This is a genomic window from Bacteroides sp. AF34-31BH (assembly GCF_003602795.1).
Classification (GTDB): Bacteria; Bacteroidota; Bacteroidia; order Bacteroidales; family Bacteroidaceae; genus Bacteroides; species Bacteroides uniformis.
This window is the reverse complement of record NZ_QTLV01000012.1, coordinates 1-57,671: the sequence shown is the minus strand read 5'-3', so window position 1 is coordinate 57,671 and position 57,671 is coordinate 1. Positions and strand designations below refer to the sequence as shown.

44 protein-coding genes and 1 tRNA gene (1 of these 45 running past the window's edge) are annotated in these 57,671 nt (G+C 46.3%); 30 read left to right on the top strand and 15 right to left on the bottom strand.

The window, feature by feature from the left end; translation table 11 throughout:
• The 3 genes from DWZ67_RS16095 to DWZ67_RS16085 all read left to right on the top strand — a co-directional run.
• Positions 1 to 173 carry the end of a RagB/SusD family nutrient uptake outer membrane protein gene (locus DWZ67_RS16095; protein ID WP_005825008.1) on the top strand. 1,597 nt of this gene lie to the left of the window's left edge, so 173 of the gene's 1,770 nt are visible here — the last part of the coding sequence; its start codon lies beyond the left edge, outside the window; its stop codon occupies positions 171 to 173.
• Positions 174 to 199: 26 nt separating this feature from the next.
• On the top strand, positions 200 to 1,057 hold the full coding sequence (locus tag DWZ67_RS16090) for a hypothetical protein (RefSeq protein WP_005834823.1): 858 nt from the start codon (positions 200 to 202) through the stop codon (positions 1,055 to 1,057).
• 70 nt (positions 1,058 to 1,127) lie between these two features.
• Positions 1,128 to 1,850: a hypothetical protein gene (locus DWZ67_RS16085; protein ID WP_005825006.1), complete on the top strand. Its 723-nt coding sequence runs from the start codon at positions 1,128 to 1,130 to the stop codon at positions 1,848 to 1,850.
• 321 nt (positions 1,851 to 2,171) lie between these two features.
• Here the strand turns inward: DWZ67_RS16085 and DWZ67_RS16080 are convergent, their stop codons facing one another.
• Positions 2,172 to 2,813 (bottom strand): HU family DNA-binding protein, encoded by a 642-nt coding sequence (locus DWZ67_RS16080; RefSeq protein ID WP_005834825.1) that lies wholly within the window; start codon positions 2,811 to 2,813, stop codon positions 2,172 to 2,174.
• Positions 2,814 to 3,172: 359 nt separating this feature from the next.
• Between DWZ67_RS16080 and DWZ67_RS16075 the strand changes: the two genes are divergently transcribed.
• The 12 genes from DWZ67_RS16075 to DWZ67_RS16020 all read left to right on the top strand — a co-directional run bounded on the left by DWZ67_RS16075 (position 3,173) and on the right by DWZ67_RS16020 (position 18,650).
• The gene (locus DWZ67_RS16075) at positions 3,173 to 4,501 is read left to right on the top strand and encodes a VapE domain-containing protein (protein ID WP_120139302.1); all 1,329 of its coding nucleotides are present in this window, start codon (positions 3,173 to 3,175) and stop codon (positions 4,499 to 4,501) included.
• Between the two features lie 260 nt (positions 4,502 to 4,761).
• Positions 4,762 to 5,889, top strand: a complete 1,128-nt coding sequence (locus DWZ67_RS16070; RefSeq protein ID WP_005834831.1) for a Rid family hydrolase — start codon at positions 4,762 to 4,764, stop codon at positions 5,887 to 5,889.
• Between the two features lie 79 nt (positions 5,890 to 5,968).
• Complete coding sequence (locus DWZ67_RS16065; protein WP_117969089.1) at positions 5,969 to 6,583, top strand: DUF4369 domain-containing protein; 615 nt, start codon at positions 5,969 to 5,971, stop codon at positions 6,581 to 6,583.
• On the top strand, positions 6,555 to 8,006 hold the full coding sequence (locus DWZ67_RS16060) for a DUF6057 family protein (RefSeq protein WP_120139301.1): 1,452 nt from the start codon (positions 6,555 to 6,557) through the stop codon (positions 8,004 to 8,006). The genes DWZ67_RS16065 and DWZ67_RS16060 overlap by 29 nt, the downstream gene beginning before the upstream one ends.
• Before the next feature lie 3 nt (positions 8,007 to 8,009).
• Complete coding sequence (locus tag DWZ67_RS16055; protein WP_098031867.1) at positions 8,010 to 9,485, top strand: TolB family protein; 1,476 nt, start codon at positions 8,010 to 8,012, stop codon at positions 9,483 to 9,485.
• 50 nt (positions 9,486 to 9,535) lie between these two features.
• Positions 9,536 to 11,302 (top strand): DUF6057 family protein, encoded by a 1,767-nt coding sequence (locus DWZ67_RS16050; RefSeq protein ID WP_120139300.1) that lies wholly within the window; start codon positions 9,536 to 9,538, stop codon positions 11,300 to 11,302.
• Positions 11,303 to 11,312: 10 nt separating this feature from the next.
• Positions 11,313 to 12,773, top strand: coding sequence for a TolB family protein (locus tag DWZ67_RS16045; RefSeq protein ID WP_394811638.1), 1,461 nt, complete (start codon positions 11,313 to 11,315; stop codon positions 12,771 to 12,773).
• A gap of 131 nt (positions 12,774 to 12,904) precedes the next feature.
• Positions 12,905 to 14,020: a glycoside hydrolase family 26 protein gene (locus tag DWZ67_RS16040; RefSeq protein WP_005834842.1), complete on the top strand. Its 1,116-nt coding sequence runs from the start codon at positions 12,905 to 12,907 to the stop codon at positions 14,018 to 14,020.
• 22 nt (positions 14,021 to 14,042) lie between these two features.
• Positions 14,043 to 15,215, top strand: a complete 1,173-nt coding sequence (locus DWZ67_RS16035) for a glycosidase (protein ID WP_005824991.1) — start codon at positions 14,043 to 14,045, stop codon at positions 15,213 to 15,215.
• Positions 15,216 to 15,232: 17 nt separating this feature from the next.
• The gene (locus DWZ67_RS16030) at positions 15,233 to 16,612 is read left to right on the top strand and encodes an MFS transporter (RefSeq protein WP_005824990.1); all 1,380 of its coding nucleotides are present in this window, start codon (positions 15,233 to 15,235) and stop codon (positions 16,610 to 16,612) included.
• 40 nt (positions 16,613 to 16,652) lie between these two features.
• On the top strand, positions 16,653 to 17,840 hold the full coding sequence (locus tag DWZ67_RS16025; protein ID WP_008662925.1) for an AGE family epimerase/isomerase: 1,188 nt from the start codon (positions 16,653 to 16,655) through the stop codon (positions 17,838 to 17,840).
• 18 nt (positions 17,841 to 17,858) lie between these two features.
• The gene (locus DWZ67_RS16020; protein ID WP_005824695.1) at positions 17,859 to 18,650 is read left to right on the top strand and encodes an SGNH/GDSL hydrolase family protein; all 792 of its coding nucleotides are present in this window, start codon (positions 17,859 to 17,861) and stop codon (positions 18,648 to 18,650) included.
• On the opposite strand, the gene DWZ67_RS16015 is transcribed toward DWZ67_RS16020, so the two are convergent.
• Complete coding sequence (locus tag DWZ67_RS16015) at positions 18,647 to 19,981, bottom strand: aspartate kinase (protein WP_008662927.1); 1,335 nt, start codon at positions 19,979 to 19,981, stop codon at positions 18,647 to 18,649. The two genes, DWZ67_RS16020 and DWZ67_RS16015, sit on opposite strands and share 4 nt — an antisense overlap.
• Positions 19,982 to 20,285: 304 nt before the next feature.
• Between DWZ67_RS16015 and DWZ67_RS16010 the strand changes: the two genes are divergently transcribed.
• The 8 genes from DWZ67_RS16010 (at position 20,286) to DWZ67_RS15975 (ending at position 30,089) form a co-directional block, all read left to right on the top strand.
• Entirely contained in the window at positions 20,286 to 21,638 is a 1,353-nt protein-coding gene (locus tag DWZ67_RS16010) for a sigma-54-dependent transcriptional regulator (protein WP_008662930.1), read from the top strand.
• A 385-nt stretch (positions 21,639 to 22,023) separates the two neighbouring features.
• On the top strand, positions 22,024 to 22,104 hold the full coding sequence (kdpF, locus tag DWZ67_RS20675; protein ID WP_055305132.1) for a K(+)-transporting ATPase subunit F: 81 nt from the start codon (positions 22,024 to 22,026) through the stop codon (positions 22,102 to 22,104).
• Between the two features lie 18 nt (positions 22,105 to 22,122).
• Entirely contained in the window at positions 22,123 to 23,829 is a 1,707-nt protein-coding gene (gene kdpA, locus DWZ67_RS16000) for a potassium-transporting ATPase subunit KdpA (RefSeq protein ID WP_009037805.1), read from the top strand.
• 30 nt (positions 23,830 to 23,859) lie between these two features.
• Positions 23,860 to 25,908 carry a potassium-transporting ATPase subunit KdpB gene (kdpB, locus tag DWZ67_RS15995; RefSeq protein WP_005834857.1) on the top strand — a complete coding sequence of 683 codons (2,049 nt, stop codon included), beginning with the start codon at positions 23,860 to 23,862 and terminating at the stop codon, positions 25,906 to 25,908.
• A 12-nt stretch (positions 25,909 to 25,920) separates the two neighbouring features.
• Complete coding sequence (locus DWZ67_RS15990) at positions 25,921 to 26,493, top strand: K(+)-transporting ATPase subunit C (protein ID WP_005834858.1); 573 nt, start codon at positions 25,921 to 25,923, stop codon at positions 26,491 to 26,493.
• Between the two features lie 146 nt (positions 26,494 to 26,639).
• Positions 26,640 to 27,395, top strand: coding sequence for a hypothetical protein (locus DWZ67_RS15985; RefSeq protein WP_005834860.1), 756 nt, complete (start codon positions 26,640 to 26,642; stop codon positions 27,393 to 27,395).
• A 112-nt stretch (positions 27,396 to 27,507) separates the two neighbouring features.
• On the top strand, positions 27,508 to 28,629 hold the full coding sequence (locus DWZ67_RS15980; RefSeq protein ID WP_005834862.1) for a sensor protein KdpD: 1,122 nt from the start codon (positions 27,508 to 27,510) through the stop codon (positions 28,627 to 28,629).
• Positions 28,630 to 28,649: 20 nt separating this feature from the next.
• Positions 28,650 to 30,089 carry a sensor histidine kinase gene (locus DWZ67_RS15975; RefSeq protein ID WP_005824715.1) on the top strand — a complete coding sequence of 480 codons (1,440 nt, stop codon included), beginning with the start codon at positions 28,650 to 28,652 and terminating at the stop codon, positions 30,087 to 30,089.
• A gap of 6 nt (positions 30,090 to 30,095) precedes the next feature.
• On the opposite strand, the gene DWZ67_RS15970 is transcribed toward DWZ67_RS15975, so the two are convergent.
• From DWZ67_RS15970 to DWZ67_RS15950, 5 genes are all read right to left on the bottom strand, one after another.
• Positions 30,096 to 30,962 carry a helix-turn-helix domain-containing protein gene (locus tag DWZ67_RS15970; RefSeq protein ID WP_022400870.1) on the bottom strand — a complete coding sequence of 289 codons (867 nt, stop codon included), beginning with the start codon at positions 30,960 to 30,962 and terminating at the stop codon, positions 30,096 to 30,098.
• A 37-nt stretch (positions 30,963 to 30,999) separates the two neighbouring features.
• Positions 31,000 to 32,640, bottom strand: coding sequence for a hypothetical protein (locus DWZ67_RS15965; RefSeq protein WP_005834866.1), 1,641 nt, complete (start codon positions 32,638 to 32,640; stop codon positions 31,000 to 31,002).
• A 34-nt stretch (positions 32,641 to 32,674) separates the two neighbouring features.
• The gene (locus DWZ67_RS15960) at positions 32,675 to 33,769 is read right to left on the bottom strand and encodes an HlyD family secretion protein (RefSeq protein ID WP_005834867.1); all 1,095 of its coding nucleotides are present in this window, start codon (positions 33,767 to 33,769) and stop codon (positions 32,675 to 32,677) included.
• 76 nt (positions 33,770 to 33,845) lie between these two features.
• On the bottom strand, positions 33,846 to 35,180 hold the full coding sequence (locus DWZ67_RS15955; protein WP_005824723.1) for a TolC family protein: 1,335 nt from the start codon (positions 35,178 to 35,180) through the stop codon (positions 33,846 to 33,848).
• A gap of 189 nt (positions 35,181 to 35,369) precedes the next feature.
• Positions 35,370 to 35,443: transfer RNA gene (locus DWZ67_RS15950), tRNA-Met, on the bottom strand.
• A gap of 256 nt (positions 35,444 to 35,699) precedes the next feature.
• On the opposite strand from DWZ67_RS15950, the gene DWZ67_RS15945 reads away from it, so the two are divergent.
• From DWZ67_RS15945 to DWZ67_RS15930, 4 genes are all read left to right on the top strand, one after another.
• A complete protein-coding gene (locus tag DWZ67_RS15945) occupies positions 35,700 to 36,086 on the top strand; it encodes an START-like domain-containing protein (protein WP_005824726.1) in 387 nt (128 codons plus the stop codon).
• Between the two features lie 76 nt (positions 36,087 to 36,162).
• The gene (locus tag DWZ67_RS15940) at positions 36,163 to 38,064 is read left to right on the top strand and encodes an LptF/LptG family permease (protein WP_005824727.1); all 1,902 of its coding nucleotides are present in this window, start codon (positions 36,163 to 36,165) and stop codon (positions 38,062 to 38,064) included.
• A gap of 14 nt (positions 38,065 to 38,078) precedes the next feature.
• The gene (locus DWZ67_RS15935; RefSeq protein WP_008662946.1) at positions 38,079 to 39,293 is read left to right on the top strand and encodes a bifunctional 3,4-dihydroxy-2-butanone-4-phosphate synthase/GTP cyclohydrolase II; all 1,215 of its coding nucleotides are present in this window, start codon (positions 38,079 to 38,081) and stop codon (positions 39,291 to 39,293) included.
• A gap of 81 nt (positions 39,294 to 39,374) precedes the next feature.
• Positions 39,375 to 40,568, top strand: a complete 1,194-nt coding sequence (locus DWZ67_RS15930; protein WP_005834870.1) for a pyridoxal phosphate-dependent aminotransferase — start codon at positions 39,375 to 39,377, stop codon at positions 40,566 to 40,568.
• A 361-nt stretch (positions 40,569 to 40,929) separates the two neighbouring features.
• Here the strand turns inward: DWZ67_RS15930 and DWZ67_RS15925 are convergent, their stop codons facing one another.
• The 4 genes from DWZ67_RS15925 to DWZ67_RS15910 form a co-directional block, all read right to left on the bottom strand.
• Positions 40,930 to 41,100, bottom strand: coding sequence for a DUF362 domain-containing protein (locus DWZ67_RS15925; protein WP_005834872.1), 171 nt, complete (start codon positions 41,098 to 41,100; stop codon positions 40,930 to 40,932).
• Between the two features lie 236 nt (positions 41,101 to 41,336).
• Positions 41,337 to 43,298, bottom strand: coding sequence for a sensor histidine kinase (locus tag DWZ67_RS15920; RefSeq protein ID WP_120139299.1), 1,962 nt, complete (start codon positions 43,296 to 43,298; stop codon positions 41,337 to 41,339).
• Positions 43,295 to 45,166, bottom strand: coding sequence for a sensor histidine kinase (locus tag DWZ67_RS15915; RefSeq protein ID WP_120139298.1), 1,872 nt, complete (start codon positions 45,164 to 45,166; stop codon positions 43,295 to 43,297). Before DWZ67_RS15915 ends, DWZ67_RS15920 begins: the two co-directional genes overlap by 4 nt.
• A gap of 143 nt (positions 45,167 to 45,309) precedes the next feature.
• Positions 45,310 to 47,124 (bottom strand): DNA polymerase III subunit gamma/tau, encoded by a 1,815-nt coding sequence (locus DWZ67_RS15910; RefSeq protein WP_120139297.1) that lies wholly within the window; start codon positions 47,122 to 47,124, stop codon positions 45,310 to 45,312.
• A 142-nt stretch (positions 47,125 to 47,266) separates the two neighbouring features.
• Between DWZ67_RS15910 and DWZ67_RS15905 the strand changes: the two genes are divergently transcribed.
• Together DWZ67_RS15905 and DWZ67_RS15900 are read left to right on the top strand one after the other, a co-directional pair.
• On the top strand, positions 47,267 to 47,575 hold the full coding sequence (locus DWZ67_RS15905; protein WP_005824736.1) for an FtsB family cell division protein: 309 nt from the start codon (positions 47,267 to 47,269) through the stop codon (positions 47,573 to 47,575).
• Positions 47,572 to 47,916: a hypothetical protein gene (locus tag DWZ67_RS15900; protein ID WP_044467474.1), complete on the top strand. Its 345-nt coding sequence runs from the start codon at positions 47,572 to 47,574 to the stop codon at positions 47,914 to 47,916. The genes DWZ67_RS15905 and DWZ67_RS15900 overlap by 4 nt, the downstream gene beginning before the upstream one ends.
• Positions 47,917 to 48,009: 93 nt before the next feature.
• Here the strand turns inward: DWZ67_RS15900 and DWZ67_RS15895 are convergent, their stop codons facing one another.
• The 4 genes from DWZ67_RS15895 to DWZ67_RS15880 are packed head-to-tail and all read right to left on the bottom strand — an operon-like array spanning position 48,010 to position 55,372.
• On the bottom strand, positions 48,010 to 49,341 hold the full coding sequence (locus DWZ67_RS15895; RefSeq protein WP_005834880.1) for a DUF5125 domain-containing protein: 1,332 nt from the start codon (positions 49,339 to 49,341) through the stop codon (positions 48,010 to 48,012).
• Between the two features lie 27 nt (positions 49,342 to 49,368).
• Positions 49,369 to 50,880 carry a glycoside hydrolase family 30 protein gene (locus DWZ67_RS15890; protein ID WP_016273940.1) on the bottom strand — a complete coding sequence of 504 codons (1,512 nt, stop codon included), beginning with the start codon at positions 50,878 to 50,880 and terminating at the stop codon, positions 49,369 to 49,371.
• A gap of 31 nt (positions 50,881 to 50,911) precedes the next feature.
• On the bottom strand, positions 50,912 to 52,438 hold the full coding sequence (locus tag DWZ67_RS15885) for a RagB/SusD family nutrient uptake outer membrane protein (RefSeq protein ID WP_044467472.1): 1,527 nt from the start codon (positions 52,436 to 52,438) through the stop codon (positions 50,912 to 50,914).
• 18 nt (positions 52,439 to 52,456) lie between these two features.
• A complete protein-coding gene (locus DWZ67_RS15880) occupies positions 52,457 to 55,372 on the bottom strand; it encodes a SusC/RagA family TonB-linked outer membrane protein (RefSeq protein WP_369872094.1) in 2,916 nt (971 codons plus the stop codon).
• 439 nt (positions 55,373 to 55,811) lie between these two features.
• On the opposite strand from DWZ67_RS15880, the gene DWZ67_RS15875 reads away from it, so the two are divergent.
• The gene (locus tag DWZ67_RS15875; RefSeq protein ID WP_120139296.1) at positions 55,812 to 57,527 is read left to right on the top strand and encodes a DUF6377 domain-containing protein; all 1,716 of its coding nucleotides are present in this window, start codon (positions 55,812 to 55,814) and stop codon (positions 57,525 to 57,527) included.
• The last annotated feature ends 144 nt before the right edge of the window (positions 57,528 to 57,671 follow it).

The window sequence follows — 57,671 nt, the reverse complement described above, 5'->3', positions numbered from 1 at the left end:
ATGGGGCTGAAAGCCGTAATGTGGCGCAGAACGGTGGTTATGCCGCACGTTATAAGGCTACGGCAGGTTTCCAGAAGATTCCCGAAAACCAAGTCCTCCTGAATGAAGGAAAGGTAGAACAAAATGAGGGTTATACGGATGCAAGTGCTGAGTATAATGGTTGGCAAGAATAGAATATGAATTTAAAATGAAAAAAGATATGAAAAAGATATTATTCGCAATACCTTTGTTTGCAATGCTGCTGGTGGCTTGCGATCCGATAGTGGATGAAATCAGTCCGGATCCCAATGTCACACCGGAAAATCTTACTTTTGAACTTGTGGCCAAGAACCAGGGAAACAACAACATTCAGATTGTTCCTACTCCGTCACGTTATGTGAAGGTTTATGATGCTACGTCTGATATCAAGTTGGCAGAAGGTACGGCTCCGTCGGTTCAAGTAGCTCCTCCTAATAAAGAATTGCAAGTATATGTAACAACCATTAATTCGGACGGCTCCATAACAAAATCGGCTTCCAAATCAATAGCAGTAACGGAGTATACAGATCTTCCCGCTATTTATGCTGATGTATTCGGCACAACTCCGGACGGTGGTTATGGAACAACCACTTGGGTCTGGAATACAGAAGCTGCAGACGGTTGTTGGGGTAATGGAGGTTATCTCGGCAATACCGGCCCCGGTTGGTGGATTTGTGATGCTGTGGGAGATGTCGGAAACGGTAGAGGGCAAATTGATGAACAAGCTGTAGGAAAAGGATTGCCTGATGATGGATTAAATGGTTGGTTCTCACTTAGTTTGACTGGTGTTCAGACAAGTCGTGGTGAAAGTGGTTCTGTCAAGGTGTCAGAAGATGTGGTGCAATCCGGTTGGGATGTAGGTACTATGGAGTTCTCTGGTACTATTCCATTGTTAGGTATACAGCCGAATCAAGGAAATGCACGTCAGTATGAGTATCATATTTTGAAGATTACAGAAGATGAACTTCGTCTTTGTGCTCCTGAACCCGGTGCTGGCGCTTGGGGTACGGCATGGTTCTGGAACTTCAAGAAAAAATAGTTAATATTGAAAGGTACGGGTGGGTAACGACCACTCGTATACTTTTATTACTAATTAAAAAAATGCAACAATGAAACGAACTTTCTTTTTGATATTACTGTTCTTCTGTGCTCTTTTTGTTAAAGCGGATGTTTTGGGACCGTATACAATGGATAGTAATGTACCTCCCACACCAACCGGATATGCTCGGGTTGTACTTCCGATAGGAGGTGCTGACGCTTCGGTAGCCGTAAGCATAACTGTTTGTGACGAAAGTGGTCAACAGTATGTTTTGAGAACTACTACCCCAAATGCTGCTCCATATTGTTATTTCTTGGCTTATGGCGTTTACCGCGTGGTCGCTTTAGAGGATTGTACAGCACAATCTAATTGGGGCGCACTTACGGTTGGTACAATTTTCGAAGTGACAGGAGGTGGCTATATTTCTTTAAATTATATAGGAACAATCTCTACTCCAAGTATTGTTCAAGCATCGGGTACTGATGATAATGTTCCTCCTTCCAAAGTAGGTTACAATATAATGAAAGTGTATGGAATAGAGACAAACGGCGGTGGGGTGTTGGTTGATTCTGACAAAAAAGAATATGGTATCTTTAATTATACCGGACATATAGGCGGTGCTCATTACTTTTACATTAAGCCAGGCACATACACTATAAAATCTTTGAGTGCTACCAATGGAAATTATATTTATTTGGAGTATGGAAATGTTAGACAACCGCTTTCTGCTGGTAGGACTTTCACAGTTCCTGCGTCATTCTTCTCCATTGTGTTTTCTAAAAAGGCACTTTAAGAATAATCTATAAATGAATTATTCAACTCAAAGCAGTTGTCGTTACCCCCCCGACTTTATTAGTCGCCCGTAACATCGGATAATTGTAAATGCATTAACCGAATAGTACAATTGTTTAATGGTTAAATCAGGAAAAGGCGAGTCGTGAGATTCGCCTTTTCGCATTCATTCTCTATTGCCTTTCCGGATGCAATTCACATTCCTTTTTGTATTACCCCTGATTTCAGGGCGCAGAATGTTTCTTTTTATCCCTGCATCTCCTTCACCTCCTTCTCCCATCCTCCTGTTCATTGGCTTTCCCGGTGAAACCGCTTTCCACCCTCATCGCCCCGCCTTTGCATCGCGCGACACGCCGTAGTATCCCGGCATGGCCCGGTAGATGGGTTGCGTGGGCTTCCCCACATTCTTCAGCTTGCCCTCTTGCTGCAACCGTTTCAGGTGGACGTTCGCGGTGGTGCGCGCCATGCCGCAGAGCGCTTGGAAGTCACTGCGAATCAGCACGTCGTGGTCGGCAAAGTATTCTTTCAGCTTCATGTCTATCTCCACTTCCGAAAGCTTCAGGGAGTGGCGGGTGTATTTACTGCGGATGGCATTGACTCCCGTCATCGCTTGTTTCAGCCTGACGTCGGGACGGAAGCTGATGCTTTTCAGCCGGAGTTTCAGGTGCTTGTTCGGGGTGCTGCGGGTCACTTTCTGTGTGGCTTCCAGGGTGGGGGCGAAGTAGCCCAGCCCTTCGATGTGCACCTCGTGGCCGTCGCGCAGTTCTTCGCCGCAAATTTGCGCCAGGCAGTCTATCGCGTTCATCACGTCGCCCACCGTGAGCGAGCTGCGGGCATGCACGCGGTTGTAGAGCTGCCGCATGGTTACTTTCCCGTTGAGCAACGGGCGGGGATGGAGGCCTCTCTCTTCAGGGGCTTCCTCATTAGTGCCCGGATTCTCGTACCAGTCATATAGTATTGCCATATCAATAGGTTTTAGTGCGTTCAACATACTTGTTTCTTCCCTCGGAAGTGTCTTCCTGTAAGTGAACGACTCCGGTCGGCCGAACGAATAACCCGGGTCGTTCGATTGAACGACCTAAGTCAGGCGATTGGACGACCCGGGGCGTTCACTTATAAAGAACCGTGCAAAGGTACTGAAAATAAAGGGTTCCGAAGCATAAATAAGTATGTTTGTCGGCAGGAATGATTTTTGAAGAATAAGCGGAGAATGGTTTGCAAAACGCCCTCGGCAGGCAGTAACTTTGGCGAAGAGGCGAGAGGAAAGAAAGGATGATTCCCTTCCTCGAAACCTCCCAATAATCATTTTAATAAAAAATATTTATGAAGAAAAAACTGATGACTTTGCAGCAACACCGGCTCTTGAAGGAAGCGGGACAACTGATAGCCTTTTCCGAAAGGCTGAAACACGCACAAAAAGAAACGACCGACCGAAACTGGAAGGAGCGGGAAGAGCAGCGCCGCCGGAGCGCGAAAGCCGCAAGCACCGTGACTGCACTGAGCGGCGACATCGAGGAGTTCCTCACTTCGCGCTACGACTTTCGCTATAATCTGCTGACGGATGAAACCGAGTTCCGCCCCGCCGGACAACGCTCTGCCGCCTTCACCCCCGTGGGCAAGCGCGAGTTGAACACTTTCTGCATCGAAGCCCATGCCGAAGGTATTCCTTGCTGGGACAAGGACTTGAACCGATACGTCTATTCCACTTACATCCCTGCCTACCATCCCTTCCTGCTCTACATGGACGAACTGCCCGATTGGGACGGCAAGGACCGGCTGACTGCGCTTGCCTGCCGCGTCTCTTCTCGGCCCCACTGGGTGCGGGGATTCCATACCTGGATGCTGGGACTTGCCTCGCAATGGATGGGCGTGTCCGGGCTGCATGCCAACAGCGTGGCTCCCGTGCTTGTCAGCCGCGAACAGGGACGACGGAAATCCAGCTTCTGCCGTGCCTTGATGCCCGATGTGCTGGCACGCTACTACACCGACAACCTGAAACTGACCTCGCAGGGACAAGCCGAAAGGATGCTGGCGGAAATGGGGCTGCTCAATATGGACGAGTTCGACAAGTATGCCGAAAGCAAGATGCCGCTGCTGAAAAACCTGATGCAGATGTCGGTGCTCAACATCCGCAAGGCCTATCAGCAGAACTTCAGGCAACTGCCCCGTATCGCCTCGTTCATCGGCACCAGCAACCGCTTCGACCTGCTGACCGACCCCACGGGGAGCCGGCGTTTCCTCTGCATCGAGGTGAAGCACGACATCGACTGCACCGGCATAGAGCACGACCGGATTTTCGCCCAACTGAAAGCGGAACTCATTGCCGGACGGCGCAGCTGGTTCACCAAGTCGGAGGAGGAGGAACTGCAACGGCACAACGAGGCTTTCTATCGTGTCAGCCTTGCCGAGGAGGCGGTTCGCAGCTTGTTCCGTGCCCCGCTTCCGGCAGAGAAGAGCATCGACCTGACTGCCGCCGACATCTTTGACGAGTTGCAAAAAACGCATCCCGCCCTGATGCGTGGCAGCAATCCCGTGCAGTTCGGCTCGGTGCTGTTGCGGGCGGGACTGAAACGCCGGCATACGAAGTACGGCAACGTATACGAGGTGGTGAGAAGGAAAAAAGAAGTTTCACCGGAAAGGGTTGAACGATAGGGAAATAATGCGAAAGGTGAAGGGGTGAAGGAAGAGAAAGCCGGTTTATAGTCTCATTACGGATTGACATAGATTCCTATTAATTCAGGTTGTAGATGCCGATGGGATAAATATTTTCGCTCATAATAACTGTATATTTTATAGATTTCTATAAAAGTAACTTTTTTATAAGAACAAAACAAGCGAAAGTTGCGATTTTCACTACTTCTTGTCGGATAAAAAACTTATCTTTGCGATTGAAACAATCTCTTGTTAATGATATGAAATACACATCATATTCTTATCCTTCAGGCAGGGCGGAAGTGGCTGCATTTGTTGTGACCGGCGGAGTGACGGAATACCATGTGATGATACATGCCACTGACCCGAAACAGACCTATCGTGAACAGATGAATGTCGTGTTGGATGCGTATGCCGCTTTACTGAAAAAAGAACTGTCCGGAGCCGTGGCGGTTTTTAAAAGATACTTCCTGAGTGATGCCGCCAACCAAGCGGAACTGTTGCTTGCCGCTACGGCAGAAAGCTCCGATTGCGCGCTGTCTGTGGTGGAACAGCCTCCGCTGGATGGTACCAAGATTGCTTTGTGGGCCTATCTGCAGACCGATGTGCAGACACGAGTGCTGCCGAACGGACTGTATGAAGTGAAACACGGTGTTTACCGCCAGCTCTGGATGGGAGGCAGCTTCAACCGTGCCGCCAATTCGGAATACCAGATGCGTCTTTTGCTCAACGACTATGCCATGCAACTGATGGAGGAAGGGTGTACTCTGGCCGACAATTGCCTGCGTACCTGGATATTTGTGCAGAATGTGGATTGCAATTATGCCGGTGTAGTCAAGGCACGTAATGAGATGTTCGTCACCCAGAACCTGACGGAGAACACGCACTATATTGCCAGTACCGGTATCGGTGGGCGTCATGCCGACCCGAAAGCATTGGTGATGCTTGATGCTTTTGCTGTAGCGGGATTAAAGCCCGGACAAATCAAATATCTCTATGCCCGCACACACCTGAATCCCACTTATGAGTATGGAGTCAGTTTCGAACGGGGAACGGCGGTGGATTACGACGACCGTCGGCAAGTACTCATTTCCGGTACGGCGAGTATCAACAACCGTGGGGAAGTGATGTATGCCGGAGATGTACGCCGTCAGACAGAACGGATGTGGGAGAATGTGGAGGCTCTGCTGAAGGAAGCTGACTGCGGCTTTGGAGATGTAGGGCATATCATTGTCTATCTGCGTGATATTGCGGATTATGCTGTAGTGAAAGAGATGTTTGACAAGCGTTTTCCCGATACGCCGAGAGTGATTACGCTGGCTCCCGTCTGTCGCCCGGGGTGGCTGGTGGAAATGGAGTGTATGGCGGTGAAGAAAATCTCTGATTAAAAATATTATCTTTGGTTAATTGAATATTAGGCTGACAGTTGGTAAACGCCTACCTTTGTTGAAATTCTAATGTATAAGGATGAAAACACGTATCTTGCTTTTCTGTATCAGTTGCCTTCTTTGGGCAAGTTGTGGAAATTCCGGACAGAATTATGTGATTGAAGGAACGTTGCCGTCGGTGAAATACGACGGGGAATGGATATACCTCGTGCCGATGGAGAATGCGCCGGGGCGGGTGGATTCTGTAAAGATAACCAATGCCTCTTTTTCTTTTTCCGGACAAGGGGAGGAGATGAGGGTGTTGCGTCTGCGCCATCTGCTGCGTATCTACATCCAGGAACTGCTGGTGGTGACGGAGCCGGGAACCATACATGTGAAGGCCGACTCTGTCGGCTCGGTAACGGGCACTCCGCAAAATGATGCCCTTCAGAAATGGAAAGAGGGGAGGGAAAAGAAGCAAGAGGCTTACCATTTCATCCGGACGGGACTACGGAATGCCACCGGAAAAGATTCACTGCATCTGATACAGATACGTGACAGTCTGAGGATGCAGGAGCAGGAAACGAACTTTCTGTTTTTGAAAGAGCAGGGAAACAATACGTTGGGAATATTCATGCGGAAGATGGTGCGTGGCTCCTTGACGGAAGAACAACAAAAACTGTTGGATGAAAGCTTGCAGAAGGAAATACATTGAATGGGGAGCGGCAGGAATCGGCGCTTTGGCGTTGTTCCTTTTTTTCTTCCGGATATTGCCCTATCATCTGTTCCATCGGGAGCAGACACAACTCTTTTTGCTTGCCACCGAACCATTGGCCGGGTATCTGCGGCATCCGGCGGCTCTGGCACGTCTGTCAGGAGATTTCCTCACTCAATTCTTTTATTACGAAGGGGGTGGTCCGGCCATAATGGCTGTCGTGCTGTTGCTTTGGGGAGTGGTGGTGTTCCGTTTGTTGGTCCCGTACATGGGACGTTGGGCGTGGATTCCTACGGTGTTGGCGGTGGCTTGGGAGGCAGGAAGGCAATGCGGATTGAGTTATCCGCTTTCCGGCACAATCGCTTTAACCGGTATCGGAGGTGTTTTGTTGTTGTGTCGTAGCTGCATGCGACGTTCGTGGAAGTCGGGCTTAGCGGTAAGCATATTGGCGGTATTGTCCGGCTATTGGCTGTTTGGCTGTGGCGATTGGTCGTCACGATGGTACAATATGCCCGATTTAGGGCGAGAATATCTTTTGGCGTTGGATTCGGAAATGTATTTCGGCCGTTCGGAAAAAGTACGGAAACTGTTGGCGGAGGGTGAATACCGCTCTCCGTTCACTGCCTATTATTATAATTTGCTGAATGCACAGCAGGACCGACTTCCCGACCGGCTGATGGATGGTTATCAACCGGCTTCGCAAGGGCTGTTTCTGCCCGTGGCTCCCCATTCTACCTACCTCACTATTTATGCAGCCAATGAAGTCTGGTTTGCGTTGGGAGATATGACGATGGCTGAACATGCTGCCATTCTGGGAATGATTTTTTCTCCGCATCATACCGGAGCAAGAGCTGTCAAGCGTTTGGCGGAAATCAACCTGGTGAACGGTGATGAGGCGGCGGCTATGAAATATCTTCGTCTCCTGCAAAAGACAATGTGTTACCGTGATTGGGCAGGACGGCGTATTCCCGGAAAACAGACGGCCGAAGTCTGCCAATGGCTGGAACGGAAGCGGTTGTTGTTGCCTGCAACGGATACTTTGCGCTCTTCTGCCGACATTCCGCTTTCACTTCGTCATCTGTTGCGTAACAATCCTGATAATACGTTGGCATGCGATTACCTTCTCTGCTTTGATTTGCTGAATAAGGATATTGGGGCTTTCGCCGGAGATTATCGGGAGTTTGCTGCAAAGAAGTTTCCTTCCAGATTGTATGCCGAAGGTTTACTTATCTATCTTGCCGGGAAAAAGGCTTCGTTGGATGAAGTGGAAAAATGGAATATACCGCCTCAAGTATTGGATGAATTCAGTGAATATACCCGGCTGTACGAGGCAAACGATGGTAATGGTGCCCCTTTGCAAGCCAAATACGGAAAAACATATTGGTTTTATTTCCACTATGCTACGATGAAAAAGGGGAAGTGATTTATGATGAACATAGATATGAAATATATACAAGTTGTTGTGGGGCTGTTACTGTGCTACTGCCTATATGCTTGCAGTCCCCGTCCGGAGTCTGTACAGCCTGCAGACCGGTTATTGGTGCTCTATCCGGAATATCAGGATGTAACCATTCCCTACAATGTGGCTCCTTTGAATTTCCTTGTGCGAAATGAAGGGGTGGATGCGGTGTGCGTGAGTGTAAAGGGAGCATCGGACAGCTTGGAGATAAATGCGCGCGGGAACAAGGCGATATTCCCCTTGAAAGCTTGGCGTGCATTGCTGGAAGCGGAGAAGGAACATACTTTGGAAGTAGTTGTTACTGCCCGTACCGACGGCCGCTGGCTGCGCTATCCTTCCTTTGCATGGCAGGTAGTGGCGGACAAGCTTGACGCCTATGTCAGTTACCGTCTGATAGAGCCCGGTTATGAGGTATGGAATGCCTTGCAGATACGTGAACGTTGTATTGAGAATTTCGAAGAGCGTATTTTGGCGGATAACAGTCAGACAGACGGCAAGTGCATGAACTGTCATGTGCACGGAGGAAATAGTGGCAACCTTTCGATGTTCCATCTTCGGGGTGAGGGAGGGGGGACTGTCCTGAACCGTGACGGCAAGCTCCGTAAGCTTGCCTTGAAGAATGAACAGATGATATCTGCGGCTGTCTACGGGGATTTCCATCCTGACGGGCGGTATGGTGTGTTCTCGTCTAATGTGATTATTCCCATGTTCCATACGGAAAGTAACCGCCGTCTGGAAGTTTACGATACCGTCTCCGATTTGGCTGTCGCCGATTTTGACGGAAACCGGATGATTCTATCTCCGCTTACGGCGGATTCCACCGTATTGGAAACTTTTCCCACATTCTCTGCCGATGGGAAATGGATATATTACTGCTCAGCTCCGACTGTGCCATTGCCGGACAGCGTACAGCAATTACGCTATTCGCTTTGCCGCATTGCGTTCGATGCCAATCACGGCGCATGGGGTGACCGCGTGGATACCCTTTGGAATGCCCGGCTGGAGAAAGGCTCCGTGTGTCATCCGAAAGCCTCACCGGACGGACGCTACCTGCTTTATACCGTTGCTGATTATGGAACATTTCCCATTTGGCACCGGGAGACGGAATTGCAGCTGATGGATTTGCAGACGGGCGCCATCGACTCCCTGCCAATGGTCAACTCCAGCCGTTCGGACACTTATCACAGTTGGTCGTCAGGCAGCCGTTGGTTTGCCTTTGCCAGCAAGCGGGGTGACGGGCAGTACGGGCGGGTTTATTTTGCCTATCTGGATGCTGAAGGGAAGGCGCATAAGCCTTTTGTGCTACCCCAGTCGGACCCTGAAAAAGACGATTTGACATTGAAATCCTACAATATTCCCGATTTGTCGGCTACTCCCGTTCCTTTTGATGCTTCTTCCATCAAGCGGATAAACCGGCAACTGAAGGCTGAGGAATTCAAATGACAAGACATACAGAGAGTAACAAATTGTAAATAATAAATTGTAAATAGTAAATGTTCTTATTTCTGAAAAAGACTTGGAAGATAGGGTTGTCGATACTTTTTGGCGTAGCGGTGCTTCTCTTTTGGGGAAGCGTATATCCGGCCCATATTTCCTATCAGGAGCAGTTCCAGCTTTTCTTGTTCGATGCCGACTACTGGTGGGAACGGATAGTGGTTCCCGGTGGGTTGGCCGATTATATCGCAGAGTATCTGACGCAGTTCTATTATCACGTGTGGGCGGGAGCTTGTATTCTGGCTTTTTTGTACGTGTTGTTGCAACGGTTGGTTTGGAAACTGGCGAAGGAGCAGGGTGCGGCTGATGTGTATTATCCGTTGAGTTTTCTGCCCATCATTGTCTTGTGGCATTTCATGGGTGATGAAAATGCGATGCTGTCATTGGCGGTGGCTCTACTGCTGGTATTGTCAGCATCCTGCTGGTATGTGGATTTGAAGGGGAAGTGGCAGCGTGTCGCGTACATTCTGATTGTCCTTCCGCTGCTTTACTGGACAGCGGGTGCGGCACACTTCATCTTTATGGGCTGGGTGACTGTACGTGAGTTCCGGTTGAATCTTAAAGGTAAGAATTTCTGGGGTGGTGTCGGAGTGTTCTGGGGTGTAGGATTGTGGGGTATCGGCTGTCCGCTATTGGCAAGCATGTGGGTACAATTCCCCATTTACCGTCTGATGGGTGGTATAGGATATTACCGTTTCCCGGCAGTGATTCCCTGGATAGAGATAGGGCTTGCCGTATTACTGGTTGTTCTCCCCTTCCTGCTGTCCGCTTTGCCCGCTTTGAAGAAGAAGCCGGTATTTTATGGAGTTCTGCAAGTGGTGGCGGTAACATTGTTCGGCTATTACTACGTGGCGGCTGGTTGCGATATGGATAAAGAGGAAGCGATGGAGTATGACCAGCTGGTACGTAATAAACAATGGCAGGAGATTATAGAAAAGGCAGAAGAGAAGTCACCGGTTTCACCTTTCGGCGTGACCTGCCTGAATCTTGCTTTGGGAAAGACGGGACAGATGGGCGACCGTATGTTCGAGTTTTACCAGAACGGGACGGAAGGGCTGCTGCCGGAGTTTCAGCGTGATTTTACTTCTCCGTTGCCCACCAGTGAGGCATACTATCATTTGGGTATGGTCAATACGGCACAGCGTTTCACTTTTGAGGCGATGGAGGCCATACCTAACTTCAACAAGAGTGGCCGTTGCTTCAAGCGTCTGGCAGAGACGAACCTGATAAACGGGCAATACGAAGTGGCAGCCAAGTACCTGCGTTTGTTGAGGAAGACAATCTTCTACAGGGATTGGGCAGAGGATGCCATGACCTATCTGTATAATGAGGAAAAAATCAATGCCCACAAGGAGTGGGGTTGGTTAAGGCAGATACGCTATACGGAAGACTTCTTGTTCAGCAGCCAGGAAACGGACATCATGCTGGGGCTGCTTTACCAGCACAACCACCGGAACCGGATGGCATTTGAGTATATGCTGGCCTATGTCCTGCAGCAACGTGATTTGGAACGTTTCATGAAGTACTATCCGCTGGGTAAGCATGCCGGCTACGACCATATTCCCCGCAGCTATCAAGAGGCGTTGATATATGTATGGACACAGACGCACAAGAACTTCCAGGGTATGCCGTGGAGCATTTCGCCCCAAGTGGTGCGGGATGTAACGGAATTTGCGCGGATATATACCTCGCAGCAGAATGCCCGGCAGATGTTGGAGGCGCGTTTCGGCAGTACATACTGGAATTATTTGCTACTAAGAAAGTAAAATGAAAAAGATGAAGAATATAGCTGTTTGCATAATGGCTGCATGGTGGTTTGCCGCTTGCGGCAATCCGGTGACTTCCCCGGAAAGGGTGGATGAATGGCCGGATATCTATCCCGACTATATCGGTGTGACTATTCCTGCAACCATTGCTCCTATGAATTTCAATTGTATTGGTGGAGCGTACGAACGTGTGGATGTGACCGTGACCGGAGGAAAGTCCGGAGAGATGCACGTAAATGATAAAATAGTATCATTTCCGCAAGATGCATGGCAAGAGCTTTTGGAGGAGAACAAGGGTGATAGCCTTCTGTTTACGGTATGTATCCGGAAAGACGGCGAGTGGAAACAGTACCGCTCTTTTCCTATGTATGTCAGTCCGTATCCTATAGATTATGGGGTGGTATACCGCAAGCTGGCTCCCGGATATGAAGTTTATAGCAAGATGGGCATTTATGAGCGTGACCTTGCTTCGTTCGAGGAGCGTCCCTTGCTGGAGAATACCATGGTGCCGGGCATGTGCCTGAATTGTCATGCTTTCAACAAAACAAATCCGGACCATCTGAGCCTGCATATCCGTGGAAAGAACGGAGGGACCTTGATGCAGATAGACGGGAAGCGCGAAATGCTGGATACGAAAACGGATTCCACTCTCTCTGCGGGGGTGTACCCTTATTGGCATCCAAACGGCAAATATATTGCCTATTCTGTCAACAATACGCGCCAGTCTTTCCATGCGGTGAAGGATGAGCGTGTGGAAGTGCTCGACTTGGAATCGGATGTACTGGTCTATCATCCCGAGACACATGAATTACTGCTCTCTCCCTTGCTTCAGAAGAAGGAAGTCTTCGAAACCTTTCCAGTATTTTCACCGGACGGACGCAAACTGTATTTCTGTACTGCGGAGGCCAAGCCGATACCGGCGGAATATAAGGAAATACGTTATAGCTTGTGTAGTATAGATTTCAATCCGGAAGACGGGACATTTGGCGAAAAGATAGATACGCTGGTCAATGCGGCAGCTATGAAGAAAAGCATCTCCTTCCCGAGGCCCTCGTACGATGGCGAGTATATCATGTTTACTTTGTCGGATTACGGGAATTTCTCAATTTGGCATAAAGAAGCCGATTTATGGCTGTTGGATTTGCAGGATGGCGGTATGCGTCCCATAAAGGAGGTGAACAGCGATGATACGGAAAGTTTCCATAACTGGAGCAGTAACTCCCGATGGTTTGTGTTCAGTAGCCGCAGGGGAGATGGGCTTTATACCCGTCTGTATCTGGCAAGTATGGATGAGAATGGGGTGGTGGGCAAGCCTTTCCTGCTTCCTCAGGAAAATCCTTGGGAGTATTACGACCGTCTGGTCTACTCGTACAATGTTCCCGATTTTACAAGCGAACCGGTGAAGCTGGAACGCCGGAAAGTGGAACGGGGAATTGTCTCGCGGAAGCGCGTTCCGGTGAAAGTTAGATGATACGTTTTTTATATTCTGCTTTTTAATACAGTAAAGGGATAAAATTGTATCATTTTCTCTTGGTGCAATCCGCTATCTTTGTGCCAGGAATTAGTGTTACCAATAACAATACCAGATTGAAAAACATGGATATGAGAAAAGTAAAATTTGCTATGATGATTCTGGCGGCAAGTCTGTTGACCGCCTGCGGTTCTTCCAAGAAAGAACAGAGTGTGAATGAAGAGACGGCTGCTGCGCGTACGCAGGAAACGGAGAACTTACTGGCTAACTTGAAAAAAATCCCTTCCAAAGGTATCATGCTCGGCCATCATGACGATACGGTATATGGTATCGGCTGGGAAGGTGAGGAAGGCCGTTCGGATGTGAAAAGCGTGTGTGGCGACTATCCGGCTGTTATCAGCTTTGATTTGGGAGAGCTGGAACTTGGGAATGCCGCCAATCTGGATAAGGTTCCCTTCGATAAAATCAGGAAAGAGATAATCAATCAGTATCAGCGGGGCGGCATGGTTTCGCTCAGTTGGCATGCGCGCAATCCCAAGACGGGCGGTGATGCCTGGGATGTATCGGATACGACGGTGGTGAAGTCCATCTTGCCTGGTGGCGAGAATCACCAGAAATTTGCCGGCTGGTTGGGAGGAGTGGCCGATTTCCTTCATTCGTTGAAGACGGCGGACGGCGTGAAGATACCCGTACTTTTCCGTCCCTGGCACGAACACAGCGGCAGCTGGTTCTGGTGGGGCGAAAAACTGTGTACCCCTGAAGAGTATAAGGCATTGTGGCACATGACAGTGGATACTCTGCAGGCCAAAGGAGTGGACAATGCACTTTATGCTTACTCTCCGGGCACGGAACCCAAGGACACGACGGAATATTTGAAGAAGTATCCGGGCGATGAGTTGATAGACGTTATCGGTTTCGATACCTATCAGTTCGATCGGGATGCCTATCTTGCCGGGATGGATAGGGCACTTTCCATTATCGACAGTGTAGGGAAAGCACACAATAAGGTGATTGCTGTGACCGAAACCGGTTACGAAGGAATTCCCGATGCCAAATGGTGGACTGGTACTCTGCTGCCTGCGTTGGAGAAATATCCGCTTGCCTATGTGCTGGTGTGGCGCAATGCCCGTGAAAAGGTGACCCATTACTATGCCCCCTATCCGGGACAGACATCTGCGGAGGATTTTGTGGAGTTCTATAACAATCCCAAGACGCTGTTTGCAGCTGATGTAAATCTGTATCAATAAACAAACAATCAATATAACAGACATGGAAGCTTTTAAAGAAAAGGTAGAGAGGCTCTTTCAGAGACACGAAGAGTTGATTACGAGAAAGAATGTGGCCGTGGAAGACGGCAATGGCATATTCACCCGCTATAAATATCCGGTAGTGACGGCTGCTCATACACCTGTATTCTGGCGGTATGATTTGGATGAGAAGTCCAACCCGTACCTGATGGAACGTATCGGTATGAATGCGACCATGAATTCGGGGGCCATTAAGTGGAATGGCAAGTATCTGATGGTGGTACGTGTAGAGGGCGCTGACCGTAAGTCGTTCTTTGCCGTAGCCGAGAGTCCCAACGGCATTGATAATTTCCGGTTCTGGGATTATCCCATCACCATGCCCGAAGACGCGATTCCGGCAACGAATGTATACGACATGCGCCTCACGGCTCATGAGGACGGCTGGATTTACGGTATCTTCTGCGCCGAACGCCACGACGACAATGCGCCTGCCGGTGATTTGTCCTCGGCTACGGCTACAGCTGCCATTGCCCGCACCAAGGATTTAAAGAACTGGGAACGCCTGCCCGACCTGAAGACCAAGAGCCAGCAACGCAACGTAGTGCTGCACCCGGAGTTTGTAGATGGCAAATATGCCCTCTATACCCGTCCGCAGGATGGCTTTATTGATGCCGGCAGCGGTGGTGGTATCGGCTGGGCGCTGGTGGACGACATAACCCATGCTGAGGTGAAGGAAGAGAAGATTATCGACCAGCGCTACTATCACACCATCAAGGAGGTGAAGAATGGTGAAGGTCCGCATCCCATCAAGACTCCGAAAGGATGGTTGCATCTGGCTCATGGTGTCCGCGGTTGTGCCGCCGGATTGCGTTATGTGCTCTATATGTACATGACTTCCCTGGAAGACCCGACGAAACTGATTGCCACTCCCGGTGGGGCCTTTATGGTACCCGAGGGTGAGGAGCGTATAGGTGACGTAAGCAATGTACTTTTCACCAACGGCTGGATTGCCGACGAAGACGGAACAGTATTCATCTACTACGCTTCTTCCGACACGCGGATGCATGTGGCTACCTCTACCATTGATAAGCTGGTGGACTATTGCATGAATACGCCTGCTGACGGCTTGTCTTCATCAGCTTCGGTAGAAACGTTGAAGAAGCTGATAGACAAGAATTTGCAGATAATGAAATAATAAAAATACAACATACTATGGCAACACTAAAAGAGAAAATCGGTTATGGTTTCGGGGATATGTCTTCCTCTATGTTCTGGAAAATATTCTCCTATTACTTACCGTTCTTCTATTCGAATATTTTTGGCTTGAGCTTGGCTGATGCAGGATTGCTGATGCTGGTGACACGTATTTGGGATGCAGTGTCCGATCCGATGATGGGAGTCATTGCAGACCGTACTCATACGCGTTGGGGTAAATACCGTCCTTATTTGTTGTGGATTGCAGCTCCTTTTGCCATTGCCGGGATTTTACTTTTTACAACGCCCGACATGGGGACAACGGGTAAGCTGGTATGGGCTTATGTCACTTACATCTTGATGATGACGGTATATACGGCAATCAATGTACCATACGGGGCTATGTTGGGAGTAATGACTGATGATTCGAACACAAAAACGGTTTTCTCTTCTTACCGTATGTTTTTTGCATACGGAGGTAGTTTTATCGCTTTGGGAGCATGGGAGCCATTGTGTAATTGGTTTAAATCAATGGACTATAGCAATGCTTCCAGTTGGCAATATGCCATGGTATGCATTGCCACGCTCTGCTTTTTGGGTTTTCTGTTTTGCTTTAGCATGACGCGCGAGCATGTCAAGAGTGTGGCGTCCGAATCCATCGGTAAGGATGTGAAGTCACTGGTGCGCAATTCGCCTTGGTGGATATTGAATGGTGCGGCGTTGTTGTCGAATTTCTTCAATACGGTACGCGGAGCTACTGCCGCCTACTTCTTCAAGGACTATATCAGTGCCAATGCATTCCTCGATTTCGGGGTGTTCAATCTGGTATTGTATGCCGGCTTGTTCCTGATGGTGGGTGAAGTGTGTAATATGATTGGTGTGGCGCTGGCTGTGCCTCTGTCCATGAAGTTTGGAAAGAAGTCCACTTATATCATTTCGCTCGTGTGCCTGGTAGTGCTCAGCGTGCTCTTCTTCTTTGTGCCGAATGACGGGCTGGGATGGTGGCTGATGATGATTTTCCAGGTGCTTATCTCCATCTGCACCGGTATCGTATCTCCGTTGATTTGGAGCATGTATGCGGATGTGGCGGACTATGCCGAGCAAAAGGATGGCACATCCTCTACGGGGCTGATATTCTCTTCCGGTTCTATGGCGCAGAAGTTTGGCGGTGCATTTGCAGGCTGGGCAGTAATGGCACTGTTGGCATTCTTCGGTTACAATACCGCAGAGAATGCCGTGCAGACTCCCGAGGCGCTGGATGGCTTGAAGTATCTGATGAGCTTTATTCCTGCTGCGATAGCCGCACTTTCCATCGTTGTCGTATTCATCTATCCATTGAATAAGACGCGTATGGCAGCCATCAATGCAGACCTGAAAGAGCGCCGTGAGAACCTTTAGCAGAATAACTCATAACTTATAACTCATAACTCAAAAACTTGTGGATATCAAGAAGATGAAACAGGAGATGGAGGAGGAGCTGGTTTCCAATATCCTCCCCTTCTGGATAAATAGAATGACGGATGAAGTGAACGGCGGTTTCTACGGCCGTATCACGGGCCGGGAGGAGGTGAAGCCCGAAGCAGAAAAGGGGGCAATCCTGAACGCCCGCATCTTGTGGACCTTCTCGGCTGCATACCGCTTGCTGAAGAGGCCGGAGTATCTGGAAACGGCTACGCGTGCCAAACGTACTCTTATCGACCGTTTCTATGACAATGAATTTGGTGGAGTTTACTGGTCTCTCGACTATAAAGGCAATCCGCTCGATACCAAGAAGCAGATTTATGCTTTGGGGTTCGCCATCTACGGGCTGAGTGAATATGCTCGTGCCACGGGCGATGATGAAGCGCTGGCATATGCCATCCGCTTGTTCGAGACCATCGAAGAGCATAGCTTCGACCCCGTGAAAAACGGTTATTGCGAAGCCTTGACCCGCGAATGGGGAGAAATAGCCGACATGCGCCTCAGCGCCAAGGATGAGAACGAGCGCAAGACGATGAATACCCATCTGCATATTCTGGAACCTTATACCAATCTTTTCCGCGTGTGGAAGGATACCCGTCTGGAGAGGCAACTGCGCAATTTGATAGGCCTTTTCACGGAACGGATTCTGAATATCAAGACCGGTCATCTGGAATTGTTCTTCAATGATGATTGGGTTAGTAAATACCGCATTGTCTCCTATGGGCACGACATCGAAGCCTCCTGGTTGATACACGAGGCTGCCCTTGTTCTGGGCGATAAGGACCTCCTGGAGAAAGTGGAACCACTTGTAGAATACATCGCTGCCGCTGCCGATGAAGGATTGACGCCCGACGGCAGCATGATATACGAGACTTTTCTGGATAAAGGAAAGACCGATACTGACCGCCACTGGTGGGTGCAGGCCGAGAACGTAGTGGGACATGCCAACCTCTACCAGCACTTTGATGACGAAGTGGCCATGCAGAAGGCTCTCCGATGTTGGGACTTCATCAAGCAGCATCTGGTAGACTACAAGTACGGAGAATGGCATTGGAGCGTGCGTGCCGACGGCACGGTGAACACCGATGATGACAAGGCGGGATTCTGGAAATGTCCGTATCACAACGGACGTATGTGCATGGAAATTATTGAACGTTTTTCATAGGTTTTCTATCATAAGAAGATGAATAGATTGATGGTTTTGGGGATTCTTGTCTGGATGGGGATTGCGCTGCATGCGCAATCTCTTTATCCGGACTTCAGCAAGCTGAACTTCGGGTGCGATGGAAACAGCATTACCGCAGGCGAACAATGGTCTAAGACTGTAGTGGATAAACTCGGATTCGCTACACATCACAACGTGGCGGTCGGTTCTGCCACATGGGCATGCCATCCCGATACTCAGGATTATGGCAGCGAAGCTTTTGCCGGCATCTCCGGCGGTTGGCAGGTTACGGAGGATAAGCATGAGTTACAGATGCGGCACAACAACGTGTCAAAGGTGCATATCCAGAAGTTCATAGCCGAAGTGGAAAGTGGCGCTTACCCTGCGCCCGATGTCTTTGTGTTCTCTATGGGAACGAATGACCGTAACTTGGGTAGTGCCGAAGAGGCCCTTAAAGGGAAGACGCTCGATGAAGTAGATGTCAACACCATGGCGGGCGGTGCCCGTTGGTCCATTCAGACCATTCTGGAGCATTATCCCCAATGCCGCGTATTCGTGTGCACGCCGATTCAGACCGGCAACCCCGAACACAATGCACTGAATCTGCAGAAGATTGCCATCTTGCGTGAGTTGTGCCGGGCGCTTTCCGTGCAGCTGATAGACTGTTACTCCAATTGTGGTATCACCGAAAAGTTTGAGCAGCCTTCCGGTAGCGGGCGCTATCTGCGCGACGGGTTGCATCCCGACAAACCGGGGCAGGAGCTGATGGGCCGTTACATCGCGAAGGAGATACGGAACCATTTCTTTTAGTTCCGTTCTGCATATTCCGGTTGGAATAACTTATCATTTAGGGCTTGTAAAGCCCTTTTTTTGTCTGTATTCTTAATGACGAATGCCACATCATTATTGCTGCTGCCATATGAAATCATCCGTAGGGGGATGTCCTTTAGCGCCTCCATAATCTTTGCCTCAAATCCGGCATATTCCCATTGCATGTTGCCCACCACGGAGACGATGGTCATGCGGTCTTCTACCAATACATGGGCATATTGGCGTAGTTCGGAGATGATGTTCGATAAACGAGTGCAGTCGTCTATAGCCACAGATACGTCCAGATTGGAAGATACCAGCAGGCAGAGGGGGGTACGGTACTTGGCAAAAATGTCGAAAATCTTGCTGATGAACAGATAGGGACACAGATTATGGTTCGATTCGAACTTTATGTATATGATGTGGTCCTTGGCGGCTATGGCCTTGATGATATTGTCGTCCTGCAGGTTGGAAATTAGCGTGCCTTCTGCCGACGGTTCCATAGAGTTAAGCAACCGGACGGGAATATTCCTTAGGCGTGCCGGGGCGATACAGAAGGGATGCAGTATCTTGGCACCATAGAAGGCCAGTTGTTCGGCTTCGTTGAAGCTGAGGCGTTTCACGGGGCGGGTACCTGACACCTCGCGCGGATCATTGTTGTGCATGCCATCTATGTCCGTCCATATTTGTATCTCGTCTGCTTGGAGGGCGGTGCCAATGAGGGAAGCAGTGTAATCACTGCCGCCGCGTTTCAGGTTATCTGTTTCGTTATAGGCATTCTTGCAGATGAAACCCTGAGTGATGAAGAGATTGATGCCGGGATGGCAGGCAAGCTGTTCTCGGAGTTTCTGTTCTATATATTCCAAGTCGGGTTCGTTGTCGGGGCCGATACGCATGAAGTCGAATGCACAAAGCAGTACATTGGGAACTTTCAGCTCGCGCAGGTAGAAGTGCATTAGGGCGGTACTGATAAGTTCGCCTTGTGCCAGCACTTCCTTCTCTTCGACAGAGGTGAAGGAATCTTTGGTAAATTTCCAAAGTTGCTGGAAGCGGTCGAGGATATAATCTATTGCTTCCCGTTTCAGTTTCTCGTCGGTCAGCAACCCATTGGCAAATTCGATGAATTGGAATTCCAGCCGGGTGATACGGTCGTGAGCTTGTTCTATTTCACGGTTGAACAAGTTGGCGGCAATCTCCTCCAGATGGTTGGTGGTGCCTGCAGTGGCAGACAGTACCACAATCTTGGGTGTTGCATCTTTAATGAGTGTTGCTACATGTTTCATTCTCTCTACGGTGCCGACGGAAGTTCCGCCGAATTTACAAACTTTCATTTCTTGTTTCTTTTTTAACAGTTTCATAATTGCATTCATCCGGATGTTCTTCCTTCCGGCTTTTCATTTCAGGTGGCCTCTTTCCAAAATGGAAGGGGGAGGCATGAGGGGCTTTCACTGGGACTAGGCCTGCATAATGCCGCTGTGGCATTGCTGTGGTGGGATATTCATATCCCGGTTGGTGGCAGGCTCTTGCCCCTTCACCTATAAAAGTTCAAAAGATATGCCGTTGGTATTTGGGAAAAGCCTATATTTGCACACCCTGTTTTTTACCGTTATCAGTTTAAAAACTTATCGAATAGATATGAGTAAGATTCTAATCATTGATGATGAGGTACAAATCCGTACCCTTCTGACACGGATGATGGAGTTGGAGGGATATGACGTCTGTCAGGCTGGTGATTGCAGGGCTGCCCTGAAGCAACTGGAACTCCAAAATCCCGATGTAGTTTTGTGTGATGTGTTTCTGCCCGATGGAAATGGGGTAGACCTGGTGTTGGCTATCAAGAAGGCGGCACCCAATGTGGAAGTTATTCTGCTGACAGCGCACGGCAATATTCCCGATGGGGTGCAGGCCATCAAGAACGGTGCTTTCGACTACATCACCAAGGGAGACGATAATAACAAGATTATTCCTCTGATAAGCCGTGCTGTAGAGAAAGCGCGTATGAATGTGCGGTTGGAAAAACTGGAGAAGAAGGTGGGACAGACGTACTCTTTTGATTCTATCCTGGGAGAATCCAAAGTCCTGAAGGATGCTGTTTCATTAGCTCAGAAGGTGTCAGGGACTGATGTTCCTGTACTGTTGACTGGAGAAACGGGCACGGGTAAGGAGGTATTTGCCCAGGCCATCCACTACAGTAGTAAGCGTGCACGGCAGAATTTTGTAGCGGTTAACTGTTCTTCGTTCAGCAAGGAGTTGCTGGAAAGTGAAATGTTCGGTCATAAAGCCGGTTCGTTTACCGGCGCATTGAAGGATAAGAAGGGACTGTTCGAGGAAGCGAATAATGGGACTATTTTTTTGGATGAAATCGGTGAGATGGCGTTTGAACTGCAAGCCAAGTTGCTGCGTATTCTTGAAACCGGTGAGTATATTAAGATAGGTGATACGAAACCTACCCGTGTCAATGTCCGCATCATTGCCGCTACGAACCGCAACTTGTCTCAGGAGATTGTTGCCGGACGTTTCCGCGAGGATTTGTTTTATAGATTAAGCGTATTTCAGATACATCTGCCGCCATTGCGCGAACGTGCAGGTGATATCCGGCTGTTGGCGAAGGCTTTTATAAAGAGTTTTGCGGAACAGCTGGCGCGTCCGGTGGTTGAAATAGCTCCCGCATTTCTTGAAGCATTGGACTCCCAACCGTGGAAGGGAAATATTCGTGAATTACGTAACGTGATAGAACGCAGTATGATTGTTTGCGAGAGCGGATATCTGGACATTGCTGATTTGCCGTTTGATATTCAGAATGCCCATTATGAACACTCCAATGATTCAAGTCCCGGCAGTTTTGAACTTTCAGCTATGGAACGCCGGCACATTGCCCGTGTACTGGAGTATACAAAGGGGAATAAGACAGAAGCAGCCCGGTTATTGAAAATAGGTTTGACGACGTTGTATCGGAAGATTGAGGAATACAAGATCTCAGATCTATAATAGGGGGCTCAGTATACGACTGAGGTACCTTCGATATAGGACCGTGGCAAGATTATTCTTGAAACAGGCTTAGAAGCAGAAAGTGCCTATGGGCTAAAACATATCAAAACAGGTTGCACCTTTTCATTTTGAAAGGGTGCAACCTGTTTCTTTTTATACTTGTTTAGTATGTATTCTGTTGATAATTAATGGTGTATGGTATATGCGCTCTTTTTGGCACATATTTGGCACATTCCTGGCAGACAAAAATATGTAGTAACATTTTAAAAGGTAAAAACATGGGAATAACAGTATCATTTATTTTTTGCCTATTGAGCGGTTTGTTCGCCTTTTGGCTTTTCTGGAAATGCGTAGATTGGTTTGAGAAGATTTAAAAGAGAGAATTATGTACACAGCTTTATTTGTATTAGGTATTGTAATGTTCGGGTATCTGACTTATGTGCTGATAAGACCCGAAAAGTTTTAATGAATGGAGAGTGGAGAAATGAACACTGAAATTTTAGGTGTAGCCTTGCAGATTGTTCTGCTGATTGTGATATCCTATCCTCTGGGAAAGTATATTGCCAAGGTTTACAAAGGCGAAAAGACATGGTCGGATTTCATGAAGCCGGTCGAGAGATTGATTTATAAAGTGGCCGGAGTCAATCCGGAGGAAGAGATGAACTGGAAACAGTTCTTGAAAGCCCTGCTGATTCTGAATGCCTTTTGGTTTGTATGGGGCATGGTGCTACTCTGTACACAGCAGTGGTTGCCGTTAAATCCGGATGGAAACGCTAACCAGACACCGGACCTGGCATTCAATACATGTATCAGTTTTATGGTGAACTGTAATTTGCAGCATTATTCCGGTGAAAGCGGACTGACATATTTTACACAGTTGTTCGTCATTATGTTGTTCCAATTCATTACCGCCGCTACCGGTATGGCAGCTATGGCAGGTATCATGAAGGGTATGGCTGCTAAATCGACGAAGACTATCGGTAACTTCTGGAAGTTCTTGGTTTTGAGCTGTACCCGTGTATTATTACCGCTTTCGTTGATTGTGGGCTTCATCCTCATTCTACAAGGTACTCCGATGGGATTTGATGGTAAGCTGGAAGTTCAGACGATGGAAGGACAAACCCAGTTGGTTTCACAAGGTCCTACGGCAGCGATTGTTCCTATCAAGCAATTGGGTACGAACGGTGGCGGTTACTTTGGATGTAACTCTTCACATCCGTTGGAAAATCCTACTTACTTGACAGATATTGCAGAATGTTGGTCTATCCTAATTATACCAATGTCTATGGTGATTGCACTCGGCTTTTACATCAAACGTAAGAAGATGGCTTACTCTATCTATAGCGTAATGCTTTTTGCTTTTCTTGTCGGTGTTTGCATCAATGTTTCGCAGGAGATGGGAGGTAATCCGCGCATTGATGAGATGGGAATTGCTCAAGACAATGGAGCAATGGAAGGTAAAGAAGTCCGTTTAGGGTCTGCTGCTACTGCTCTTTGGAGTATTGTGACTACAGTTACTTCCAATGGCTCTGTGAATGGTATGCATGATTCAACGATGCCTCTTTCCGGTATGATGGAAATGCTGAACATGCAGATTAATACGTGGTTTGGAGGTGTGGGTGTAGGTTTCATGAACTATTATACATTCATCATTATCGCCGTATTCATCAGTGGACTGATGGTGGGACGTACTCCGGAATTTCTCGGTAAGAAGGTAGAGGCGCGTGAAATGAAGATTGCTACCATTGTGGCACTGCTTCATCCGCTTATCATCTTGGGCGGTGTGGCACTTTCTTGCTTTTTGTTCGCTCATTATCCTGAATTTGTGGCAGGTGAAGGCGGCTGGTTGAATAATCCCAGTTTCCACGGACTGAGTGAGCAGCTTTATGAATATACTTCGGCTGCGGCCAATAATGGTTCTGGCTTCGAAGGATTGGGCGACAATACTTACTTCTGGAACTATACTACCGGCTGGACGCTGATTTTAGGACGTTTCCTGCCTATCGTAGGTCAGGTAGCCATTGCTGGTCTGTTGGCCGGAAAGAAATATGTTCCGGAGAGTGCCGGTACGCTGAAGACAGATACAGTAACTTTCGGTGTGATGACTTTTGCCGTTATCTTTATTGTGGCTGCCTTGTCATTCTTCCCGGCACATGCATTGAGTACGATTGCTGAACATTTCAGTTTGTAATAGTAGTTTGTAAAAAGTAATTTCATAGGTATGAAAGATAATAAATCAGCTTCTCTGTTTCAGAAGGAGCAAGTAATGGAAAGTTTGAAGCAATCATTCGTGAAGCTAAATCCACGAGTGATGATAAAGAATCCAATTATGTTTACGGTGGAAGTCGTAACGGTTGTCATGCTGATTGTCTGTTTCCTTTCATTGGGTACTTCGGAATATGGAGCATTCGGATATAATTTATTGGTATTCATCATCTTGTTTGTGACGTTACTGTTTGCTAATTTTGCTGAAGCCATCGCTGAAGCTCGTGGTAAGGCCCAAGCTGACAGTTTGCGTAAAACCCGTGAAGAGACTCCTGCTAAAGTGTTGGTTGACGGTAAAATCCATACCGTTAGCAGTTCACGTTTGAAGAAAGGTGACTATTTTATTTGTGAAGCAGGAGATACGATTCCTGCCGACGGTGAGATTGTGGAAGGTTTGGCCTCCATTGACGAAAGTGCCATTACCGGTGAATCTGCTCCGGTTATCCGTGAGGCCGGTGGTGACAAGAGTTCCGTAACTGGTGGTACAAAAGTTCTTTCTGATAAAATCAAGGTATTGGTGACGCAGCAACCGGGTGAGAGCTTTCTTGACAAGATGATTGCTTTGGTAGAAGGCGCTACTCGCCAGAAGACTCCGAACGAAATAGCATTGACTATTCTTCTGGCTGGTTTCACTTTGGTATTCGTTATTGTATGTGTAACGTTGATTCCTATGGCTGATTATACGAATATTGACCATCCGGGAACTTATATCTCCATTGCAGCCATCATATCTTTGTTTGTCTGCTTGATACCGACTACTATCGGCGGACTGCTTTCTGCCATCGGCATTGCTGGGATGGACCGTGCTTTGCGCGCTAATGTAATTACAAAATCCGGTAAGGCGGTAGAAACAGCCGGTGACATTGATACCTTGTTGCTAGACAAGACTGGCACCATTACAATCGGTAACCGTAAAGCTACTAAGTTTCATTCGGCTTCGGGTGTTGACGAGAATTTGTTCGTAGAGGCTTGCTTGTTGTCCTCACTTTCTGACGAGACTCCGGAGGGTAAGTCTATCATTGAACTGGGACGTGAAAACGGTCATCGTATGCGTGATTTGAATACTACCGGTGCTCATATGATTAAGTTTACAGCCGAAACAAAATGTTCGGGTGTGGATTTGCAGGATGGTACTCAGATACGTAAAGGCGCATTCGACGCTATTCGCAAGATTGTGGAAAATGCCGGAAACAAGTTCCCGAAAGAGATTGAAGAGGTGATTGCTGTAATTACCAGCAACGGTGGAACTCCGCTGGTGGTATGTGTCAATCAGAAAGTTACTGGGGTAATTGAGTTGCAGGATATTATCAAACCGGGCATTCAGGAACGTTTTGAGCGTCTTCGCAGGATGGGTGTGAAAACTGTGATGGTGACCGGTGACAACCCTTTGACAGCCAAATATATTGCAGAGAAAGCTGGAGTAGATGATTTCATTGCTGAAGCCAAGCCGGAAGACAAGATGGAATATATCAAAAAAGAACAGCAGGCCGGTAAGCTGGTGGCTATGATGGGTGACGGTACAAACGACGCTCCCGCCCTTGCACAAGCTAATGTGGGGGTGGCAATGAACAGCGGTACGCAGGCAGCCAAAGAAGCTGGTAACATGGTGGACCTTGACAACGATCCGACGAAGCTGATTGAAATTGTGGAGATTGGCAAACAGTTGTTAATGACACGCGGTACGTTGACTACCTTCTCCATTGCGAACGACGTTGCCAAGTACTTTGCTATTATCCCTGCTTTGTTTATGGTAGCCATCCCTCAGTTGGCTCCTCTGAACATTATGGGACTGCATAGCCCTGAAACGGCCATTCTCTCGGCTGTCATATTCAACGCTATCATTATTCCTATCTTGATTCCGTTGGCTTTGAAAGGTGTTCAGTATAAGCCGATCGGTGCCAGTGCGCTACTTCGTCGCAATCTGTTGATTTATGGTGTGGGTGGCGTCATTGCTCCGTTTGTCGGCATCAAACTGATAGATATGATAGTTAGTCTGTTTTTTTAAAACTTGGATAAAATGAAAACTCTTTGGAAATCATTTAAAATAACAATTGCATTTTGCATATTTTTCTCTCTGTTCTATATCCTTGTCTTGTGGATATTTGCACAGTTCGCCGGTCCCAACAAGGGAAATGCAGAGGTGGCAACACTCAATGGTAAAGTGGTAGGTGCAGCCAATGTAGGCCAGATGTTTACGCAAGATATTTATTTCTGGGGACGCCCATCTGCGGGTAATTATACAGCCGATGCTTCGGGTGGTAGTAACAAGGGACCTACGAACGATGAATACCTGGCAGAAGTGGAAGCCCGTATCGATACTTTTCTGGTACATCATCCTTATCTGAGCCGCAAGGATGTGCCTGCTGAAATGGTAACCGCCAGTGGTTCCGGTCTAGACCCACATATCACACCTGCTTGTGCTTATGTACAAGTGAAGCGTGTGGCTCAGGCACGTGGCATGAACGAGGCTGAAGTGAAAGCCATTGTAGACAAGAACATCAGCAAACCCTTTTTGGGGGTGTTTGGTACGGAAACTGTCAATGTGCTGGAACTGAACATTGCATTAGAAGAAGCCGATCAGAATAAATAATTTTTTAGTTGTGTTTGTCATGTGTTATGGGCAGGAGCGGAAGTATTTCTGTTCAGGCAGCGAAAGACTGTCATTTTACAGGGGGAGCCGAAACTTCCTTCCTGCCTTTCAACGATTGATTAGTAATGGTAAATAAATAGTTGGATATGAAAAGTTTAAAAATATCAATTCTAGTTTTTGCGAGTATGGTAGCTGCTTGTTTTATGGGAACCGGCAAAGTGCAAGCTCAGGAATTTACAATACAAGGTGATTTAGTCAGTTCTTATGTTTGGCGCGGCTTTTACCAGACGGGAGCCAGTTTTCAGCCCACTTTGGGTTTTGGGGTCGGTGATTTTTCTTTGACGGCATGGGGCTCTACCGATTTTGACGGAGTTTCTTCAGGAGAAGGGGCTGCGGCTAAGGAGATTGATTTGACGGCTGCCTATGCTTTGGGAGAATCAGGTCTAACTTTTTCTGTTGCCAGCTTGTGGTGGGGCGGACAAGGAGCAAGAAAGTATTTTAATTTTAAGAGTCACGAAACAGCTCATCACTTTGAAGCGGGATTAGCCTATACATTGCCGGTTGAAAAGTTTCCTTTGTCAATCGCTTGGTACACTATGTTTGCCGGAGCTGACAAAGATGATAAAGGCAGGCAGAATTATTCTTCGTATGTTGAACTCAACTATCCGTTCAGTGTTAAGTCTGTAGATTTGAACCTGACTTGCGGATTTCTGCCTTATGAAGCTGGGGTAGGAGTATATGGCGTTCCTAACAGCGGGTTTGCCGTAACCAATGTGGCACTGAAAGGTATTACGGAAATCAAGATTACTGACAATTTCTCAATACCTGTATTTGCACAAGCCATTTGGAACCCTCGTATGGAAGATGCACATCTGGTATTCGGCTTTACTTTAAGGCCATGATTTATTTAGATATAACTTTAGAACTCATGAATTAGTGTTGGATGCCCGTGGCGGTCGTGATGATCGTTACGGGTTATATGGCATATATAAGACAAGTAAAAAAACAGAAGAAATGAGTAGGGAAGAAAGCGTACAGCATTTTCTTGATTTGATTAAAAAGTCGCGGCGTGGCAAGTTCAAAGTCTACATCGGCATGATTGCTGGTGTAGGTAAATCTTATCGTATGCTTCAGGAAGCACACGAGTTACTTGACAACGGAGTAGATGTGAAGATAGGCTATATAGAGACACACGGGCGTGCCGGTACGGATGCTATGTTGGAAGGATTGCCCGTTGTTCCTCGTCGTAAGATATTCTATAAAGGGAAAGAGCTGGAAGAAATGGATTTGGATGCCATTATCCAGATACACCCTGAGATAGTAGTGGTGGATGAACTGGCACATACCAATGTGGAAGGTAGCCGGAATGAGAAACGCTGGCAGGATGTGATGGATTTGCTTGATGAGGGTATCAATGTGATTTCTGCCGTTAACATCCAGCACATTGAGAGTGTCAATGAAGAAGTACAAGGCATCTCGGGTATTGAGGTGAAGGAACGTATTCCCGATAGCGTTTTGCAAGAGGCAGATGAGGTGGTGAATATTGACTTGACTGCGGAAGAATTGATAGCCCGTCTGAAAGCTGGAAAAATTTACAAGCCGGAAAAGGTCTCTACTGCCTTGAACAATTTCTTTAAAACGGAAAATATTCTCCAATTACGTGAACTGGCTTTAAAAGAGGTGGCTTTACGGGTGGAAAAGAAAGTGGAGAATGAAGTGGTTACCAGTGTGGGAGTCCGTCATGAGAGATTTCTGGCATGTATCAGCAGCAACGAGAAAACACCACGACGCATCATTCGTAAAGCTGCACGTCTGGCAACCCGCTACAATACTTCGTTTGTTGCCCTTTATGTGCAGACTCCCAGAGAAAGTACTGACCGCATCGGTCTGGCAAATCAAAGGTATTTATTGAACCACTTCAAATTGGTGACCGAACTGGGAGGGGAGGTCGTTCAGGTGCAATCGCCGGATGTGCTGGGAAGCATTGTTGATACTTGTAGGGAGAAACAGATAACAACTGTCTGCATGGGAAGTCCGTCACTTTCTTTTCCGAAATCATTGTTCATGATATTGAAATACCGAAAATTTGTGCGTGATTTGGCACAAGTAAACATAGATTTGATTATACTTGCATAATATTAATTCTTAGGAACATTATGAATATTCGTACAAAATTGATACTCAGCGTAGGGGTATTGGCTGGAATGATTATTTTGTTGGTTGCTCTTTCTGTGGTGAATCTACAGATACTGACGGCTACAGAGCCGGATAGTCCTGCTGCTGTACCGGGATTGCAACGTGCATTGCTCTGGATTTCTGTGATAGGTGGGGTATGTATTTTTGCCAGTATCATATTGTTGGTATGGCTTCCCCGTTCCATCAGCAAACCTATTCAAGAACTGACGCGTGGGATTCTTGAAATAGCGAACCATAATTATGAGAAACGTCTGGATATGAGTGGACGCGAGGAATTTCGTGAAGTGGCTGATAGTTTTAATCGGATGGCGGAACGACTGACGGAGTATCGCGCCAGTACGCTGAACGACATACTTTCTGCTAAGAAATTTCTTGAGGCTATTGTGAATAGTATTGATGAACCTATTATTGGTTTGAACCGTAATAGGGAAATTCTCTTTATCAATAATGAGGCTTTAACTGTGCTGAATTTAAAACGGGAAGAGGTAATTCGCCGTTCGGCTGAGGAGCTTTCTTTGAAGAATGATTTGCTCCGCCGTTTAGTTCGTGAATTGGTAAATCCGGGTGAAAAGAAAGAACCGTTGAAGATTTATGCAGACAATAAGGAGAGTTACTTTAAAGCTTCTTACATTACCATTATAAATGCAGAGGCTGATGATGACGAACCTCATAATCTTGGCGATGTGATTTTACTGAAAAATATTACAGAATTCAAAGAATTGGATAGTGCCAAGACTACTTTTATCTCGACTATTTCTCATGAACTGAAAACGCCTATATCCGCTATTCTGATGAGTCTGCAGTTGTTGGAGGACAAACGGGTAGGGGTGTTGAACGACGAGCAGGAGCAATTATCGAACAGCATTAAGGAAAATGCTGATCGCCTTCTTGGGATTACCGGAGAACTACTGAACATGACGCAGGTAGAAGCCGGTAAACTGCAGATGATGCCTAAAATAACAAAGCCCATTGAACTGATAGAGTATGCCATCAAGGCTAATCAGGTACAGGCTGATAAATTCGGCATTCAGATAGAAGTGGAGTATCCGGAAGAAAAAATGCCTAAATTGTTTGTCGATAGCGAAAAGATTGCTTGGGTACTCACCAATTTGTTGAGTAATGCTATCCGCTATTCCAAAGAGAACGGGAGGGTGGTTATCGGCGCCAAGCATGACGAGGATTTTGTGGAAATGTATGTGCAGGATTTTGGAAAAGGTATCGACCCGCGTTATCACCAGAGCATTTTTGACCGTTATTTCCGAGTGCCGGGCACTAAAGTGCAAGGTAGTGGCTTAGGACTTTCCATTTCGAAAGACTTTGTGGAAGCGCATGGCGGTACACTGACTGTTCAGAGTGAGCTGGGTAAGGGGAGCCGCTTCGTTATCCGGTTGAAAGCGTAACGTTTTCTATTTTTTGCGGTACTGTTGCGGAGACATGCCTGTTTGTTTCTTGAAAAATGTACCAAAATAAGAAGCATTGGGAAAATTGAAGAAATCGGCGATTTCCTGGATATTTTTCTGGGTGTTCTTGAGTAGTGAGATGCTTTTGCGGATGATGGATTTGAATATCAGTTCCTGTACGGTGAATCCGCAGACGGACTTGGATAGTGCAGAGAGGTATTTGGGTGATAAGCAGAGTTTGTCTGCATAAAACTCTACACCGCGTTCTTCCGTGTAGTGCGCATCTATCAACTGAATCAGCCGGATAAAAAATTCATGTTTGTGGCCAACCGTTGTTTTAAGGTTCATCAGTTTACGGTTGTAAATGGAACAGATGCGGTATGTGAGTCCCAGCAGAAGCAGCCTTTGTTCGTTGTCGTTGAAGGTGTTGTTGTCTAAGTGCAGGGTATTGTCCAGTAAGGACATGTATTTCAGAACTTCTTCTTCGTCTCCGGTGTTCCATACGTAGCATGGTTCGGTCCGGAGCTGCATGTATAGGTACATGGTTGCCACTGAATTGCCTATGATGTCCCTTATCGGTTCTATCTGGTAAATGAATATGAATAGTTGCAGGTCTTCCGATTCGCTCAGCACTTGGAAGAGGGAATCTTCCGGAATGAAAACTGTTTCGCCAGCCTGGGCCGAGAATACTTTCATATTGAGCGAAAAGGTGAAGTTACCCTGGCGGCAAACTATCAGTCCTGCTCCATTAATCATAAAAGGTTTCTTCAGGGAGGTGGGAAAGGAGCAGAGCATACCTTCTGAACTACAAATGTTTTCTCCGTTTGACAATGCGTGGTCCAAGTGGGATAAACGTTCTTGTTGGGTATCCATAACAGACAAAATTACAGGTTGTACTGAAAATTGTCCGCTAAGTTAGTAATTTTCGTTTAGGATACCGCACGACAAGCACAAATATCATGCAAATCAGGCAGGCATAGAGTGTCCATCCTGCCATTTCCTTTATAGCAGAGAGAGTGGCTTGTACTTGGATGCGTCCTTTGGTGGATATGGCAGCCATGTTGATTGCTTCTTGTTTGCTCTTTCCCTGATATTGCATACCTTGTACAGTTTGGGTAAACGAGGCGGACGCTTCGGGGTGTAGCATGTCTACATTCTGTGCATAGCGGGTGACGTAGTGCTGCTGGCGTTCTTGCAGTACATTCGTATAGAGTGCGGCTCCGATGCTGGGAGCCAATACCATGCGTACGGTAAGCATGGTGCATATCCAGGAAGAAAGATATTTGTAAGGCATGCGTTGGGTGGCGTAGGTTGGAATCAGCGAATAGAGGAACATCATACCGGTAGAACGGATGATGACCGGATACTTCATCCGTTCGTACAGTCCTGCACCTTGTACCTCGAAATACATGAACATGGTGGAAAGCCCCAATAGAAGGAAACCGGCGGCAAAGAGATATTTGAAGTGTACGCCTTTCACACTGAGCCAGATGGTGGCTATACCGCCGATGAGGTAGCCCAGCATGGACCAGTTGCCTAGGGTGGCGTTCTGAAAGTTGTCCAGTTTCATGCCTATGCCTGTGAATACGTTGACAAACATGGCGCTGGAATTCAGTACCATTAACAGAAAATAGAATAGGAAACCCATACGGATGGTGCGCAGTTTGAATACATCGAGTTGATAGTAAGGATTGCGTTGGGTAGACTCGATGTAGAGGAATATACCACCAGCAATGATGGCGCAGACTGTGGCCCATCGTATGGTTGGGTCGTCGTACCAGTCGAGCACTTTGCCATAAGTAAGCACGTAGGTAATGCAAGCCAGTGTGATGCAGAAGATGGAGGCATTGCCAAACTGCTTGAGGTTGATGGGGAAGCGGCGGGTGGTATATTTATGATAAGGCATAGTGATGAATGTGATGAGGATGCAAAGTAATAGTAGCCCCATCATAAAGTAGTGTATGTACTGCCATTCGTACTCAAAGGCGAGCCAGGCGGTGAGCGAGGTTCCCAATTGTCCCAGTACCATGAAGAATAGGTAGATGGCAGGTTGTGCCGCACTCCGTTCGATGTCCAGCTTGTCCCAGCCTTCGCCGGTTACAGGCTCGTTGCCGGGTGTAATCTTATCGTACGCTTCGATATGCCCTGCATACTTTATGAGGGTGAAGAGGTTGACCATCATCAGTACCATTCGTAGGAATCCCATAAAGATGCTGCATAGTGCCAGCAGGAAAACACTGTCTGTCTTGGCACAGATATAACTGAAGATGTACATCAGGGAGAATCCTGCCAGACACATCATTTTCTGCCGGCGTATGACTACCAGCCTATATAGAAAGGGGCAGAATGCCGCCATACCGATGGAAGTGGCGAAGTTGGCAAACTGGATATGCTCGGAAATGATGCCGAGCCCGCTCATCATTTCGGTGCTTGCCACCGAGTAGGTACCGCCTACAGTCAGTATCGGCAAAAAGAATACGAATAGGATGATGATACCTACCGGCTTAGGTACCCAGTTGTAGAAGGGATAGTTCTTGGGGGATGAGGGCATGGATAATTAAAAATTAATCATTAAACACTAATCATTATTCCATCTTCGCTTTGACTATTACCATCATACCGGCGGCAAGGCTGCTGTTGTCTTCTTTGGACAAATCGGTAAAGTCGATGCGGACTGGGATGCGTTGCTGTATCTTCACGAAGTTGCCGGCAGAATTATCCGTGGGCACTAGGGAATATTTGGAGCCGGTGGCTCCGGAGATGGCAGTGATTTTTCCTTTGAATTCTTTGTCGCTGATGGCATCGACGGTAATGACTACTTCTTGTCCCAAGTGCAGATTCTCAATCTGGGTTTCCTTGTAGTTGGCTATAATCCACTTTTGTGTGTCAGGCAGAATGTAGGTGATGGTTTGTCCGGCAGTGATGAATTGTCCTTCTTCAAGAGTACGCCGCCCCAATTTCCCATCACAAGGAGCTACTACTACGGTGTAGGAGAGATTCAGTCGTGCCATTTCGAGTGCGGCTGTTGCCCGTTGTATGGCAGCTTCGGTATTTTCACGGCGATGTGACACTTCGTTCACACCCGACAAGGCAGCTTTCTGTTGTCGTTTCACGGCTTCCAACTTCTTGTGGGTAGCTGCATATTCGGTTTCTATCTGTTCCAATTGAATGGGGGTGGCAGCGTTTCTCTTCACCAGATTCTGGTATCGTTGGCGGTCTTTCTCCAGCTTGGTAAGGCGGATTTCTATCTCTGCTATGGAGGCGTCGTAGACAGAGGCTGTAGTTTGCGTGGTTTGTAGTGTGGCACCAATGACTGTGGCACCGGCTTGTGCATCCTTGAGTGCAGCTTCAGCTTCCATGACTCTGATTTTATATTCCCGGTCGTCCAATATAAGTAAGGTATCTCCTTTGTGTACTTCTTGGTGTTCTGTGAAACAAATTTTCTTGATATATCCTGATGCGCGCAGATTGACGGGAGATATGTATTGTTCAATCTGTGCATCATTACTGGTTTCCGTCCGTTTGTAGTTCAAAAAGAGGCAGACCACTTGAATAATTCCCCAGATAAGGATAGCTATTCCTAATAGGCTGACAACGATTTGCCAACGGCGAAGCTTCTTCAATTTCCGTGCTTTTTCTTGGTGGGTACTTGCGGTGTTATTGTTCTCTTTTGTTTCCATATTTTCTATATTATATTGTTTACTTATTATTATATATACATCCGTCCTTGAATACGGGCTCTATTCATCTTCCTCTTTAATGAATTGAGGGGCTCAACGTCTCCAGCTGTCCCGTCAGCTTCAGCAAAGTCAGATTGGTTATCCGGTAATTGTAGTGGGCACTGATATAGTTGTTTTGGGCTTCGCTCATCCGCATTTCGTCCTGCAACACTTCGGTCATTGAGGCGATTCCTTCCCGATAACGGTCCATGGTAACGGTATATACATCTTCAGCAAGCAGATAATTGTCCTTCTGCTTCTTAAAGTTACGCTGGCTGTTCATCAGGTCATTGGTAGCATTCAGATATTGTGTCTGAAGATTTTTTCGGGTATTCTCTTGAGCGAGTTTGATGTTCTCTATGTCAATGGTTGCCTTACGCATCTTGTAGCGTTTGTCCAGTCCGTCGAAAATGGGAATGCGCAAGGAGAGTCCCACTCCATAGGAGCGATACCAATGGTTGGAAGGGCCGGAATGGAACCAATGGTAAGCTTTGTCCGTATAGGCAGAGAACATCCAGCTTCCCGTCAAGCTCAAGGAGGGGATGTAACCGTTGCTGACTATTGTTTTTTGTTGCTCTGCGAGTTGTTTCTGTGATTGCAGCAGCTGTAGTTCATATAGTGTTTCAGATAGCCCGGTGAGTGCTGCGGGCGTAATCATTTCTGTATTCACCGGTACCAGTGCTATATTTTCTTCTGCCGGATAGTCGATGATGTATTTCAGTAGGTTCAGTTGCTGTTCCATCATGGCTTGTGCGTTGTCGTGTTGCACCTTGAGGTTCTCCAGGTTGATGTTGACGCGTTTCACATCTACTTCCATAGCCATACCGTTGTCATAGAAGGCCTGAGTGATATCTCTCAACTCTTCTAGGCGAGTGATGTTGGCTTTTATCAAAATAATCTGTTCAGCTGTAACCTGTCCTAGGTAGTACATTTGACTAATTTGAAGGATGAGGTCTTCTCTTGCCTTTTCATAAGAAAGGCGATTCATCTCATCCATGGTTTTAGCTATGGACAGAGTGGTGTAGAGTGTTTGGTTATAAAGTGGTATCTGCAGCTGTAATCCGAAGTTGGCGTTGTATTGCAAAGTTTGGGTTACATTATAGGGATTGCCATACGCTGAACCATCGGTAACGGATACGGGTGGATCGATATTGTCGTTATAGTTGGCAAAACCATTGATTTGGGGCAGTAGTTTGGCTCGATTCTCAGAGATGCCGTATTTCCCTTTTTGTATTTCCTTCCGTTTGCTTTGTAAGGACAAATTGTTTTCGATACCTATTTTGAGGCAGTCCTCCAAGGTTAGGGTATCTTGTGCTCTTGTACCTAGTGCAAGCAGACACAGAAAGGAAAATGTGAACAGTTGTCTTTTCATAATAGTCACTTGATATTTGCACACAAAGTTAGTGGCTTAAAATGCAAGAGGACTATCCATATATCAACTGTTTGTATTCATATTTTCCTTTTTACTATAATTTGAAAACAAACCATAGTAAAAAACGAGTATTAAAAACAAAAAAGACCGCCAAGAGTGGAAGCCTCCTAACAGTCTAAATCTTCTTTGTAGCGGGACCCGGGATTGAACCGGGGACCTCATGATTATGAATCATGCGCTCTAACCAGCTGAGCTATCCCGCCATCATTTCTCGATTGCGGGTGCAAAGATATAGCTTTTATTTAAATTGCCAAAACTTTTATGGATATTTTCTGCTTTTTCTTTTGCTGATAGGGTGCTGAAGTGGTTTGCAGTACTTTTTATTAAAAGTCTTTGTATAACATTATCAATGAATTAGGGGTGTATGGAAAGGGAGGTATAAATAAATTTGATGATTTATTTTCTGTAATTAGAAAAAAGTATTTATCTTGGCTGGCGCAATAAAAAGCAGAATAGACTATGGAAAGAAAGAAAATACATTTGGAATATCTCTTGAATGCGACTTCTAAAAGTATTCTTTGGGCAGCGATAAGTACCCCTACTGGTTTGGAGGGCTGGTTTGCTGATAGGGTTCAGTCAGACGATAAAACAGTAACCTTTTTTTGGGGAAAAACAGAAAAACGTGATGCCGAGATTATTGCCGTGCGGGCGTATTCATTCATCCGCTTCCGCTGGCTGGACGATGAGAACGAGCGAGAATACTTTGAACTGAAGATGACAAACAATGAGTTGACCAATGATTTCGTATTGGAGATAACAGACTTTGCCGATATAGACGAGGTGGGTGATTCGCGTGAATTATGGGAATCGCAAGTGGATACTTTGCGAAGAACTTGTGGTTTTTAGTTAACTTTAGATTAAAAATTTCCCGTACTCCCTTTTTTGTACTACTTTTGTGCTCTCATTGCATGAAACGAGTAAAATGCTGCGCATAAAAAAGTTAGATATATTTGTTTTGAAGAGCTTTTGCATGCTCTTTATGGGTACTTTCTTCATCTGCCTCTTCATCTTTATGATGCAGTTTTTATGGAGGTATGTGGACGAAATGGTAGGAAAAGGATTGGAGATGACTGTCCTTGCACAGTTTTTCTTTTATTCTGCGCTTTCGTTGGTACCTGCGTCGTTGCCGCTGGCTATTCTGCTGGCTGCCCTTATCACCTTTGGAAATTTCGGAGAACGTTTTGAATTACTTGCCATGAAGGCAGCCGGTATTTCTTTATTGAAAATCATGCGGCCCCTGATTATCTTTATTTGTTTCATCTGTTGTGTCTCTTTCTATTTCCAAAATGTCATAGGACCAAAAGCCCAAACAAAATTATGGACTTTGCTTATTTCCATGAAGCAGAAATCTCCCGAAGTGGATATTCCTGAAGGTGTGTTCTACGATGAAATAGATGGTTATAATCTGTATGTGAAGCATAAGAACCGCAAAACTGGTATGCTGTATGACGTACTGATATATAATTTTGAGAAAGGTTTTGAGAATGCTCAAATTATCAAGTCTGATTCGGGACGTCTGGAGATGACGGCTGACAAACAGCATTTATATTTGCATTTATACAGTGGTGAGCAGTTTGAGAATTTGAAATCGCAGAACATGAACCAAAGGAATGTGCCTTACCGGCGTGAGACATTCCGCGAAAAGCATGCAATCATTGAGTTCAATTCGGATTTTAATATGGTGGATGCAGGTATCATGAGTAATCAGTCCAACAGTAAGGATATGAGAATGCTGCAGGCGGATATTGATTCCATGAAATTGCAGAATGACAGTGTGGGACGTGGTTATTATAAAGAAGCTATGGCAGGAACTTATAAGGTGACAGCCAGCTTGTCTAAAGAGGATACATTGAAGATTGAAAAGGCCTATTTAGGTGAGTACAATGTAGACAGCCTCTACAATGTGGCTACACTGATGCAGAAACAGAAGGTTATATCCACGGCCGTCAGCCGTGCAGAGAGTGCGGGGAGTGACTGGAGTTTTAAGAGCTTTAATATATCGCAGACTGAAAGCAGCCTTCGACGGCACATGACTTCCTGGCATGAGAAACTGACTCTTTCTCTGGCATGTCTCATCTTCTTCTTTATTGGTGCGCCACTCGGAGGAATTATCCGTAAAGGAGGCTTGGGAATGCCGGTGGTGGTTTCTGTATTGATTTTTATTATCTATTACATCATCAACAATACGGGGTATAAGATGGCCCGTGACGGACAGTGGGTTGTCTGGATGGGTATGTGGACCAGTACTGCTGTCTTGGCTCCATTGGGTGCGTTCTTGACATATAAATCCAACAATGATTCAGTGGTATTGAATGCTGATGCTTATATAAATTGGTTCAAGAAGGTTGTGGGTATTCGCAGTGTACGCCATCTGTTCCGTAAGGAAGTAATCATCCATGATCCTGATTATACACGTATTCCGGAAGAGCTGAAGGCTTTGTCCGTAGACTGTCGTGAATATGCTGATAGAAAGGGGTTGAAACGTGCTCCCAATTACTTTAAATTGTGGATGACTGATAGCCAGGATGAGGCAGTGGAAGATATTAACGAACGTTTGGAGAGTCTGATAGATGAGATGTCGAATACAAGATCCGTTACTTTGTTGACAGCGCTGAACACCTATCCGGTCATCCCCATCCATGCGCATGTCCGTCCGTTCCGCAATTATTGGTTAAACTTGCTCTGCGGTATTGTTTTCCCGATAGGCTTGTTCTTTTATTTCCGTATCTGGGCATTCCGTATCCGTCTGAATAAGGATATGGAGCGGATTATCAAGACAAATGAAGATGTGATTGGAATCATAGAAAGAGATCAGAATAAATAAAAACAAAATAGATTATGGAAAATGTAAAGTTGAATACGATAGAAGAGGCCATTGAAGACTTCAAAGCCGGTAACTTTGTGATTGTTGTGGATGATGAGGACCGTGAGAATGAGGGTGATTTGATAATTGCAGCTGAAAAGATTACACCGGAGAAAGTAAACTTTATGTTGAAGCATGCCCGTGGTGTACTTTGTGCTCCAATTACAGTTTCGCGTTGCAAGGAACTGGATTTGCCGCATCAGGTATCGGATAATACTTCTGTATTGGGTACTCCCTTTACGGTGACTATTGACAAGTTGGAAGGTTGCAGTACCGGGGTTTCTGCGGCAGACCGCGCTGCTACTATCCAGGCGTTGGCCGATCCGGCTTCTACTCCGGCCACTTTCGGGCGTCCTGGCCACATTAATCCATTGTATGCCCAGGAGAAAGGTGTGTTGCGCCGTGCCGGACATACGGAGGCTACTATTGATATGGCACGTTTGGCTGGACTTTATCCGGCGGGAGCCCTTATGGAAATAATGAATGAGGATGGTACAATGGCCCGTTTGCCCGAATTGCGCAGAATGGCAGATGAATTTGGCTTGAAATTGATTTCTATCCGTGACTTGATTGCCTACCGTTTGAAGCAGGAGTCTATTGTAGAAAAAGGAGTGGAAGTGGATATGCCTACAGACCACGGTCATTTCCGTTTGATTCCTTTCCGCCAGAAGTCGAACGGTTTGGAACATGTAGCTTTGTTCAAGGGTACTTGGGAATTGGATGAACCGATTCTGGTGCGTGTACATTCTTCTTGTGCCACTGGTGATATATTCAATTCCAAACGCTGTGATTGTGGCGAGCAGCTGCATAAGGCAATGGAGATGATAGAGAAAGCCGGTAAGGGGGTAGTTGTATATCTGAATCAGGAAGGTCGCGGCATTGGCCTGATGGAAAAAATGAAAGCATATAAATTGCAGGAAGAAGGCATGGATACTGTGGATGCTAATATTTGCCTGGGACATCTGGCAGACGAGCGTGATTATGGTGTGGGTGCCCAGATGCTTCGTGAGATAGGAGTGCACAAAATGCGGCTGATGACCAATAATCCCGTGAAACGTGTGGGCTTGGAGGCTTACGGTTTGGAAATAACGGAGAACGTAGCTATTGAGACTACTCCGAATCCATACAACGAGCGTTATCTCCGTACCAAGAAAGAACGTATGGGACATACACTTCATTTCAATAAGTAACTGTCTTTTTGTTTTCTTATATCAAAGAAAATCGCTTATTTTGCAACCGGATTTGCGTAACAATCATTAAATAGTAACAAAATGAACCAATTATCAGATCGTTTAAACAGTTTGTCGCCTTCTGCGACACTGGCTATGTCTCAAAAGAGCGCAGAGCTGAAGGCTCAAGGCGTAGACGTAATTAACCTGAGTGTGGGAGAACCGGACTTCAATACTCCCGACCACATTAAAGAGGCTGCGAAAAAGGCGATAGACGATAACTTTTCTCGCTATTCTCCAGTGCCGGGTTATCCTGCCTTACGTAATGCAATTGTAGAGAAGTTGAAGAAGGAAAACGGTCTGGAATATACCGCCGCACAAATTTCTTGCGCCAATGGTGCCAAGCAGTCGGTTTGCAATGCAATCCTGGTATTGGTAAATCCGGGTGACGAAGTAATTGTACCTGCTCCCTATTGGGTCAGTTATCCGGAAATGGTAAAGTTGGCTGAGGGTACGCCGGTTATCGTACCTGCCGGTATCGACCAGGACTTTAAGATAACACCTGCACAGCTGGAGGCTGCCATCACCCCGAAGACAAAGGCGCTGATTCTTTGCTCTCCCTCTAACCCTACGGGTTCGGTGTACAGCAAGGAGGAGTTGGCAGGCCTGGCCGCAGTATTGGCAAAGTATCCGCAGGTTGTTGTGATTGCCGATGAGATTTACGAACATATCAACTATATCGGCAAGCATCAGAGCATAGCACAATTCCCCGAAATGAAAGAGCGTACGGTCATTGTGAATGGTGTTTCCAAAGCATATGCAATGACTGGTTGGCGTATCGGTTTCATTGCAGGTCCGGAATGGCTTGTGAAGGCTTGCAATAAATTGCAGGGACAGTATACTTCCGGTCCTTGTTCTGTATCTCAGAAGGCTGCTGAGGCTGCTTATACGGGTACACAAGTTCCGGTGGAGGAAATGCGCAAGGCTTTCGAGCGTCGTCGTGATTTGATTGTAAAGTTGGCCAAGGAAGTTCCGGGTTTCGAGGTGAATGTACCGGAAGGTGCTTTCTATCTGTTCCCTAAATGCGATTCATTCTTCGGTAAATCTGCCGGAGAACGTAAAATCAATGATTCAGATGATTTGGCCATGTATCTGTTGGAAGTGGCTCATGTGGCTTGCGTAGGTGGTGCTTCTTTCGGAGCTCCCGAATGCATTCGTATGAGTTATGCAACCAGCGATGAAAATATAGTTGAAGCTATCCGTCGTATAAAAGAAGCACTGGCTAATCTGAAGTGATTCTAACTTCTTCTACAAACTTATTTTAGCAAGACATCTGTCATGCTGTCACGAACAGTTCGTTTCATCAAAGCGGACTGTTCGTTTTGTTATGACGAACACTTTGTTTCATTATAGCGAACACTCTGTTCCATACAGTATAAACACTTTGTTTTATATTATACGAACATTTTGTTTTCTACTATATGAACACTTTGTTTTATACTTATGGAACAAAGTGTTCATGTCTGTGAACTAACGTATTATCCGTATATAGAAAATAACAATGAGGGGGGTGAAGGTACTGAATTTCACGTGGGGGATATAAAAAAGCGCAGGCAGTTTATCTACCCACGCTTTTGTTTTTGATACTGGGATTGTATTATTCTCCCGGATGAATTGCTTCAGAAGGACAAACATCTGCACAAGTACCACACTCTGTGCAAGTCTCAGGGTCGATATGATAGATATCACCTTCAGAGATAGCGCCAACCGGACACTCGTCGATACAAGTTCCGCAAGCAATACAATCGTCACTAATTACGTAAGCCATTTTCTTTTAGATTTAAATTATTATTAGTACTAATTCGTTTGGCAAAAATAGTGGTTTTCTTTATTACTTGCTATCAATCTTGATTAAAAACGTATAATTTGTATGTCGTCTAAATAAGGAGTCGAGAAAGCGACACAGCATACCGCAGAGACTGAAAAATGTTCGTTTTTGAATTTCGTAAACGAATTGCTCTGATACTATTGGCTTTAGCTGGAGCTTAAGCCGATTTTCAACTTTTAAGAAAGAGTCGGATAGGTAAAAGTAATCACTGCGATTTCTCCTTCTTCGACATTCTCGGTTTGATAGGTACCTTTGAAATGTTCAAAGAACAACTGGTTGATTTTCTGTTGCACTGATACTTTTTGAGAGGCAAACCTGGAATCGGCTATAGGACTGTTCTCTATCCGGCATGCGATGATGTGTTTGTCCGGATGGTTGACCAAGAACATGCTGACTTTGCGCGTTTCTTTGCAGTCGTTCGGATAAAGCAGCATACTTGTCACTATTTGTGTAAGGCGGTTGACGTCGGTATGGATACGCACATCTCCCACCTCCACTTGTAGTTCCAGGAGGATACGGCCTTCACTACGCATTTGTATTAGACAACCTAGTTCGTTGCACCATTCTTTTACATTACAATCCTGCAATTGAAATTTCATCATATTCGCTTCCAGGCGTGAGAGGTCCAATACGTCGTTTACCAGTTGGATAAGCTCACCCGAATTGGTCTGGATAATACCGGAATACTCTTTTCGCTCTTCTTCATCCAGTTCGTTGTCGGTGGAAAGCAGTTGGGAGAAACCGACTACATTGTTCAGTGGAATACGGATATTATAACTCATATTGGCAAGGAAACGGCTTTTTACTTCGTTGGCTTCTTCGGCAATAATTGCCAATTTACGCATTTCCTTCTCATCTTGTTGCAGCCGCTTCCTGCTTCTATACATATGTAGGTTGAAAAGTAACAAGGCTATAATGATGATAATGGAAGTGACCAGACAGATACGGTGAAAAGTGGCTTGCCGCTGTTCTTTCTGGAAAAGCAGTTGGTCCATATTATATAGGCTTTGTATCTGTTCTATCTGTGAGGTGGAGAATACTGTATATAACGAATCTCTTGCCTTGGTTATTTGTTTATAGATAGGAAGTGCGTCGTCCGGAAACCCCATCTTTACTAGTATATCCGCTTTCTGAAGTCCATAAATCATGGCATTATCCAGTGAAATAGGGGTTACAAGTTCAATGGCGTCTTCTAAATAAACCAAAGCTTTGTCGTATTCTTTTGTCAGTTGGTAATATTCGGCATATGCTGCCAAACGTATCAACCGATAAGGAAGAAATGAAGATGTACTGAGATGCCGCTCTGCTTTCTGCAAATATTCCCATGCTTCCGCAGGACGTTGAAGGCGGGTATAGTAAAGGGCGTATTGTAAATCTATGAGCAGATACAAATTGGTATAGCCGTTTGTCAGTACGGTGGTGCCTTCTTCCTGCAATCTGTTTTTTGCATTGTTGAGTTCCTCCAGATACCGGAACATGTTGTCGTTGTCATGGAGATATGAGTAAGCCAGTACCGCTTTTGTCAATAAATCAATCTGAGTGGCAAGGGAGGAATCCGGACTTGTCAGTTCAAAAGCCTTGTTCAGGTAGATGATTCCTTCTTTGTAACGTAAGGTATTGAAATATCCAGTCATCAGGCATAGGCATGCTTCGCGCATACCGTCATGGTTGCCAAGACTTTGAGCCTTGTCGTACATGTCTTGTGCTTGTTTGAGGGCTAATTCAATCTTCTGGCTGATGACATAGAATTCTATCATCATCTTTTTGCCTCTGAAGTAATGACGGTAGTAGTTGTGCTCTTCAGACAACTGTTCGAGCCTCCTCAGCCATTGTTCTGCATGTTTTTGGTCCAGTAGGTTGTAATAATAAATAATGTGTGCATATATGGCCGCACTCTGGTAAAGTATATTTTTCTGGGCGATGGCCTCTTCCAGTAATTTGTTCTCGTAATAGATGAATGTCGGTGACAGTTGGTCAAGCAGTGCTATCTGATATAGGGTTTCCAATCTGGTGGTATCGGCTGGGGAGGCAAGATATATACGTAGCAGGCTATCCTTGGCTTCTGTCCGTCGCACATCTGCGTGTGCGGACGGTAACAGCCAGCATAAGGCAATGAGCAATGTAAATATCTGTTTCATTTCTTATTCTCCTTTCTGCCTTTCTGGCTTATGGGATGGGTGAAGCAGAAGCGTGAGCCTTCGGCATACTCTGAATCAATCCATATTTGTCCGCCGATATGCTCTATGATAAGTTGGCATATGGAGAGCCCCAACCCACTGCCTTGAGCATTCTCGTTCAGCTTTTCAAAACGTTGGAAAATGTTGGCTTGCTTGTCTTTGGGAATGCCGCAACCGGTATCTGTTACGGTGAATAGTACGGTGTCGTCCGTTTCTTTTTCCAGCTTTAGGACAATGCTGCCTTGTGGGGTAAATTTGGTAGCATTTATCAGTAGGTTAATCAGGACTTGCTGCAGGCGTGAGTCGTCAGTCTCGATGGGCATTTCTTCCAGCTCGGTGGTGAATGTAAGTTCAGCTTGTGTCTGTTTCACTTTGTTCACGGTATCTATCACGTTTCTGCAGATGCTTACGGCATCATGTTGTGCAATACAGAATTGCAGTTTGCCGAATTCAAGACTCGATAGATCTATCACGTCGTTAATAAGCTTCAGCAATAGTTCTGAGTTCTGTTGGATAACTTCATTGCACTGACGGCGTGTCTCATCGTCCAGTCCCTCTTCCGTCAATAGGGATGAAAAGCCCGATAATGCATTGAGCGGGGTACGGATTTCGTGGCTCATGTTCGAGAGGAACACGCTTTTTGCACGCATGGCATTTTCGGCATTTATCCGTGATGTTGCCAGTTTTTGGGTGGAGAGCTTCACCTTTTCCCGCTGCCTTTTGAGTAGGATGGCAAGTAGAACAAATAACGTTACTAATGCCATCGTTCCTACCAATATGCTGGTTATGATTTTATTGTATTCGTTATTGCTGGCCGTCTCTATCTTATCTACCTGGTATTTTGCCTTTATCGTATTGATTTGCCGGATATAGCTTTGTGAAGCCAGTGTATCTATAGGAGGATACAATTCCTGATAGATTCGGCAGGCTTCCATGGCCATGCCTTGTATTTTACAGAGATAGATTTTTTCCAGCGAAGTCCAGCGGTAATACGTGGAGCGTTTATTACCGGAGTATTCTGCTTGCAATTTGGAGTAGATGTCCAGAGCTTGTTTCCAGTATTGTTTGTCCCAATTTCCCATGGCTCTATAGTAGGCGGCAGTGGTGTAATCCAAGTGAAACCGGTAGAACTTCTCTGGGTGCAGTTGGTAGATGGAATCCATTTTGTGGAGCCAGATGTTTGCTTCATCAAGATAGTCTTGTGAGAGGTGTCCATGGGAAATGGCAAAATTCGTCTTTTCGATGCAGAAAAAGAAGTCTGTCGGGTAGTCAGGCTCCTGATATAATATTTTCTCCAGTTCTTCCAGGATTTTTTCCGCTTCTTCCAGACGTCCTTTCCGTTGCAGAACGTTGGACATTTTTAAAAGAAGCTGTGCCCTATATGGATGCTGGCCTGAAATGTTGGATAGTTCAGTCAAAGCATCTTGGTATGATTCCAAGGCTTTATCCCCCATGTTGGCTATTGTATTATAGGCGTCTCCAATGGCTTGGTTGGCCACTACCATACCAAATTGGTAGTCTGTAGCTTTGGCTTCTTCGTACATAAGTTGTGCCCGGTTCGTTGCTAAGCTGATATCGCCGCGCAATGTGTAGGCATTGGCCAATTGAAGTTGTAATAGAAAATACGTCGTTCTATCTTCATTTGATTGTAGGGTGGGAAGAAGTTGCTCACTCCACGTAATGACGCTGTCTATGGATATGGAGTCATCATAGAGAACTTGTCTTTTGACCAATGATTGCAGAATACTCTGCTTTTCTTGATTGGCTATTGTATGTGCTGATAAGACAGAAGTATACAATATCTGCCCCAATAGCATCCATATAATCATTTTTGTTCTCAAATGTTTGTTTGCCTCTTTTGTTTATTATTGGCAAAAATAAATATAAACGAGTAAATAAAAAATTAAATAGATGCTTTTTTTCTCCTTTATAGTCAATTTGTTAGCAACTTTATGCAGGAGATTGGAAGGGATTAATAGAGTTCCAAACCAAACTCTTCTTTTAGTTGTAACAGTGCACTGTTCTTTTGTGCCATCATCTGGAATTTTTCAACGCGTCCATAGGCACGTACCTTTTCGGTAGGAGCACTAATCCGGACAGTCATGGTGACTTTGCGGTTCTTTAGCCGGGTACGTAGGTAATTTTGCAGAGTGGGTATCATGCCGGTAAATTCCTTGGCAACGATTTCATTATCTACCACAGCCTCAAAAGTTGTGTCATTTATTAAAGTGATGCGCATGTTCTGCATACGCTTGGCTATGGCTACTTGCTCCTTGGGCATACGTCCGGCATACTCCTGCCAGTAATAGTTCAAATCCCTTTCATTGAAGATGTAGTCTTCTTCCGGTTGTGCTGCTTGGTGGGCGGCAGTAGGGTTAGATGAAGGGTTTCTTTGTTCCTCTTCTATATGGGGGCGTTTGATGGATACCCCTAATCCGGACATTTTCATGACCGGAATTTTTTTCTCTTCTCTCCCTTGCGCCATTAATACGGCAGTAGGTGTAGCATGTGGAGTTGTTGCATTACTATGCTGCGTGGCAGCAGGTTGGGGAGTGCTGTTTGTCTGTACTGCCGGCTGTACGGTTTGTTGGGGCGTGGCAGCAGTGGCCTGTGGCTGCTGAGCGGCGGCAGGCTGCGTGAATATGGGTTTTATAGCTTGTTTAGGGCTGCGCCCATTGGCACCGTCGTCCTCCTCGGCGGTCAGTTGTGCCACTTGTATCAGAGTGAGCTCTACCAGTAGCCGTTTGTTTTTACTGGCACGGTAGTTCAGGTCACAATCGTTGCAGAGCTTCATGGCACGGTAAAGAAAAGGGAGGGGGCATTGCTGTGCTTGTGCTTGGTAACGTTCGCGGATGCTTGCGCCCACTTCAAGCAACGGCAGTGTCGCCGGGTCTTTGCTGACAAGCAAGTCGCGCAGGTGGGATGAAAGTCCGGTGATGAAGTGGCTGCCGTCGAAGCCTTTGTTGAGCACATCATTCAGTAATAGCAACGCGTCACTGATTTTGTTCTCAAGAAAGAATCCGGTTAGTTTGAAGTAGTATTCATAGTCCAGCACATTGAGGTTTTCAATCACGCTCTTATAGGTGATGTGTCCTCCGGTGAAGCTTACCACCTGGTCGAAGATGGATAGTGCGTCGCGCATACCGCCGTCTGCTTTGAGGGCAATGACATTCAACGCTTCCGGTTCAGCAGTGATACCTTCTTTGGAGGCGACATATGCGAGGTGTGCTACGGTATCTTCCACACCAATCCGGCTGAAATCATATATTTGGCAGCGTGAAAGGATGGTGGGCAATATCTTGTGCTTCTCGGTAGTGGCAAGGATGAATATGGCATGGCGTGGAGGCTCTTCCAGTGTTTTCAGGAAAGCATTGAAAGCCGAGGCGGACAGCATATGTACCTCGTCAATGATATATACTTTGTATTTGCCTATCTGAGGTGGAATGCGTACCTGCTCCACCAATTGGCGGATGTCATCCACAGAGTTGTTTGAGGCGGCATCCAGCTCATGGATATTGTAGGAGCGCTGCTCATTGAAGGCAGTGCAGGATTCACATTGGTTGCATGCCTCGCCGTCTGCTGTGGGGCTCATGCAGTTGATTGTTTTAGCAAAGATACGGGCACAAGTTGTTTTTCCCACGCCTCTTGGACCGCAAAAAAGATAGGCATGCGCCAGTTTTCCGGTGGCAATGGCATTCTTCAAGGTAGTGGTCAGTGCACGTTGGCCTACTACGGACTCAAAGGTCGAGGGACGATATTTCCGTGCAGATACGATATAGTTTTCCATATTTGGGATATTCTTTGCTTTTTGTGCAAATGTACACAAAAAAAAGAAATCTTTCGGTTATTCCTCTTATCTTTGTGACGTGAAGTTATATGATGGGCAAGCTCCATCATGAATGATAAATTGCTAAATAGTAGATAACGAGATGGATAAACTTGCTTCTCTTTGGTCTTTTGTCCGCAAGCATAAATATCTGATTACGCTTGCGTTGTTTGCTGTAATTATCGGGTTCCTGGATGAGAACAGTGTTGTACGCCGTTTGGGTTACGCCCGGGAAGAAAGCCGTCTGCGCGATGAAATAGAAAAGTACCGCAAGGAATACGAGGAGAATACCGAACGGCTCAATGAGCTTGCCGTCGACTCCGGTGCCATCGAACGGATTGCCCGTGAGAAGTATCTGATGAAAAAGCCCAATGAGGATATTTATGTATTTGAAGAAGATATAGAAGAATGAAACAACTGATACCTGCCCTTTTCGCAGTAGGGGCCGTGATGCTCTTGGCAGGAGCTGCCGTTTATATCACGGGCTGGCCTCTTTCACCTTATGTATATACTATCGGCGCTACGATGGTTGCTTTGGCCCAAATTAATTCTCCGTCCAAATGTAAAAGTCCCACTGTCAAACGCCTGCGCCGACAGCAAATATTCGGTGCGCTTTTGCTGGTGCTTACGGGGGCATTCATGCTCTTTACAAGGGGCAATGAATGGATTGTGTCTCTGACGATAGCCGCCATTCTTGAGCTTTACACTTCGGTACGTATTCCACAAGAAGAGGCGAAAGAAGGTTTAAGCTAAATCCGGAACATATATTCTGCATAAACAAGAGGGGCTGAACTCTTTTATAGAGCCAGCCCCTTTCTCATTTAGTTAATCTTCTGCGTTATCCGTCTATCTTTCTACCTTTTCTACTGTCAGAACTGCCGAAGAGACACCTGCCGTTACGTCAACTGTGAACCGGTAAGCGACACCGTTTTCCAGGCTTTTGCCTTCTACGAGGCCCAAGTTGCCGGCATCACGTCCGTTGGTACCGTCACCTATAAATACTAAGTCACTGGTGGTAGACAAGGCATCGTTTTTATATTCACCTCCCCAACCTTGCTGGTGGAAGAACTTGAAGTTGATGTCATCAGATTTGATTTGCTCTCCCGCTACTACTGTTACCTGATACTTCTTCGCTTCAATCTGTGACATGCAGAGACCTTTTTCTGTAGTCCAACCTACGGCATTGGTCGCTACGGAAGGTTTACCGATACCGTCACCGATAATCCAAAGGGCGCCGGTTCCGTCATCGTTCAGAGTGGCGGTGCTTGTTCCGTTCATTTTCAATACTTCCAGATAATTCAGGGCCAGGTTGGCAATGACGCGATAAGTTCCATCGATGGGCAGGAACTTCAGCGAACCGTCTTCATTCTTTTCGAAGAAGTCGGGGTCTATCCAATATTGGTCGAAGTTGGGAATGTCTGCAGTGATGTTGTCCCCTTGCTTCAGATTGAGGTCGATGCTGTAATGGTCATCATCCACCATCTCCATTTCAGAACCGTTCAGCAGTAGTTTCACGAAAGGAGCGGCTGCATAAGTCAACGTATTGAAGGAGATGGAATATTCTCCAGCTGACAGATTGGAGAAGGTAATTTCACTGGAGGTACCTTGTGTAATGGCACCGTTGCTCCATCCGAAGTTGATTTCATTCCCGTTGGCGCCTACTTTAGGAGCTTTGATGTAACCTTTCACTTTTTGTGCAAATTCACCGGTCACGCTATACTGATTGGCTGCGACTTTTTCCATGCGGTATTCTTGGTCTCCGGAAATCAGAGTTAGGTAGGGGAAGTCCGGACGACTCAGCGCCACGTCATAGCTTTTCTCTGTAATTGTGAAATTGATGTTCTGCAGAATGAACTTCAATGTAGCTGTTCCGTTGGGAATATTTGCCAGATAGGGAACATATATTTTCCCGGTATAGTCTTGACCGTTTACTTTTGTACGGATTATAGTCTCTGACACCATTTCGTCGCTGAAGTATAACCGCGCTTTTAACGTGGAAAGGGGTACATCTGCGTCCGATGCCTTGATTGTAAAAGGCAGACTGTCTCCGAACAAGGCTGAAGAAGGTTCTGCCTGAAAGTCCATTGTCGGGTTGCCGGGAACCGGATCGTCATCGCTGCAAGCATTCAGCATGGCTATGCCTGCCAATGCCATTAGATAGTATTTTAAGCTTTTCATTATAATCTTCTGTTTAAATTATTAGTTTTATTTTTTCCAACGGTAAGAAACGACTGCTTTGGCCGGAACTTCGTAGGAAAAGTAGTGTGTGCCGTCGCTTACGGTGATTCGCTTGGCATCTGCATTGTTGTTTGCCAATACGAATGCATAGGTACCGTCCGTATTCTCGAAGGCGGAGTAGGTGATTCCGTTGGCTGTGTAACCGGTCGTTCCGATACGTACAGCTCCCGGTTTCACGACTGAAGACATGTGCCCGATAAGGTAATAATGGGAATTACGGACAATTTTAGAATAGTTTGTATTGTCAATATCCACTGCACCGTAGCAGGTCTTGCAAGAACCATCTGAGGGGCTTACCGGTCCCAGGTCACTGTCTAACATCAGATTCCACACAATGGTGCCGCGGCACCAGTTGTTGGCTGTTCCCAATGCTATTTCTTCCATATCGTTAAGCAGGCGTGCTTCCAAATCGCGACCGGAGTTCCAAGTACCGATGGAGGTTTCCGTAAAAAGCAGTTCCTTGTTGGGATAGAGTTTGTGGATATTCAGCAACTCAGAACGGTTACCGCCATAATTATGGTAGGCAGCGCCCGCAATGTATTGTGAGGCTTCCGCATCATCATAAATCTTGGTAGGGTAACTTTTTTGGTCGGCCAGATTGTCGTAGTTGTAGTTATGGTCGAAAACATAAATCTTTGTAGTAACTCCGGCTTCTTTGAAGGCAGGGCCCAGGCCGGTCTTGATGAAGTCACGGGCTTCTTCCCATCCCATGAACAAGGATGCTGAGTTACCGTGGTTCAGCGGTTCGTTCTGCGGAGTCACAGCGTGGATTTTGATGCCTTCCTTTTCGAAAGCTTGTATCCATTTTACGAAATAGTCGCCATACGTTCTGTAATATTCGGGGTTCAAGTGTCCGCTGGTCCATGAGTCAAAGGGTACACGTTCCTCCAGGCTTTTCACTTTCATCCACTTCGGACATGTCCAGGGAGCGGCAATTATTTTGACGGCAGGATTGATTGCCAGAATTTCCTTCAATATAGGAATCACATATTTGGTGTCTTCCATCGGAAGGGCAAAGTGCTCAAGCCCCTTTTCGTCACAGCAAGTGAATTCACTGAATGAGAAGTCGGAACAACCGATGGCAATACGTACATAGCTGAAGCCGTAGCCTTCTTTGTCCGAGAATGTTTCAGTCAGAAACTTCGTGCGGTTCTCTTGTGTCATCTGCATCAGGTTGTAACCGGTAGAGCCGGTGATGGCTGCACCGAAACCGTCCATTTCCTGATAGCGGGTGGCAGGGTTGAGTGTCACGGTAGAAGGTGACATGTTGCTTCCGGTGCCGAAGGCCAGCCCGGACTTTGTCAAATCATAAGTACGACTGGTGTTCGTTACATAGAGGGTAACATCCTTTGCCTCTTCCGTGGGTTGGTCTGGCTTGGGTTCCGGTGTAGGGGTGATGTTACTGTCATTGTCATTGCCGCAGGCTGCCAGTATGGTGAAGCAGCCTAATGCGGTAGTGAATATATTTCTTAAATTCATATTCAATTGATTTTTATATTACTCATTAGTATTAATAGCCCGGGTTCTGTATCAGATTTTCGTTCTGGTCGATGGCTCCTTGGGGAATAGCCAGCAGATAGGAGTTCTCATTGAACAGATTTTCTTGTGCATGGCGGCCGCTGTCTTTGGCGTAAACGGCGTTCATCACTTCTTCTACCTTATTGAGGCGGCAAAGGTCGTACCAGCGCTGTCCTTCAAAGGCAAGCTCCATGCGGCGTTCGTCCATATAAGCTTGGAGCAATGCTTCTTTACTGCTGCGGGTGCTTTGTGGAAGTTTGCCCAGTCCGGCGCGGTTGCGGATGCGGTCGATGATGTCGGCTGCACCGTTCAGGTCGGGAGCCTCTCCCATAATTTTTGCTTCGGCTTTGAGGAGCAGGATATCGGCATATCGCAGATAGATAATGCTGTTGAACGCAGAGCGGCATTTGTACATGAAGGCATAATGGTCTGCCGGATAATAGTTGCTCCATCCGCAGTCATACCATACAACAGATTCATTGTAACGTTTCGTGTCTCCTTGCTCTTCATAGAGGCGGATAAGGTCACGGGAAGGGGTAATCCATTTGGCCCAGGTGAAACTTTCATCCCAGTTGCTCAAGTTACGGCCGAACATCCAAGTACACCAGTTGCCGGAGCCGGGAGGAAAGTGGGCTTCGAGAATTGCCTCCTTGGTATTGCGCACCCGGCAGTCTTTTTTTTCCGTATCATACGCCCAAAGGTCACTGAAGTCTTCCACGAGGTCGAAGCCGTCGGCAGCAAGTTCATCGGCATATTTGATAACCTTTGCATAATCGCGCAGAGGTTTTTCTGCATAGACCTTGGCAAGCATGGCACGTGCCACCGATTTGGTAAGTATGCTCTTGTCTGATGTGTCGTTTGTCGGTGTGTTGGGGTTTTCCACTGCTTCAGTCAGGTCTTTCTCTATTTGGGCGTAAGCCTCTTCAGCCGTATTCTGTGGAGGAAAATAGGTCGGGTACATTTCTTCTACGTTGTCTTCGGTAATGTCACCGCCCACGGTAGTGATGACCGGGAAGTTACCCCATAAGCGTACCATATCGAACATGACCATGGCACGGAATATCTTGGCTTGTGACTGATACTTGCCGCGTTCACTTTCACTGAGTGCCTTGAGCTGGTCACAGCCCACGATGATGCGGTTGGCAACGGCAATGTCGCCTAAGAAACGGTCCCAGTCACGTTTTAGTACAGAATTAGAGCCTTCAATGGAGTTGGTTTCGTAAGGCACCACTTCGGCCCCCGTTGTTCCGGCGTAGGCATTATCGGAATGAGCGTCACCGATAAGCAGTTTGTCGACATACCAGTGCTCCTGCTGGTCACGAAATTTTTTGTGAAGGGTTACCATTGAAGTTTCCACGTCTTGCACACTGTTGAAAATAGGCTTTTCATCAGTTTTGTTCACTCCTTCCGTTACATCCGAGTAGGTGTCTACCGGATTATAGTCCAAGTCACATGAGGTTGCGGTCATTGCCAACAATACACCGCAAGCTATACTTTTATATATATGGTTTAGTTTCATAAGTTATTTCTTCCTTTTTTAGAATTCAACATTGATACCGAAAACGAATGATTTGCTCTGCGGGTAAGTTCCATAGTCGATGCCCTGTACAGAACCGCTGTTGCCATATTGGTTCACTTCAGGATCCATACCTGAATAGCTGGTCCAGGTCAGCAAATTGCTGGCGGTAAAATAAGGCTGTACGCGGCTGATACCCCATTTCTTGAACTGGCGGCAACGGATGTTGTAAGAGAGTGAAATGTCTTTGACACGCAGGTAGCTGCCGTCTTCTACAAAGTAAGTGGAGTTCTTGATGTTGAAGTTGGCTTTCGGGACATTCGTAATCTGTCCGGGAATTCTCCAGCGTTTCAATACTTCCGTTGACTGGTTTTTACCGTCGTACATACCTTCGGTTTCCATACGGGACACATTGAAGATGTCGTTTCCGTAGCTTCCTTGGATGAAGATGCTCAGGCTGAGGTCTTTCCATGTAAAGGTGTTTGTCAATCCGTAGATGAAGTCGGGATTCGGGTCGCCGATATAGGTACGGTCAGAAGTGGAAATCTTGCCGTCTTCGTTAAGGTCGCGATAAATCAGGTTACCGGTTTCGGGGTCTACACCGTCGCTGATGTAGCCGTAGAAACCACCCAAAGGACGTCCGGGCTCATTGCGTACGATATTTTCTTTCACCACCTCGGCGCTGCTTGCTGCTGTATAGATTTTCTGCAATGACAGCTTGGTCAGCTTGTTCTTATTGAAAGAAATGTTGAAGTCTGTATCCCAAGAAAACTCGCCGGTCAGGTTATGGGAGTTGATGGCGAACTCGAATCCCTTGTTGGTCATCTCGCCTTCGTTACGGGTGATGCTGGTGGTTGCTGCCGCACCAGCAGGCAGACTTACATTCATCAACATGTCTGTAGTTTTCTTGTAATAGTAGTCCATGCTGAAGGTTAGTCTGTTGTTCAGTACAGTCAGGTCAAGACCGATGTTCGTCTGGTTGGTAGTTTCCCATTTCAGGTCACTTGTTCTCAGGTTGGCCTGGCTGATACCGGGAACTGCATGGTCGTTACCTTCTTCAAACCAGGGTATGCGGTTGATGTTGTAACGTTGCAGATACGAGTAATCGCCTATACCGCTTTGGTTACCGGTCTGTCCCCAGCCACCGCGGAGCTTCAAGTCATCAATCCAAGCGATGTCTTTCATGAACTTTTCCGACGAAATGCGCCATGCAGCCGAGAAGGAGGGGAAAATACCCCAGCGATGGTCGGGATGCAGCTTGGATGAACCGTCGGCACGCATGTTCATGGTAAGCATGTACTTGCTGTCATAGTTGTAGGACACACGGGCGAAATAGGAAGAGATGGCCCACTGTGAAGCTCCTGTTCCGGTACCGTCCCATGAAATTTTATTGGCAGCGTTCAGGGTCTGTATTTTATCGTCCCGGAAATGTGAGCCGTTTATCCAGCTGTTGGTATAGTCCGATTTGGTATAGGAAGAACCTGCCATTACGTCGATGCCGTGCTTCTTGATATTGGTATTGTAAGTCAATATATTATCGAAAACCAACACGGTATTCATATTCCGGTTGTCAGAGGCTGTACCGAAGCTGTTGCGTCCGTCGGTGGTCGATATTGGATCGAGGAATGTGGTGCTTACACCGTTACGGCGGTCCAGGGCTACAGATGATTTCAACTTTAGGTTGGGCAGGAAGCTGATGGTAGCGGCTCCGGATGCGATGAGGCGGTTTTCCTTGTTCTTGTTGTTTTTCTGGCGGGCCAGGTTTTCCATCGGGTTCATGATGTTCACTCCATAGAAGTTCTTATTGTATTGATTCGGTTTTTCAGGATCCCAAATAGGAGCATAGGTCGGAGTGTTGATGACCGAGAGGACTACACCACCACGGTTGGCACCCGTACCGGAGATGATGCCGGTGTTTCCGATGTTGTCGGAGTAGGAGATATTGGCACTTACATTCAGCCAGCTGCGTATTTGGTTGTCGATATTGGCGCGGAAGCTATACCGCTTGAAGTATGTTCCTTCCAAAATACCTTTTTCATCCAGATAACCGGCAGAGAGGAAGTATTTCATCTTTTCATTTCCGTTTGATACGGACACTTGGTAATTCTGGGTTTGTCCGGTCTTGTAAACCTCGTCAAACCAGTCTGTCTGGTCGGTCAGCCCTTCAAGAGCAGTTGGATTTACAGCCCCGATTTCTTCTTGCAATTCGCGGTACTGTTCTGTATTCAGTGCTTCCATGCTCTTGCCTACTTTTGTCATGCCATATTGTACGTTCAATGCTACTTTGGCGTTGCCTGCCGAGCCGCTCTTGGTAGTAATCAATACCACACCGTTGGCTGCGCGCGAACCGTAGATGGCTGCTGATGAGGCATCCTTCAGAATAGAGAGGTTTTCAATGTCGTTGGGAGAGAGAAAGTTGATATTGTCTACAGGTACACCATCCACTACGTAGAGCGGGTCGTTGCTACCATTGAATGAGGTGGTACCACGTACGCGGATACTCATACCACCGCCCGGTTCGCCGCTGGGCTGCATAACCGACACACCGGCTGCTTTACCTTGTAGGGCTTGGGCTGCCGATACAATGGGGCGTTGGTCCAAATCCTTTGTAGAAACCGTAGATACGGCAGTGGTTACGTCTTTACGCTTCACACTTCCATAACCGATAACTACCACTTCGTCCAGCAGTTCGTTGTCTTCCTGCAATGTGATATTCATGTTGGTGGCTGCTTTTACCTCTATCGTTTTGTAGCCGATGAAGGATATTACCAGTGTGGCATTCTGTCCTACACTCAGGGAAAACTCCCCATCCAGATTGGTAACAACACCGTTGGTTGTTCCCTTTTCCAATACAGATGCACCAATGACCTCCAGGCCTGCGGCATCTACTACTTTACCCGTAGCTGTCAATCGTTGGGCAAATGCATTTGTTGACATTAGCAGTACGAGTAATGTCAGAAGGAGCTTGTAACTCCGCGTAAGAAGATTTCTTGTAATCATTCTCATAGTACTTTAATTAAAAGATTTAATTTATTTTAGAAAAGTATGTTCTAATAGAGATTGGATGTTTTCCATAGTACACTTTTCTTTCTCTGTTGCAAAGATAGTGGACAATCTTATTCGTCCGATAGGCGGGTAATGTGGAGAAGTAAGTCGGAGTAAAATGTAAATATCACATATATAGCGGGTTATGCTCTTGCTGATTGCTGTATAAAGTAAAGGTCAGCTACTATGGAAGGAGGTCTGTATATGCTGTTTTATCGCTGTAAATGGTCGAAATACCTCTTAACTTTCATGTACTTTTTAGGGTAGAAGTAGCTTATGTTTAGATAGATTAATTTATCTTTGTGCTCTCAGCTTTATATAAATAATAGAAATGAAAAGAAAAATCATAGCTTTACTATTTTTACTGATGGGGTGTACCTTTCTGAATGCGGCACCTTACAGTGAAAAGATAAAAGAACTGCTGGTGCGCCTTGACTCTCTGATTGCGCAAAAAAACACGTTTGCTATGCTTAAAGAGGCGAAGATTGCCCAGTTGCACAAGCTGCAAAAGGATGTGCGTACTTTGGAAGAGAGATATTGGCTGAATAAAAATCTTTATGATGAGTATTGCGTCTATAACGCCGATTCTGCAATGAATTATGTGGTAGACAATTTGAATATAGTTTATAAGCAGAATGATAAATACCGGCAGATGGAGTGGAAGATAAAAAAGTCTTTTCTGTTGGCTGCCACCGGTTTGTTGAAAGAAGCTCAGGATGAATTGCGCGGAGTTTCAGGCGGTTCGCTCCCCAAAGAATTGTTAGTGGACTATTACGGGCAAATGCTGTATCTGTATTCGCATTTCAATCAGTATACCGGTAGTGAAATGGGTACTTTGCATGAACATTATGCACAGTTGGAGCGTGTTTACAAGGACTCTTTGAATATGGTTCTTACCCCTGAAGACCCCTTGTTCTTGTGGTATAAAGGGCAGGTAGTACAAGGTACGGACAGTATGTATGTTTTTAAGGAACGTTTGCAGAAGGGAATTCTTAATTCTGCATTCGACACTCGGCGTGATGCCATGAATGCTTACGTGCTGGCCTGCTTTTATCGCGAGTCCGATGAGCAGGAAAATTATCTGACTTACCTGATATATTCTGCTATGGCCGATGTACGTATCTCCAATAAAGATATTGCTTCGTTGGAAGAGCTGGCGGGGGTACTTTTTAGTTTGGGTGATATTGACCATGCCTATGTCTACATGAGTTACTGCTTGCAGAATGCCTTGGCATATCGGAACCGGGTGAGGGTAGTGGGCATCTCTGCGGTGCAGGACACCATTCATCAGATCTATCAGGAACGTAATCAGAGGCAAGAAGCGCGGTTGCGCATGTACTTGGTACTGGTCAGTGTCTTGTCTTTGATATCCTTGTTTGCCTTCCTATATATATACAAGCAGATGAAGCGGTTGAAGCAGTCGCGCCAACAGCTGAATGAGGCAAACAACCGCTTGAATAAGCATGTGGAAGAGCTTTCGAAAATGCACGGACAAGTGGCAGAAACGAATGTACAGCTTACTTCTTTGAATGAACAGTTGAGGGATACCAATAATCAGCTTCGTGAATCCAACTATGTGAAGGAGGAATACATAGGTTATGTCTTTTCCATTTGTTCCAATTATATCAGTAAGCTGGATGAGTATCGGAAAAATATCAATCGTAAGCTTAAGGCAAACCAGTTGGAGGATGTGAAAGCATTAACCGATACTCATTCTATGGCACAGAATGAGTTGAAAGAGTTCTATCATAACTTTGATGCTATCTTCTTGCACATTTATCCGGATTTTGTAAGTGACTTCAATGCCTTGCTCCATCCTGACGAGCAGATTGTGCTAAAAGATGGTGAGTTACTGAATACGGAATTGCGCATTTATGCTTTGGTGCGTTTAGGTATCACTGATAGTGTGAAGATTGCCGAATTCTTGCATTATTCACCTCAGACCGTTTATAATAATCGTTTGAAAACACGTAATAAGGCTATCATTCCTCGGGAAGAGTTTGCTGCCGTTGTGCGTTCTTTGGGTAGGGCACAGAAGTGGATTTGATAAAGGCTTCTACTGATTGTCGCTGTATGATGCGTAGATGACACCTAAGAGTTAGGAAAAAAACTGCGATGTACTACCTTGTTTTTCCCTAAAAAACTAATCTTTCCACAGCAATGTTCTTTTCTTACCACAGCTGTGGAAAGA

Coding starts and splice junctions, on each gene's coding strand:
- DWZ67_RS16090 (WP_005834823.1), top strand. CDS start 200: ATGAAAAAGATATTATTCGCAATACCTTTGTTTGCAATGCTGCTGGTG.
- DWZ67_RS16085 (WP_005825006.1), top strand. CDS start 1,128: ATGAAACGAACTTTCTTTTTGATATTACTGTTCTTCTGTGCTCTTTTT.
- DWZ67_RS16080 (WP_005834825.1), bottom strand. CDS start 2,813: ATGGCAATACTATATGACTGGTACGAGAATCCGGGCACTAATGAGGAA.
- DWZ67_RS16075 (WP_120139302.1), top strand. CDS start 3,173: ATGAAGAAAAAACTGATGACTTTGCAGCAACACCGGCTCTTGAAGGAA.
- DWZ67_RS16070 (WP_005834831.1), top strand. CDS start 4,762: ATGAAATACACATCATATTCTTATCCTTCAGGCAGGGCGGAAGTGGCT.
- DWZ67_RS16065 (WP_117969089.1), top strand. CDS start 5,969: ATGAAAACACGTATCTTGCTTTTCTGTATCAGTTGCCTTCTTTGGGCA.
- DWZ67_RS16060 (WP_120139301.1), top strand. CDS start 6,555: ATGAAAGCTTGCAGAAGGAAATACATTGAATGGGGAGCGGCAGGAATC.
- DWZ67_RS16055 (WP_098031867.1), top strand. CDS start 8,010: ATGATGAACATAGATATGAAATATATACAAGTTGTTGTGGGGCTGTTA.
- DWZ67_RS16050 (WP_120139300.1), top strand. CDS start 9,536: ATGTTCTTATTTCTGAAAAAGACTTGGAAGATAGGGTTGTCGATACTT.
- DWZ67_RS16045 (WP_394811638.1), top strand. CDS start 11,313: ATGAAGAATATAGCTGTTTGCATAATGGCTGCATGGTGGTTTGCCGCT.
- DWZ67_RS16040 (WP_005834842.1), top strand. CDS start 12,905: ATGAGAAAAGTAAAATTTGCTATGATGATTCTGGCGGCAAGTCTGTTG.
- DWZ67_RS16035 (WP_005824991.1), top strand. CDS start 14,043: ATGGAAGCTTTTAAAGAAAAGGTAGAGAGGCTCTTTCAGAGACACGAA.
- DWZ67_RS16030 (WP_005824990.1), top strand. CDS start 15,233: ATGGCAACACTAAAAGAGAAAATCGGTTATGGTTTCGGGGATATGTCT.
- DWZ67_RS16020 (WP_005824695.1), top strand. CDS start 17,859: ATGAATAGATTGATGGTTTTGGGGATTCTTGTCTGGATGGGGATTGCG.
- DWZ67_RS16015 (WP_008662927.1), bottom strand. CDS start 19,981: ATGAAAGTTTGTAAATTCGGCGGAACTTCCGTCGGCACCGTAGAGAGA.
- DWZ67_RS16010 (WP_008662930.1), top strand. CDS start 20,286: ATGAGTAAGATTCTAATCATTGATGATGAGGTACAAATCCGTACCCTT.
- kdpF (WP_055305132.1), top strand. CDS start 22,024: ATGTACACAGCTTTATTTGTATTAGGTATTGTAATGTTCGGGTATCTG.
- kdpA (WP_009037805.1), top strand. CDS start 22,123: ATGAACACTGAAATTTTAGGTGTAGCCTTGCAGATTGTTCTGCTGATT.
- kdpB (WP_005834857.1), top strand. CDS start 23,860: ATGAAAGATAATAAATCAGCTTCTCTGTTTCAGAAGGAGCAAGTAATG.
- DWZ67_RS15990 (WP_005834858.1), top strand. CDS start 25,921: ATGAAAACTCTTTGGAAATCATTTAAAATAACAATTGCATTTTGCATA.
- DWZ67_RS15985 (WP_005834860.1), top strand. CDS start 26,640: ATGAAAAGTTTAAAAATATCAATTCTAGTTTTTGCGAGTATGGTAGCT.
- DWZ67_RS15980 (WP_005834862.1), top strand. CDS start 27,508: ATGAGTAGGGAAGAAAGCGTACAGCATTTTCTTGATTTGATTAAAAAG.
- DWZ67_RS15975 (WP_005824715.1), top strand. CDS start 28,650: ATGAATATTCGTACAAAATTGATACTCAGCGTAGGGGTATTGGCTGGA.
- DWZ67_RS15970 (WP_022400870.1), bottom strand. CDS start 30,962: ATGGATACCCAACAAGAACGTTTATCCCACTTGGACCACGCATTGTCA.
- DWZ67_RS15965 (WP_005834866.1), bottom strand. CDS start 32,640: ATGCCCTCATCCCCCAAGAACTATCCCTTCTACAACTGGGTACCTAAG.
- DWZ67_RS15960 (WP_005834867.1), bottom strand. CDS start 33,769: ATGGAAACAAAAGAGAACAATAACACCGCAAGTACCCACCAAGAAAAA.
- DWZ67_RS15955 (WP_005824723.1), bottom strand. CDS start 35,180: ATGAAAAGACAACTGTTCACATTTTCCTTTCTGTGTCTGCTTGCACTA.
- DWZ67_RS15945 (WP_005824726.1), top strand. CDS start 35,700: ATGGAAAGAAAGAAAATACATTTGGAATATCTCTTGAATGCGACTTCT.
- DWZ67_RS15940 (WP_005824727.1), top strand. CDS start 36,163: ATGCTGCGCATAAAAAAGTTAGATATATTTGTTTTGAAGAGCTTTTGC.
- DWZ67_RS15935 (WP_008662946.1), top strand. CDS start 38,079: ATGGAAAATGTAAAGTTGAATACGATAGAAGAGGCCATTGAAGACTTC.
- DWZ67_RS15930 (WP_005834870.1), top strand. CDS start 39,375: ATGAACCAATTATCAGATCGTTTAAACAGTTTGTCGCCTTCTGCGACA.
- DWZ67_RS15925 (WP_005834872.1), bottom strand. CDS start 41,100: ATGGCTTACGTAATTAGTGACGATTGTATTGCTTGCGGAACTTGTATC.
- DWZ67_RS15920 (WP_120139299.1), bottom strand. CDS start 43,298: ATGAAACAGATATTTACATTGCTCATTGCCTTATGCTGGCTGTTACCG.
- DWZ67_RS15915 (WP_120139298.1), bottom strand. CDS start 45,166: ATGATTATATGGATGCTATTGGGGCAGATATTGTATACTTCTGTCTTA.
- DWZ67_RS15910 (WP_120139297.1), bottom strand. CDS start 47,124: ATGGAAAACTATATCGTATCTGCACGGAAATATCGTCCCTCGACCTTT.
- DWZ67_RS15905 (WP_005824736.1), top strand. CDS start 47,267: ATGGATAAACTTGCTTCTCTTTGGTCTTTTGTCCGCAAGCATAAATAT.
- DWZ67_RS15900 (WP_044467474.1), top strand. CDS start 47,572: ATGAAACAACTGATACCTGCCCTTTTCGCAGTAGGGGCCGTGATGCTC.
- DWZ67_RS15895 (WP_005834880.1), bottom strand. CDS start 49,341: ATGAAAAGCTTAAAATACTATCTAATGGCATTGGCAGGCATAGCCATG.
- DWZ67_RS15890 (WP_016273940.1), bottom strand. CDS start 50,880: ATGAATTTAAGAAATATATTCACTACCGCATTAGGCTGCTTCACCATA.
- DWZ67_RS15885 (WP_044467472.1), bottom strand. CDS start 52,438: ATGAAACTAAACCATATATATAAAAGTATAGCTTGCGGTGTATTGTTG.
- DWZ67_RS15880 (WP_369872094.1), bottom strand. CDS start 55,372: ATGTCAACAAATGCATTTGCCCAACGATTGACAGCTACGGGTAAAGTA.
- DWZ67_RS15875 (WP_120139296.1), top strand. CDS start 55,812: ATGAAAAGAAAAATCATAGCTTTACTATTTTTACTGATGGGGTGTACC.